Here is a 57,671-nt window from a genome sequence, read left to right on the forward strand (position 1 = left end):
ACAAGAAAGAATGCCGCTTGCGGCATTCTCGCGCCGAGCGCGGTTGCATTTATGCAACATATTCCTATCGCGCGAGTGCGCATCCTCGCGGAGCGTTTTTTATCTTATAGGAATTCCGGAGGAATTTCCTATAAGATAAAAATATCCCCTGCCACTATATGAGTGACAGGGGATTGGATTAGTTATAACATCATCCTTCAATTGCTATAAGATTCTTTTCCGGAACCTTCTTCTCAGCAGCCTTTTTAGGAATTGTAAGTGTCAGAACACCGTGTCTATAGTTTGCCTCTACATCTTCCTTCTCAATGTTCTCGCCAACATAGAAGCTTCTTTGCATTGCGCCTGCGTAACGTTCCTGGCGAATAAGTTTACCCTTCTTATCATTAGCATCCTTATCAAGTCCTTTGGATGCTGAGATTGTTATGTAACCCTCATTAAGTTCAACTTCAATCTCTTCCTTCTTGAAGCCCGGCAGATCAATGACAACTTCATAATTGTCATCTTTTTCTCTGATATCTGTCTTCATCATCCTTGATGCTTTTCTGCCATAGAGTTTTTTCTCCATGTTGTCGAATTCCTTCATATAAGGGAATCCAAACAGGTCATCCATAAAATTCTCTTCAAAAATACTAGGTGCTAACATAATGCTTACCTCCTTTGCATAATAACAATTGATTAACTGTTACTTCGCATTGGGACGGAGGGTTCAGATCATCGGAATCTTAGAATTGGAATCTTAAAGTCCTAACGGTCTTCTCTGTTCCTTTGTTCTACTTATGGTATAACACCATGATTAGCACTCGTCAATAGAGAGTGCTAATTTGGATAAAAAGATATTGTATTCCTCAATACAAAATTAATATATCAGTATAAATCCTACATAAGTGACCCTGACAAAACCATCATCACAACAAATACGATGAACAGAATGACTGCTAAAATGCAAAGTCCTATAGTTACCCAAAAAGCGGCGTAAACAATCTTACTTACCAGGTTATTTTCCGAATACTCTCTCGCTTTATTACTAACGATCTCCCCTATGAGCAGCAGTGAAATCAGGATAATACCTAGCACAATCAGGTACATACTATCATTCTTAAATAACCCCAGCACATAACGACTTACAGCATTACCTGTTAGTCCAAACAAAATAAGCACTATCCAGAACAGAGCAAATAAAACTACTGCAATTCCTGTATAAAGCTTTCCTATTTTCCGGTTGTCTTTCATCTGCTCCCCTCCAAAAGCTTTGCTTTACTGATCTTTTTTACTTGAGGAAATCAGCAGCAATACAATTATCAATCCCCCAATAACAAGCAATATAGGCAAAAACTCCATAAATAATATAGGGATGAATAACTGGAAAAGAAGAGCCACGAAATGAAAGTCAGCAAACATTAAAAACAAACAGCCTCCTGCTATCAGCACTCCCACAATTATCAAGCAAATAACAAGGGCTTTTTTCCATGTAGTATTTTTTGAGTTTTCCATACATTCATTCCTCTCTAATAGTATCTTTAATCTTAACACATATAATAAATTAACATTGTTGCGTTTATACCACAAAAAAGCAGACATGCTTCCAATATCATGTCTGCGGTAAGCCACTGTTCTATTTCTTTCATCAGCCTTGGTCTAATTCCCTGAAGAAGTCTGTGTAATACCAGCCTCCAGATAATCCCTGATGTTAAAGGTCTCGTCAGTCCTTTGTTCCTCATCTATTATGCCTGGAACATACTCCGTAACATATGTTTCACCGGAGGTTGGATTCACATAGTAGCGAATCTGCGCGGCAGTATAGGAACGATACAAAACTACAATCTCACCGTTTTCATTAGTTGAAACATCCCAATACTCCGTATATCCTTCGGCATTTCCCCCTTCGTCAAATTCAGGGTTAGTAGCCTTACAGTAGTTGATTACTGCGTTATAAGCCTGATCTTCTGTAATAACTTCAGTTTTCTCTTCCGAATGATCTGCTTCCTCCTGCCTGGAGACATTTTCCGTCGGTTCAAATAAAGAACCTGTTTCTGAATCATTCTCCTTGGCACATGCAGTCAAAACCATGGCAGCTCCTATAATTAGTGCCACCAAAATCTTTTGTTTTTTCATAAATTCTCCCCTCTATTTACCCTACATCAGTGCCCCTGACATAGCCATCGTAATAATGATAACATACTAATGACACATATATACTAATTCAGAGGTGGTAGCGATATAAGAAAGTCATATCTTCTTAAGATTCACCTTCATGGAAATCTGCCTTGGAGTGCCCATTTCATCGAATTTAATCAAATAGCATTCTTCATCCGTATCGATATCAAGAACCGTTCCCTCTCCCAGGATTGCATGCTTAACCCTCTGTCCTTTTTCCAAAAGGTCAAGCTTCTCTGCCCCCTTTAGATGCCTTGAGTCATTCTCTATAAACTTGCGAACTGCACTCATCATGGTCCCATCAGGCTTCTCTGTAAACTCCAGGAGATTAGGATCAATATCCATGATAAACCTGGAAGGATACCTTGGAATTCCCTCAAAGGTGTTACCCCCTGCCTCTGAGATAAAGAGCCTTTTCCTAGCTCTGGTCATGGCAACAAAAGCAAGTCTACGCTCCTCTTCCATACCCTCAAGAGTATGCACCTTCCTTGATGGGAAAATGCCTTCGTTCATTCCACATAAGAATACATAAGGGAACTCAAGTCCCTTGGCTGCATGAACAGTCATCAGCTTGACCTTATCATCCTGCCCGGAGTCGGAATCTGCATTTGTAAAAAGAGCTATATGCTTGAGGTAGTCTTCCAGCCCCACTTCCTCGCCGCAGGTAGTCTCATATTCAAAAACAGACTGCTTAAGCTCTGCCAAATTATCAAGCCTGTCCTGTGCTCCCTCAGTGCGGAGCATTTCTTCGTAGCCACTGTCATTTAAAATCTTAGCCAGTACTTCTGATACAGGAAGTCCTTCATAGCTCTCTGAAAAACGCTCTATCAGATCAATAAACGAAGACGCCTTTGTCCCCTTAATAAGCTCATTATCAAGGTTTTCATACAGCGCCTGATATAGCGAGCACCCCTTATCTCTTGAGTACTGCTCCAGAAAGGCCATACGTCTTTTACCAAGGTTTCTCTTAGGCACATTCACAATTCGTCTGAAAGAAATGTCATCCCTATAAACAAGCATTCTAAGATAGCAGAGCGCATCCTTGATCTCTGCTCTTCCAAAGAATTGCACTCCGGAATAAATGGTATACGGAATCTTTTCCTTCATAAGACCTTCTTCTATGGTCCTTGTGACATAGTGAGCACGATACAAAATAGTCATATCCCTATACTTGATACCATAGCTCTTAAGTGCCAGAATTTCCCCTGCTATCCATTCAGCTTCATCAGAAGTATTGGGGGCAAGATGGCATAGAACACTATCTCCGCTTGGGAGTGTTGCGCAAAGGTCCTTTTTAATCCTGAATCTATTCTTGTCTATTAGCGAGTTAACAGCTGACAGAATCTGTGGCGTTGACCTGTAGTTGTCATTCATAAGGATAGTTTTTACATTTGGAAATACCTTGTCAAAATCAAGGAGATATTTGACGTTGGCTCCGCGCCAGGTATAAATAGTCTGATCCGGGTCCCCCACTATAAAAAGATTCTTGTGATACCCTGCAAGAACCTCCATAAGCTCATACTGAAGACTGTCTATATCCTGAAACTCATCGATCATGATGTATTCCAGTCTCTTTTGCCATTTAAGTTTAATATCCGGATTTTCCTTAAAGATATACAAAGAAAACTTGATAAGGTCGTTATAATCCAGACCAAAGCATTTCTTTTCCTGATATAAATAACCGTAGAAGAGGATATCCCTGACCTCTGTAGCAGAGTCATACTTATCCTTGAGAGTCTCAAGCGGCATGGTCAGCATATCCATATAGTATTCCGGTTCGTCAAAAAGCTTGCGCATCTCGAACATATCCCGTGCAGAACTAAAGGTCATGTCACGAAGAGAAAGACCACGTTCTTCGTAAATGATCTTGAGCATGTCATCTATATCAGAGTTATCAAGAACAAGGAAATTCTTGGGGTACTGGACTGCATGGGAATCTTCCTGCAATACCGACACACAAAAGCCATGAAACGTATTGATATAACCGGTATCATTATCTCCGGTCAGAGCGTGGATTCTCTGTCTCATCTCATTGGCTGATTTATTGGTGAAAGTTACACACAGAATGTGCCCCGGCATAATACCGAGGCCATTAACAAGATATGCAAAACGGGTGGAAAGCGCCTTGGTCTTGCCACTTCCCGCCCCTGCTATAACACGAATATATCCTTCCGTAGAAGTTACCGCTTCTTTTTGGGACTTATTTAAACTCTCTAATAATTCCATTGCAATACAATCCTCTTGGTGAACAACTGTTCTTATAATATTTTAATTATACGAACAAACGTTTTGTATTGCAAGCAGAAGGTACCTTTAACATCCCATGAAAGAAACTGTTATTCTTGTACCTATTTCAAGTCTGGAGAGGACTTCTACGCTGCCCTGATGGGCATCAATGATCCATTTGGCAATGGAAAGCCCAAGACCTGAACCACCGGTTGATGAATTTCTGGCCTTGTCGGATCTGTAGAAGCGCTCAAAGATATGGCTGAGTTCTTCGCCGGCCATACCAATGCCTTCGTCCTGAACAATATACGAAATCTTATCGCCATTTCTTTTAACAGAAAGTTTAATAGTGTTGCCCTTGTCGGAATACTTGGCAGCATTCTGGACAAATATCCTGATAGACTGCTTGATCATGGCAAGGTCCCCATTTATGTAACAATTCTCACTATCCTCATAAAGATATTTGTGATCCGAATCTATCATCATGGATTCTTCCCACACCTCTCTCATCACATCAGATAGATCCAGCTTTTCCATGGACAGCTTCTGACGTCCGTTATCTCCTCTGGCAAGGAAAAGAAGCTGGTCAATGAGTTCTTTCATATTCTCTGACTCATTCTTGATAGCCGTGATGGATTCCTCCAGAACAGCCGGATCATCTTTTCCCCAGCGGTCCAGCATGTTGGCATAGCCCTGAATAACAGCAATAGGAGTACGAAGTTCGTGGGAAGCATCGTCAACAAACCTTGCCTGCTGCATTCTTGCTTCCTGCATCCTGTACAGCAGACTGTTAAGCGCAGCTTCTATGCTGGCAAGATCCTGGTCTCCTGTTGATATCCTGGCTCCGTTTTTGTCGGCAGGAACCTTCAAAATGGCTTCTTCCAGCTCTTCAAATTTGGTTGTATCAAGTGGAACCTCACTAATAGCCTCAGCCTTAAGAGCCAGTTCATTTAAAGGTCGGAGCTTCCTTCTGATTTTTGCAGTATGGGTAAAAGAAAATAAGAGGTTCAGAAGCTGATAGGCTGCAACCGCAATCAGGATAATTCCCGTAAAATAGACATACTCTCGCATAGGAAAACTATAGGAAGAGTTGTCCGTAAAAAAGTTAAGAACAACATTTTTGTAGCTATCGCCTGTTATAGAAAAGCTTCTGACTGATTCGCCTTCAGGAAGCGTCTGGAAACTGTTATAACCAAACAGTCCAAATGAAGCCAAAACAATGAGTAAATCCACTGTAAAAAAAGCTTTCAGTTTATTAAACCAGAAAGCTGTATTAATTCCTCTTGCTATTGATGATGTACGTTTACTTACATTATTCATAGCTGCCCTTCTTTTATGACGTATCCGACACCTCTTACCGTCTGGATAAGCTTGATGCCGTATTTATCATCTATTTTGGTGCGAAGATGTCTGACATAGACATCAACCACATTGGTTTCACCATCATAATCATAGCCCCAGATCTCGTTAATTAGACGTTCTCTATCAAGTACTATGTTGCAATTCTCCATAAGGATCCTAAGGAGCTCAAACTCGTAGTTGGTGAGCTCCACAGGATTTCCATCAGCGCATACTTCATGTCTGTCCAGATCTATTGTGACTTTGTTTATAGTAAGTTGTCTGGATGCTGTTACTGATGAGCCTTTTCTTTTAAGAGCTACTCTGATACGTGCCAGAAGCTCCTCAATAGCAAAAGGCTTGGTGATATAATCGTCTGCTCCGGCATCAAGGCCCGATACCTTATCCATTACCGCATCTCTTGCAGTAACCAGGATAACAGGAGTTTCCTTTTTGGCCCTTACGCGCCTTAGAACCTCAAAGCCATTGATGCCCGGCAGCATAACATCTAAAAGAATCAGATCATAATCGTTAGAGAGAGCCATATCAAGGCCTGTCCTACCATCCTCTGCCTTATCTACAGAATTTCCCTCATGTATAAGTTCAAGTTCGACAAAACGTGCCAGTTGTACTTCATCTTCTACGATTAGTATTTTGCTCATTATTTCTGTTCTTCTTCCTTTTTGAATTCGTTTTTAATATTCTCAGCAGTCTGGGATGCCTTGTCGCAAACCTCATTAACATCTACGACTACTTTGTCTACACCTGAAAAATTATAGGTTATTCCAAAGAAAAGACCTATGATGATAAGCGGAACTGTGATCCAGAAGAATCCGATCAAAAGAAGTATCAGTACCAGAAGTGGTACGCTTGCAACCTTCTTGTTGTCCTTGCTTATGTTAAAGTCAATCTCAAGACTCTTGCGGAACAATACCCTGAAGAAATCTGCGAGACTCCTGCAAAACTCCTTGAAGCTGGTCTTCTTGCAGTCTTTTTCATACTGCTTCTGAGCATCTGCAAACTTCTTAACGTTTTCCATATCCTGACTTGCTCCGGCTGTGTAAGCACCATCTTTTGGAGCAACTACCTTGCCCTGACGCTCAAGTTCAATTACAGCATCCAGCATGTCGTAGTTCTTTTCCTCGAGGATCTTTTTAGCTTCCTCGTAGGATACACCTGTCTTCTCTCTGAGCTTTTCAACCATTTCAAAATTTTCCATAATACATTACCTTCCTTTCAGATATTCATTTGTTGTTTGTTATTTGATATCTGAAATGATACATACCCAAGATTAATATAAGATTTTTGAAAGATTAAAATCAGATTAAAATATGAATATTATTTCTTAATCAAAAAAGTTTCTTTTACTAAATGGTGCTGTCATAAATCTAAAGGCTGCCTTCATTAACTCCGTTGATAACCACATTCCAACCATTATTTACAAAAACCTTAGCCATCTCATATCCAAGGCCCCTGGTACTTCCTGTTATAACTGCTGTTTTCAATTTATTATCTCCAATCTTTTTTCCGGATTTTCTTTTCTTCTTTTTATCGAAGTCTCTCCTTTTTTCTACCAATTATCTTCAAGTATTGTTTATGAATAGATTCATTTCTTTTTCAAGCAATCTATAAACATTTGCTACAAGAAAACCATCAGCTATAGCATGATTCAAACGAACGCTGACCGGCATCATAAGTCTTCCATTTTCCTCTCGGTATTTACCCCAGTTGATAATGGGAGGAAAATGCAGGTACCCATCAGGAAGCTCGATATTCAGCGAATCATATGAAAGCCATGAAATGTAGGAGGCATCAAACCAATTGGGATGATTAATTATATCCAGTCCATATTCTCTGGTTTTCTTAGCATTTTCCACATCACTTACTGCATTCCTGTAGAACTCATTATAATCTTCGTAATAAGTGGTATACACTGGCGTACAGGTTTCCGTATCTTCATGGAAAACATACTGTATCGGATTAATGCTATCATAGCAGATCAGTTCATCAGACTGCCAAAGATATCCCATCTTGTAATCGTCTCTTGAATTCAGAACCTTTGACAACAAATACAGAAAGTTGATGTAAAACTTGGTTCCCGTCCTCTTGGAATGTTCCACCAAATCCGTAACATCTATTCTTGAAGTCATAGAGGTTGAGCACTTGCAGTCCTCAGTGAAGTGTCGGAATACTCCGCTCCTGTAATATTTTTCTTTATCAACGATCTTATAATTCATTATTAATCCCCGTACTTTGGATTTATTCGAATATATCTTACTATTATCTTTTGTTCTAATACTATTCTTAATCTTGCAATAGCGGCATTGCTTTTTTGCATTCTACTCTGCCTCTATCCCTCAACTTTTTGATATAGGCAGTTCATTTTTATGCTGTTCTGGAATTTTTCTCTTTTTAACATAAGATTTTTACAGACTATTTATGTTAGATTAATCTTTTTTTCCAGCAAACATAAGAATTAGCTACATCTTTTATGCTAGCTAAAAGATTTCCTTGTCTTAACATAATTTCAAATCAATTTTTTTATGTTAATTGCAAGATTTCATCATATCAACATAATCTCAATTCAATTTTCTTATGTTACCCGTCAGTTTTTCTTGTCCCAACATAATATAAACCGCTTTTACAATTCCTGGAATTAAAAATCAAGCTGAAGAACCAGTTCTTCTTCATTCATCTCTCCTGTATCTCTGAATCCTACCTTACGATACATGGATAGCGCGTTTGTATTTGTTTCCTTGGTAGACAGACGTATATTGTTTGCCCCATTATCCTTAAAGTATTGGATAATTGTCTTCATTGCAGCAGTTCCGTAGCCTTTTCCCTGCAAGCTTTCATCAATCATTAGTCTCCATAGCCAATACCTGTCATTAGGATCCTCGTAATCTTCATCAAAAGCAAACATTGTAAATCCCACCATTTTCCCATCGCAGTATATAGCAAAAGGACGAGCGATATTTTCATTTTCTTTTGCCGTTTTCCATGAGTCTTCATTGGAGGCAATATATTGCTCCTGATCCTTGGCCACTTTGAGTTTCAGGCATTCTTCAAGATTTTCATCTGTTAGTTCTTTTAATTCGATTATCATCTGGGCTAACCCTTTACACTATCAAAAAAATCCTATCCTACCGAGTCTATAATCCCTTTCCTCTTTAGCTGACTTCCTTCACCGGCGGTTTCCAGGGCTTAGGGGTCAGAAGTGTTGTTTTTCCAATGTCAGGGAGTACATCATAGATTGAACATCCCATTTTTTCTTCGAAATACTCTTTGATACTAAAGGCCACTTCCCATCCCTTAATGTACCCCTCCATGATTCCGTATCTTCTGGTTACATCTACGAACCTCTTTTCAAGAATAACAAATCCGTAGTCCACAGCCAGGGAATCACACAGCTGAATCAGCTTATCGTAATCATCAACCTCGCATTTCATAATATATTCCTTAATTGCCTTTTCATTCTCGGTTTCAGGTTCATAGTCAACTTCGTCCTGCATCAAAAGATAAGAATGAGTCATACAAATCCTGGCAGCCTCATCCCAGCCCTTTTCCATGCAGTATTTATATCCCTCATAAACATGTGTGGGAATATCAACAAAGCCAAATTTGCACCTTCTGCCTATATCATGCATAAGGCCGACTATATATGCCTTTTCCGGATCCATGCCCGGTACTTTTTCAGCAATATTTCTAGCCGCAACTCCCGTATTAATTGAGTGTTTTACCCAAGGTCCGGGATTTATCTGTCCTGCTATCTCTAATTCATGTAAAGCTTCATCTATTGTCGGCAACATTATCCCCAACGCCTCCTCCAAAAATATCCTGTTAATCTCTTCAATGATTTCATCGAAAAGATTCTTCTAGTTTATTCGATATATCTAACTAGTAAAACTTCAATACCCCATTCGCATCGTTTTTATCATATAAAGAACCAGCAAGTGCCCCGGATAGAAAGCATAAAAGAGCCATTTCAGCCCCTTTCCCTTTTTCCCATTATAGAGAAGAAGCGGAATTATGCTAAGTCCTGTGGTGCAATAATACCCCATCGTCCTTGTGAGAGCCAAAAATGCCACTCCCACTCCTGTTCTGAGAAGCTGTCTTGTGTCCTTAAATACATAAAACAAAAAGACGGCTATTACAGCAAAAAACGTATAATCAGCTTTAAGAAGTAACGCAACAATTGCCATCACAATTACTGAAAGCACTCCCAAAACCGTTCTTCCTATACTGTACTTTCCTTTATCTTCACTTTTGTCTCCACGAATGAAATCAAAGAACATCAGTGCTAACACAGCGATAAAAAATGTAAGCATTATGCTCTGATGAGTAAGGTTTATCCTGCCTTCAAAAGCCAGATCAAAAGGCACTTCGCTTATCAGGGCAAATATACCGAGTCGTAAAATGTATCTTTTTCTGTCTCTTGTATGAATGTAGCCTTCTGCAATACAAAACGAAAAAAGCGGCATTGCAAGACGCCCTATCATCCTTGGCCACGTCAATTCCGTATAAAACATATCGCCCACATGATCAAAGACCATAGCTACCATAGCGATGATCTTTAACATTGTTCCATCTAAGATTCGTATATCCTTACCCTTTTCCATACGCATCCCTCATCACTTTATTTCCATGCGCCTTATTTGAACAAACTAGTAACTGTATTCATAATTGTTTTGTTCTCAAGTATTGAATCAAGAATTCCGCTATCTCGCCTTAGTCAAATTTCTAATTTCTTCAATCTCTAAAGAACGGATTGTCTTTATTTCTCACCACCGAAAAGTGTGTCATAGATTGTCTGGGCAGCCAACCTTGAACCTTCTGGGGACGCATGTCTCCTGTCCTTGTAATACAGGTCGATTTCCGGATGCTCGTGAATATGAGACCACCATTTTTCTCCAATCGGTGCGACCATGCAGCCGTACCTTTCGGCAAGCTTCCTGTATCTGGCTGACATCTCTTCCTGAAATGCCTCATTGTCTTCTTCAGTCCAAGTCATGTAAAAGCAGGCTCTTGCGGATGTCTGTTTAATCCATTCCATTATCCTGTCTGCAGCTTCTTCCATGACAGAAAACTCTCCCATAGGATGAGCCACATGCTGAAGAATAATATAATCGTAATCCCCAAAAAGAATATTGAATCTTGTCTGCTCATTGTCCGCGTGATAATCAAATCCCATTCTGCCTTTTGTGAGCATTGTCACCTGCATATCAATACCGTTTTCTTTGCAAATATCTGCATAAATTTTGGGCATATCATTGAAATATGTATGACTGTTTCCAATAAATAGTGTTCTCACTGTTATCCCCTTCCTAATGCCTTTCATTCTCATTCATAAACCAAAGTGCATCACTTGAACGGCACATGGGCCCCGGTAAAGGAAACCACTGCAATCAGCTTATCCAGGTCATCTGTCACATTTACTTCAAAAAAGCTGTTCCTGCTGCCATCTTTTAATAGCCGCGCCTGCGCATAGAGAATACTTCCCTTTGTTGCCGATAAAAAGTTTGACTGTCCCACAAGACTCACTGTGGCCTGTTCTTTTTCATAATTAGACGCTACAGCGAAAGCAAAGTCCGCAAGAGTATAAATTGCACCGCCCATAATCCCGCCATAGGCGTTTTTGTGTTTTTCTGTAAGCTTCATGCTGCACTTCGCATAGTCTTTTCCAATCTCATCAATCTCAATTCCCGATAACTCCGTAGCATAAAGATCCTTGGAAAAGATACTACGCGCTTCCTCCAATGTTCCCATTCTCTCTTTCCTCCTAACAAATCCCATTTATTTAAATGGGTTGAAAAATCTACTTCCGTTTATGTGTGTCAGTGTAAGCGATGCAATCAGTAGCAGCGCACACACTATCATTGAAACATAATCCAGAACCTTGAATTTCTGTGCCATGTACCAGGTTCTCTTTTTATTCTTGCCAAAACATCTAAGCTCCATGGCGTTAGATATGATCTCAATTCTGTCCATACTGCTAAGGATAAGCGGCACCAGAATCGCGGATGCGGACTTAAGGCGACTTACCAGCGATGCCTTCTTGCTAAGTTCAACTCCCCTTGCCTGGGATGCCTGGCTGATCTCATGATACTGCTTCTGAATATCAGGAATGTAGCGAAGTGCCAACGCCACAGAGTATGAAACTGAATAGCTCACCCCGATCTTATTAAGTGATGCCGCAAATTCACTTGGATTTGTGGTGCACACAAACAGCAGCACAAAAGGAATCGTGGCGAAATATTTAAGAATATAATTAAGCTGGAAAAAGAGCTGTTCCGCTGTAGGCGCAAAGTACCCTGACAGTCCGAAAAGATAAGTGCAGGATCCATAAATCTCTGTTCCATGATGGGGTGAGAAAACATAAACCAAAATGGTGTTAAGCACAAGGAAAACCAGGGTAAACCAAAGCATAAATGACACATCCTTAAGCCTTATCCTGCCCACCGGGAAAAGAGCTATTCCAAGAACTGCCAGAACTACCAGAAGCCTTGTGTCATAGGTTGTCATGGCTGCAAAGCTCCACAAAAACAGACACACCAGCTTAGTTGCCCCCGTAAGGTCATGTATAGGTGATTTTCTTTCTATATAGTTAAAGAGATTGTTCATTTTCTGACGTTTTCCCTCTCATAATCAATAAAGCTCTGGACAAAGCCTGCAGCATCCCCTATTCCACATTCTCCTGCAAGATGATACAAGCTGGTCTCTTTAAGGCTCGCCTTATCAACAATTTCCGTATCTGTCAGAACCTCTGCACAGGTCTTGTCAGCAATAATTCTTCCATCGTTAAAGACAATGCTCCTGTCTGCGTACTCCAGCATAAGGTGCATGTCATGGGTTATCATGACAATGGTAATTCCCCTGTCATTAAGGTTCTTTAAAAACTCCATGATTCTGGTGTAATTGCGGTAGTCCTGACCTGCTGTAGGCTCATCAAGAATCATCATCTCAGGCTCTAAAACCAAGATAGAGCAAATCGTCACTCTCTTTTTCTGACCATAGGAAAGTGCAGAAATTGGCCAATTACGCATCTTGTACAGGCCGCAGATTTCAAGTGCCTTTTCTACTTTTCTTTTTACTTCCTCTTCCGAAACTCCACGGAGCCTAAGTCCAAAGGCAACTTCATCGAAGATCATTACCTTGGATATCATCTGATTAGGGTTCTGCATAACATAGCCCACATGCTCTGCACGCTCTTTTATGGAGTAATCAGAAAAGTCTTTTCCGTTAAAAGAAATCGCTCCAACGCTCTCTTTTTCCATTCCGCAGATAACCTTGGAGAAGGTGGATTTACCGGCACCATTGGTACCAACAATAGCCACCATCTCGCCCTTGCCGATATCTACAGAGATATCATTAAGGGTCTGCTTTTCGGTCTTTTCATAGGTAAAAGAAAGATTTTTTACCGCTAACAGATTGTCATCCGCTAAAGCTCTTTTGCCCTTTTGATTCTGCATAAAGAAGCTTCGGACCTTCTCTTTATCCTGCTCAGAAAGAACCAGGTCATGTAGTGAAGCCGGATGCATTTCAGGCCTTATCTCAATTCCGGCATACTTAAGTGCTGTCAAATAAAGCGGTTCCCTTACGCCGCACTCAGCAAGCCTCCCTGAAGATAAGAGTTCATCCGGAGATGAGTCTGAAACAATCCTCCCCTCATTCATAAGAACAATCCTGTCAACCGGACGGTGAAGAACATCCTCCAGTCGGTGCTCAATTATGATAACTGCAGCACCGGTTCTTTTCTGAAGTTCGTCTATAAGCTCGATTGCTGATTTTCCCGTCTTGGGATCCAGATTGGCAAGAGGCTCATCAAAGAGGAAAAGAGAAACGTCACTTGCCATTACGCCGCCAACAGAAACTCTCTGTTTCTGGCCACCTGAAAGCTCGAAAGGAGCATGCCTAAGCACCTGATCAAGGTCAAGAATCTGTGCAACCTCTTTTACCCTATTCTTCATCTGCTGCTGCTCAACGCAGTCGTTTTCCAGGGCAAAGGCAAGGTCCTCTGCCACAGTCATTCCTACAAACTGCGCATCACTGTCCTGCAGAACAGTTCCCACAATATGGGATATATCAAACATGGACATTTCCCGGGACTCTTTACCGTTTATCAAAAGAGATTCGGTAATTTCTCCTTTATAAGAAAAAGGGATGAGACCATTAATAAGGCTCGCCATAGTGGATTTACCACATCCGGAGGGCCCTGCAATTAAAATCTTCTCTCCCTTTTTAACAGTCAGATTAATATTATAGAGCGTAGGTTTTGCCTGCGCTCTATACTGAAATCCTAAATCTTTAAATTCAACTATAATGTCATCCATAAAAATTCATTTCCTGATATTCCATCATGAAAATATCTTTTTCTCAAAAACTAATACAATCAGTTCTCCTCAGAAAGACTTCCCTTCTTGGGAATAGCCTTGGAATATGCAAGGCATACTAAAGTTCCTACGATAGCTGTTGTAATGATGTTAATGATTGCTCCTGTAACACCCTGAGCAAATACTTTATTAGCAGGCTCCTGATACATAAGGATATCAAGAACAGGTGCAACAACGACCCATGAAATCACGTGGGCGATAGCCTGACCTGCATTGAAAAGGATTATGCCTTTTGTACCAAACTCACCCTCGTCAATCTTAAGGCGCATTGTGACAAATCCCATGATGCAGCCAAATACTGCTGATGCGATAACCCAGCTCCACCAAACACCCCAACCAAAGCTGAAGTCAATAAAGAAGTGACCGATAAGACCGGCAAGAGCTCCGGCGATAGGGCCAAATACTGCAGCAATAAATGCAAGAAGTCCATACTGAATGGAGATGTTAGTATTAGGTACAGGACTTGGAATAGCTACAAATCTGCCAAGCACAAAGAACAGCGCTGCACCAATACCGATAGCAACAATTGTTTTTACTGAAAGAATTTTTTTCATACACAAGTTCCCTCCTAGCTTCACGCATATTCATTTTTTGCAAATTTCATACACAACCATTATACAGCAGGCATCCCCCAGTTGTACAACAAAAAGAATGCCTCAGAGCTCGTTATTCTAGTCATCCCAGACAAGCTCAAACTTAAAGCCCGTCAAACCATTTTCTTCAACAATCTTTTTGAAATATTCTGAGACAAAAGGTGCCCCGTGGGATTCATCGGAGAGCTTAAAAATATGCCTTCCCTGAACCTCGTTTTCAATAAAAGCATATCTTCTGATTGCCATTATTTTTCCATCGCTAAACTTAACACATTCAGATTTTTCATAATCAAGGGCATCCAGTAGTGTCAACACATTTATACCATACACTTCTTCATTTCCGCGCATCATCGGTAAAAGTTCAGCATCTTCGCCAATTAATGCCTGCAAAATGTTTAGAGCAGCCTTATCAACGATAGGCATAAAAAGATATGTATAATTACCTTCTTTAAGGCCCTCTTCTTCATCCAAATATGTTAAATCAAGCTTTTCCCATGTTTCAATATAACTCGTCCCATCGAACATCCGATAAAAATCCGCGTCTTTATCCTCGCAGGGATATAAGTTTTTGTAATTTGTGCCATCAAATCTTAATTTGTATATTTTCATAGCTAGTCTCGATCACCTCATGTATCTTTGATATATTTCCAAATACTTATATAATCTTTCCGTCTTTTTTGCTTATTCTTCTATCTATCCAGCCTCCTGGAGGATCCATCTCACATGAAATTTCCATAACATCACCTTCGGCAAAATTTGTGGCAATTACTCCATCAACTGCCAAATCATGATTTTCCCATAGCATATCAAGTTCTGAGCTTATGGCGATAATGCCTGTGCAATCTAATATATAGAGCACATCATCCGCCACAATAAATTTTGAAACATAGTATTGCGGCTTCACTTTTTCTTTTACCGTTAGATTAATAAGAGATATGAACAAGACCATTTCATCTGAGGCAATCACGAGATAGTCTTTGAAAATTATGCCTTCCATATGCAAATGATTAGGGTCTGCTATTACTTGACAATATGGTATTTCGTTCTTTAGCACATAGTAATGTCTGCCTTCTCCAAGAACAATTCTCTCATCAAAGTCTTCTGCTTGAAATATGCTGTTTTCTAATACTTCTAGTGAATACATATTAGCCTCGTTATAAATATCTTCCTTTGTATACATCTGTAATACAATAATCCATAGCTAGTTGTCGCGTACGGCTGGTGAACTTCATGTCGTGCCTCCCAGTCATCAACATCGCATTTTTTATTATTGTGACTAAATCCTAGAGGTACCAACTTCTTAGATGCTTTTTATGTGCCATATCATAGTTTCGAGGCTGTTGATTATTATTAGAAAGTGACTAATTCAGTAGTCAGAGCCATATTTAGATGCAAAGTCCACTTTCGCACCCCCCATAGCCCATTTGGAGAGATTATTCACATCTACTCAGTGAGGAACTCCCCCTGTATGCATCAGGAAATTCATCCTCATTCCATGTTTCATAATACTCCAGCATATCATTATCACTTTCGGCAGTCTTTAGCGTATACTGCACTCCGGATGATGACTCTGCCTGTAATATATATCTTCCAGGTGCAATTTTCTCGAAATTGGAAACCTCGTCAGTATGGTCTATTATATACTCACCATTCTTCATATGTCCGTATTTTATATGCAGGCCTTCGAACTGCACATAGTATTCCGGTTGCATTTCTCCATCTGCCTCATATCCTATGGAAGCTGTCTGCCATGTTCCTGAAAGCACATCCTTCCATTCTTCCGAAGCCATGTCTTTTCTTTCCATATCAACTTCAATGTGACCGGTATCATATCCACTGTCCATGCTATCATCCTTTTGATTACTGCAGGCTGTTGCACCAATAGCAATAATCAATGATAATGCTGCCATAAATGCCTTTTTCATCCCAACTCCTCCCACTTGCAGTAGTTCAGAAAACTTATGAATTATCATACATTCTTTCAAACAAAATAAAAAGCCCCGAAACATAATGTTTCGGGGCTAATATCATTTATTTCCCATAATTTTACGCGGTCTGTGGGTCTTCCTTCATGCCGGTGTAGAGATGATAGTATCTCTGCTTCTTGGCAATAAGTTCGTCGTGGGTTCCCTGCTCTACGATGCGACCCTGCTCAAGAACTATAATGCAGTCACTGTTACGAACTGTTGAAAGTCTGTGTGCAATAACGAAGGTTGTTCTACCCTTCATAAGCTTGTCCATACCGTCCTGAACGATCTTCTCTGTTCTGGTATCGATAGAAGATGTAGCTTCATCAAGGATAAGTACAGGCGGATCTGCAATGGCTGCTCTTGCAATTGCAAGAAGCTGACGCTGGCCCTGGGAGAGGTTTGCACCATCTCCTGTGAGCATTGTGTCATAGCCTTCGGGGAGTCTCTTGATAAAGCTGTGGGCGTTTGCAAGCTTGGCTGCTGCCATTACCTCGTCATCTGTGGCATCAAGCTTACCGTATCTGATGTTTTCCATAACTGTTCCTGTGAAAAGATGTGTATCCTGCAAAACGATACCAAGAGAACGTCTAAGGTCTGCCTTCTTGATCTTGTTAATATTGATGTTGTCGTATCTGATCTTACCATCCTGAATGTCGTAGAATCTGTTGATCAGGTTTGTAATAGTGGTCTTACCGGCACCGGTAGATCCTACAAAGGCAATCTTCTGACCTGGATGTGCATGAAGAACAATATCATGCAAAACCATCTTTTCATCGGTATATCCGAAGTCTACACCGTTAAAGGTAACATCACCTTCCATTGGCTGGTAAGTTGTGGTGTTGTCAGCCTTGTGATAATGCTTCCAAGCCCATTTACCTGTGTGACGGTCAGCTTCTACAACCTGACCATTCTCCTCCTTGGCATCTACAAGCATTACATAACCTTCATCTGTCTCAGGCTTCTCATCAAGAAGCTTGAAGATACGTTCAGCACCTGCAAGAGCCATGATGATTGAATTAAACTGCATGCTGACCTGGTTGATAGGCATTGAAAAGCTCTTGTTAAATGTAAGGAAACTTGCAAGAGCTCCTACAGTGATACCAAATACAGGATGTCCTGAAAGTGCCATAGCACCACCGGCAATAGCACAGATAACATAGCTTGTATTACCAAGCTGAGCATTGATAGGGCCAAGAGCTCCTGAATATGCATTAGCCTTGAATGCGCTCTGATAAAGTTCCTCATTGAGGGTATCAAATCTCTCAACGCTCTCTTTTTCATGGTTGAATACCTTTACAACCTTCTGGCCAGTCATCATCTCCTCGATATAGCCGTTGAGAGCACCGATATTCTCCTGCTGTGCCTTGAAGTTCTTACCTGAAGCCTTGGTAGCCTTAGCTGAACAAAACAGCATAACACCAACCATGACAAGTGTAACTATTGTAAGCGGAATGCTCAGAACCAGCATAGATGCCAGGACACTTACAATAGTAATTGCTGAGTTAAGCATCTGAGGAATACTCTGGCTGATCATCTGCCTCAAAGTATCAATATCATTGGTATAAATTGACATGATATCTCCGTGGGCATGTGTATCAAAATACTTGATAGGAAGAGACTCCATATGTTCAAAGAGCTCTTCACGGAGCCTCTTAAGTGTTCCCTGGTTGATAAAAATCATTGTATAGGACTGAACAAAAGCCGCAATTACACCGATGGCATAAAAGCATGCTACTCTTGCCATGGCCATAAGAAGCGGGCCGTAGTCCGTGCTGTGGTTATCCAGCATAGGCTGAATATAACCATCAATAAGTGTCTTGGTAAAAAGAGTTCCCTGAACACTTGAAAATACAGTGGTAAAAATACAAATAACAATAAGTATCATATGAATGGGATAGAATTTAAATACATATCCCATTATTCTCTTAAATAATTTCCCGGGGTTTTCAACCTTGGGTCTGGGCATGCCACGGCGATTTCCACCGTTCCTGCCCTTTATCTCTTTAGTCTCTGCCATAGCTTTATCCTCTCTCAACTTAACTGGTCAAAGTCAGCGTCACCGCTTGCTCCGGTCTGTGACTCGTAAACTTCACGGTAAATATCATTACTCTTAAGAAGTTCGTCGTGAGTTCCGAAACCGTTGACCTTACCGTCATCCATAACGATTATGCGGTCACATCCCTGAACTGAACTGATTCTCTGTGCAATGATAAGCTTGGTAGTTCCCGGAATCTCCTCTGCAAATGCCTTTCTGATCTTGGCATCTGTACTGGTATCTACCGCGCTTGTTGAATCATCAAGAATAAGGATCTTAGGCTTTTTGAGAAGGGCTCTCGCGATACAAAGTCTTTGCCTCTGTCCTCCCGATACATTAGTACCGCCCTGCTCAATCTCTGTATTGTAGCCGTTTGGCATTTTCTCTATAAATTCATCGGCGCAGGCCATCTGGCAGGCGCGTCTGCACTCTTCTTCAGTGGCATTCTTATCACCCCAGCGAAGGTTATCCAGGATTGTTCCGGAGAAAAGAACGTTTTTCTGTAAAACAACTGATACCTGATCACGAAGTGTCTCGATATCGTAGTCTCTTACGTCGATTCCGCCAACCTTAACGGCCCCTTGTGTAACGTCATAGAGTCTGCTGATAAGGTTTACAAGGGAAGACTTTGCAGAACCGGTTCCACCGATAATACCGATAGTTTCTCCGGATTTGATCTCCAGCGTAATATCTTTTAACACAGGCTGCTCACAGTCTTCATCATATGCAAATTCTACGTGGTCAAAAGAAATACTTCCGTCTGCAACTTCCATCACAGGATTCTCTTTGTTGGTTATAGTTGCCTTTTCCTCAATAACCTCAGCGATACGCTTTCCACTGGCTGAAGCCATAGTCAGCATAACAAAGATCATACCAAGCATCATAAGGTTCATTAGAATAGACATACAATATGTCAAAAGACTCATAAGTCCGCCGGTTGAAAGCTCGCCGCCAACTATCATATGGGCACCAAACCAGCTGATAAGAAGAATACATGTATAAACTGTTGCTGACATAACAGGGCTTATCATTACGAGGTTCTTCTCTGCTCTTACAAACATATTATAAATGTTAAAAGCAGCCTTTTTGAACTTCTTGTTCTCGTAATCCTCACGAACATAAGCCTTTACTACGCGGATCGCGGATACGTTTTCCTGAACGCTCTCATTAAGCTCGTCATACTTTTCAAAAACCTGTTTAAAGTACTTGGTCGCTCTGTTCATGATAATAACCATAAGTACGGCCAAAAAAGCTACTGCCACAAGATAAATACTTGCAAGGCGGGCACTTATAGTAAATGCTGCAACCATGGCAATAATAAGAGACGCAGGCGCCCTCATAGCCATTCTAAGGGTCATCATATAAGCATTCTGAATATTGGTCACATCAGTTGTAAGTCTGGTTACAAGTCCTGAGGTTGAGAACTTGTCGATGTTGGCAAAAGAGAAAGTCTGAATATTGTCAAACATCGATTTTCTAAGGTTCTTGGCGAGTCCTGTAGATGCCATTGAACCATAATAAGCTCCTCCGAGACCGGCAAGCAGGCCCAGAATTGCAATTATAAGCATCATTCCGCCGACTCTTAAAATAATGCCCATATCTCCGCCATTTGGATTATTAACCCCGATTCCATCATCCACAATTTTAGCCATGAGGATAGGAATTATCATTTCACAGATAACCTCTCCTATCATGCACAGAGGAGTCAGGATGGATGGGAGTTTGTACTCCTTAACCTGTTTTAATATTGTCTTTACCATTATGTTTCTCCCTTTTGTTACCTTTTTTAAGCGAAATTCTTGTATTACTGGAGTTTGTTCATGTTATCGATGACCCTGTCAAGAAGACTTCTAAGAGTTTTGATTTCCTCTTCGGTCATGCCATCCACAAGATTTTCATCGTTATGGATTCTTCTTTCTCTGTTCATCTGAATGAACTTCTCACCCTTTTCCGTAAGGGCAATATTACGGTACCTCCTGTTGTCAGGATCTACCACAACCTTCACCATTTCTTTTTCCTCAAGCCTTTTGAGTAAGCCTATAGTTGTGGGATGTTTGATATGAAGGGCCTCAGAAATATCCTTCTGAGTTACCTTCTCATCTCTTCTCTCCCATAATAGGGAAACCACCATGAGTTGGGAAAAAGTCATATCATCTTCCCGCAGTTGTCTGTTAAACATGTTGGCGAAGGCTTCATGGATCAGCTTGAACTTAAAGCTAATAGGTTCGTGTTCTTTATCTCTAAAGAACTCTTTTTCCTCGTTTTTACAGTTCATGATCACCTCTCAATTCAATATGTAGCTAAGTACATATTTCATGATACGTAGCTTCCTACATATTGTCAATCGGATATTCCAATGTTCATATTTTTTTCATAAAAAAGGACCATTCTCTTTCGAAAATGGTCCTAGCATGTTCTTTATTGAATTGTAGAATGTTTGTTAGTTGCCCATTGAGGCAATGAGTGCATCAATTTCAGCCTGTGATAACATCTTACCGGGATCAGCGGGTGCTGCTGCAGCCGACGCAGCTGAAACTGCAGGCTGAACCTGTGATGGTGAAAAGCCACCGCCTCCGCCTGCTTGTGATGATTTACCCATTATGCTGGCAAGTAGTGCCTGCTGTTCAGGACTAAGATTTGCATCCATACGTTATACCTTCCTCTACTTAATATATCGTAGCATATGGTCTATTTCTAAAGTAATAACTACAAAATGTGGTTTCTTTAAAACTACGTATATTCTACTTACGCCCCCATGCTACGTCAAATAAACCTTTTCTAAAATTTTTATAACCTCGTCTTTACATGCCGTGTCCACAGGTGCAGTATTTATGCTATCATAATTACATAAATCTTTAAGGAGGCCTCTATGACTAAAATTGTTAATCCTGAGCAGTATGCTCATTCTACAGAAGCCAAGGGACAGCTTTGTTATTCTGAGAGGAAGAGACTTCTTTTCCTCGGTCTTCCATGGACCTTCACCAAATATGAGATCAGAGAAAACATTCTCACCATTATGAAGGGCTTTTTTACCGTAACAGAAGATGACTGCTATATGTACAAAATCAGTGACGTGGAGATCACCCGTACACTCTTGCAGAGAATGGCCGGTCTTAGCACCATCACTCTTTTCACATCAGATGTAACTGATAAGACAATTGTTCTTAAAAACATCAAACATGGCAGAGAAATCAAGGATTTCCTCTTCCAGGCCTCTGAATCAGCAAGACTTCGCCGCAGAACAGTCAATATGCAGAACATCGGCTTCGGTGCTGATGACATCCATGATGTTGATGGATTTGACGAGCTTAACTGATCAAGACGTCCTGATCGTAAGTTTTTGAGGTTTAACCTGTCTTGCCTCACCTTTTCTTCCTCGGCTTACTATACTCTCGCCGAGATTAATCATCTGCGCATTTGATGCCATTGCTGCCAAAATCTGCTTAACCGCATCCTCATAATCTTTGGGATCCATCGGGATTACGTAGTCATGGTTCAAATGCTCAGTTGAAAGAATCGCTGAACGATATCTGGTATCGTACCTGATGCCGTAGAATGTAGATATCTCAGTATTGAGAGTTCCATTGCTATCGGCAGTCTGCATTGCTATGTACATAGTAAATACCTCGCTTTCTTCATATCTATTCGATACAAACCAGGTCTTTTCTCAAATTGCACATTTTTTAATGGTACAGCGACCATTTTTCCTCTATATTATGATAATACATTATGACAATCTGCGCAACCAAGAGCTTTCTATCACCATTCACATCCAGCATCCCAGGGGCCGCTTCTGCCACCACAAGCCAGGGGGGCTTCCGCTCACGCAAGAGATTTTTTTCACCGCTCCTTGTCGGGAGTTCATGGCCTCAAAAAGCCCGGTCTAAAATTCCATGGCTCAAAACTCGCATCCTCGGCCCATATTCGAGCAGGTGTTTGCGCCCGGCGAGTCTGAGATGGGAAATGACAATTTCTGATGTTCGAAAAGCACACTTTTCCGCGTCCTCGGAGGACTTGTCTGAAGCAGGGCGGTATAAAAATCTATTAATGAAAATGCCATATAGGTGCGTAGCACCCTAAAAAAGAGAAGAAATCTACTTCTTCAAGCTAGCTTGGAAGATAGATTTCTTCTCTTTTTTAACGCTCGCTCTGCGAGCTATGGCATTTTCTTTTATAAATACTTAATACCGCCCTGCAAGTTTTGGCCGAAGAGGACGCATTAAAAGAAAGTGTGCTCGAACATCTAAGAAATGTTTCATTTCTCAGTGACGAGCTGGCGAAAATACTGCGCAGATAAGGGCCAAAGGATGCTCAGACATGTTGAGCCCTAAGCGGAATTTTAGACTGGGCTTTTTCGGCTCATGAACTTTTCCCGCCACTCACAAGGCGAAAAAATATCTCATTGCGTATCGCTTTCGCCCCCTGGCTTATGGTGGCAGAAGCGGCCAATAGTAACAGGCTGTGAATGGTGAATGTGTATTAGCCGATGCCTGTTTCTAAGAGTTTTTTGTATTCGGCGTAGGTGATGGTTTCGCCGCCCATGCTTTCGAGGTGGTCTGTGTGGAACTGGCAGTCGATCATGAGATAGCCGTTTTCCTGAAGGATTTGGGCAAGACCTATGAGGGCAAGCTTGGAGCCGTTCTCCATGTCAGAGTACATGCTCTCTCCAAAGAAGCATTTGCCAAGGCTTACACCGTATAGGCCGCCGGCAAGCTGCCCATCAATAAAGGCATCTACACTCATGGCAAGATTATGGGCTGCAAGGCTTCCATAGGCTTTTTCCATGTCTGTAGTGATCCAGGTGCCTTCCTTGAATTCGCGCTTTGTTCTGCACCTGTGCATGGTATCCGAGAAATCCCGGTTAACCTCCACACTAATTTCGTGCTTTTTCATGAATTTCTTCATGGAATGAGAAATGTGGATATTTTCAGGTCTTATGATGTATCGCTCTTTGGGGCACCACCACATGATAGACTGTCCCTCGTTATACCAGGGAAAAATCCCATTGGAATAAGCAAGGATAAGCCTATCTATAGACAAATCCCCACCTACTGCCAGAAGACCGTCGTCTTCTGCCAGCTCAGGTAGCGGAAAAGATATTTCTTTTTCATCTAATGCAAATACAGGCATATTAGCATTCTTTCATCATTTGAATGAACTCGTCCTTGATATCGGCAAACTGCTCATTTACAAGGCCAAAATCCTTTTCCTTGTAGTTCCAAAGAGCATTTCCGATGCCATATTTTCTAAATACTGTGTGGATGTCACGAAGCCATCTGATCTTGCCGTGGTTGTCAGCAAGGTCGATAACGCCGTACTCACCGCAGTAAAGAGGAATATCATCCTGTTTAGACTTCTCAAGGGCAGGTTTAAAGATTGCTTCAAAGAAGTCAGGGCCAAGCTGCTCTACAGGCACCTTAAAGATAGCACCTCCAAGATCAGGATCGATCACCTTACTTCTCTCCTTGTAGGTTTCCATATCAGCAGGATAATCAATTCTAAAGTCTGATGGCATCTGCTCTACCCAGTATGCTCCCTGGTGAGTAAATGGGAATGGCTCGTAGCAGTGGAAATTGTAAACTACGTATTCATCCTTAGGAAGCTTAATAAGCGGCACTGTCATTACGCTGTTGTAGCATACGCCTCCGCAGACAATCCATGTATTCTTACTGTATTCACGAATAAGAGAAATGAAACGGGCAAGTATTCCGTTCCATGCATCTGCAACACTTTCAAGAACTACTTCGTTAAGAGGCTCAAAAGCTACAGTTTCTGGGTAGCTTCCAAAGCGCTTTGCTATCTCTCTCCACAGATTCATAAAACGAGCCTGGAGCTCGTCATCGTAAAAGAACTTTGCACGGTCCATATCTTTTTTGAGAGGGTCAAAGGAATAACCATAGCACTCATGGAGATCGATCAGCATATGAAGGCCGTTATCCTTACACCATTTAAGGCAATTTTCAAGATAAGCAAAGCCATTTTCCCTTATATTGCCTTCTTCGTCCTCAAGCACGTTATAATCAACAGGAACTCTTACATGGTCGAAGCCAAGGCTTGCAATGTAATCAATATCTTTTTTGGTGATAAATGTATCAAAGTGCTGAATGTCATACTTATCAAACTGGGAAATCCAACCTCCCAGATTTACACCTTTTTGGAACCCTTCAAACTTTTTCATACCATTCTCCTTTAGTCTTGTTTTTTAGTCTTTTATTTTTTAGCCACTTCAATTGCAAATATATTGTTTTTGGTAGTCAGTTTAATCTTACCGCCATTTTTTAGTTTACCAAAAAGTATCTCATTTACAAATAGTGTTTTTACGTCATTTCGAATAATTCTGTCAATTTCTCTTGCTCCGAACTCCTGACTTACTCCCTTTGACTTAAGTAAAGACTTAGCCTTCTTATCGGCAGAAAGCACTATTTTCTTGGCTGCAAGCTGGTCAGAAAGCTCTTTTAACTTCTTATCTACAACCATGGAAGCCATATCGTCATCCATGCTGTTAAATACAACAATCTTATTAAGCCTGTTCCTGAACTCAGGCTGGAATGTGTTCTTGACTGCCTCAGTAAGGACACTTTCATCCATGCTCTCACTTATAAAGCCTATGCCGCTCTTACCAAGTCTGTTGGCGCCGGCATTGGAAGTCATAATTACAACAACATTCCTGAAATCTGCTTTTCTTCCCTGATTATCAGTAAGGGTTGCATAATCCATCACCTGCAGAAGTACATTATAGATATCCGAATGGGCCTTCTCTATTTCATCAAGAAGAAGTACGCAGGATGGATTCTTTCTGATAGCCTCAGTCAGAATACCGCCTTCCTCATAGCCGACGTATCCTGCAGGAGATCCGATAAGCTTAGCAACAGCGTGCTTTTCGCCATATTCACTCATGTCAAACCTTATGAGTTTTACACCAAGCTCATCTGCCAGAGTCCTTGCTATTTCAGTCTTGCCGACACCTGTCGGTCCAACAAACAAAAGACTTGCCAGTGGCTTACCATCCTCTATAAGACCTGCTTTGGAAAACTTAACCGCGTTAACCACCTGGCTTACAGCCTCGTCCTGTCCGAAAATCTTGGCCTTAAGACGCTCTTCCAAGGTTTCAAGTCCCGCTGCATCATCTGTATCAACTGTCTCAATGGGCACTCTGCAAACCCCTGTAAGGATTTCATTGATAACAGTCTTATCAACGGTCTGGGTCTTTTGTTCAAGAGGATGAAGTTTTCTATAAGATCCGGCTTCATCAATAAGGTCTATAGCCTTGTCAGGAAGGTATCTTTCATTGATGAACTTGGCACTCATGTGTGTGGCATATTCCATAATGCCCTTTGCGTACTTAACGCCATGATATTTTTCATATTTTGTCTTGAGGCCATTTAGTATTGCAACTGTTTCTTCCTCAGAGGGTTCCCTTATTTCCACGTTCTGGAAGCGCCTTACAAGGCCTTTATTCTTCTCAAAGTACTTTTTATACTCTTCGAAGGTTGTAGCGCCGATAAAACGGATATGACCGTCTGTAAGGTACGGTTTTAACATGTTTGAAGCGTCAAAAGAACCTTCTCCAACAGCTCCTGCTCCGGCAAGGTTGTGTATTTCATCGATGTAGATGATTGGTTTTTCCTCTTTGCCAATCTCTGTAAGAACCTTTTTAAATCTCTTTTCAAAATCTCCTCGATACTGGGTTCCTGCCAGCATTCCTCCAAGATCAAGGGAAAAGACCTTTGCTCCCTTTATAGCATCAGGAACATCTCCGGTTTTAAGCCTTTCCACAAGGCCATAGGTTATGGCTGTTTTACCTACTCCTGTTTCTCCGATATGGAGTGGATTGTTTTTATCTTTTCTGCAAAGGATCTGTATAGTCCTCTCCAGCTCTTTTTCCCTGCCAATAAGAGGGTTAACATCTGTGAGGGTATCGTTAAGGCAAGGGGCATAAAGACTAAGTCCCGCCTTATCCTCTTTGGATTTGAGACTACCGTCTATATCCTCGGAGACTGCATCTGTCGTTTCCTGCGTCTCTTCCTCAATAATAGCCATCTGCTGGAGAACGTCAGCTTCTGTAATATCCTGCTGTTCCATATAGTAAACAGCATAGCTGTTCTCAAGATTCCAGATTGCATGAACCAGATGACGAACGTAAATTTTGTCGCTGCCACTGCTATAGGCACTCTGCCCCGCGAAATTAAGGACAAAATTGGTTCCGATGGAAAGCTGAGTTTCACTTTTTTCTGATTTGTCTACATACTCAGAGATGTAGTTTTTCAGGTTGCTTCCAAGGATTGTCAGATCTCCTCCGCATTCCTCAAAAGCCTCCGCAAAAACATCGTCATCCATAATCATAAGGAGAACCATCTCCGGAGTTACATATTCGTATTTGTACTTATTTGCATAGGCTATGGCATTTTGGAATACTAATGAAGCCTCTTTTGAAAGATCCATATTATGCCTCCTCTACTGTCATTCTAAAGGGAAATCCTTCCTTTTTTGCCCTTGCAAGGGCACTGTTTACCCTTGTAACAGCAATGTCGTAAGGATACTTACCAACCACCGCCTGGCCGCTTTTATGGACACCAAGCATTATTGCTTCAGCACTGACAGGATCCTTATGAAAGATATCTACCAACACTCCCACTACAAAATCCATGGTAGTAAAATCGTCATTTAGCATGATCACATTGTACTGTCTGGGCTCTTTGATTCTGCTATTTGTTTTTTCTTTTGTCTGACTTCCTGTAGCCATATCTTTTCCTCATATTTCAATCAAATATATAAAAATCGGATATATTCAGCATATCACAAAAGTGGGCAGACCCGAAAGCCTGCCCACTTGACTAGTTAACCTAGTTTTATTAAGTTACTGATTCTTATTACTGCTCTTCTTCCTCTTTTCTTTTAAGGGTTGCAAGAATTGATGCTACTATAGCAGCTGCAATAATAATTGTGATAAGTCTTGGAAGAGTTGAGGTTGTATCCTCAGTCTTAGCTCTTCTTGCTCCAAGTACTGCTGCGCCGGTCTGTCTGTTTGCTCCAAGTACTGCTGCGTCTACGATAGGTGCAGGAACTGTAGGTGCTGTAGGTGCCGGTGCCTCAACGATTGTAGTAGTTGGTGTAGGTGTTGGAGGTGTTGGAGGTGTTGGAGGTGTAGGTGGAGGTGTTGGAGTACCGGGATCAGTTACTGTCAGAGTACCTTCTACGAGAGTGATTATGTAGTTTCTCTCAAGATTTGTGCCTTCTGCAGGAACCAGTGTAAATGTATTCTTGCTTGATCCAACTTCTGTCTGTGAACCTGTAATGTTATATCCAACTGCATCGCCTATGCCCCAAGACTTACTTGTATTGATGATGCTGCTTGTAAGTGGTGTGCCATCATGTACCTTAGTTGCGCTGCCGGATGTTACAACTATTTCTCTAGGGTTGATAACAAGATTTCCGATAATGTACTCAGGATCTTCAAACTGACCTGTAACATTATTGCCATCTTCATCTTCTATAACAATAGTTCCGGTTACATTAAGTGGATATGATCCAACTTCTCTTTCTGCTACGTCTACCTTAAGTCCTGATACGTAGAAGTTAACGCCATCAATCTGGATCTTCTTAGCTCCTGAATTTCCTTCGTCAGCTGATGCTTTGATAGGTCCAAGAACTCCTGATATAAACTCTACTATGTTAGCTATAGTGTTTTCTGCTGCGCTAACCTTCTTGCCGCCTGCTACGTCGTAATCGAAGCCGCTATATTCTTCGCCGGTGTACTCTCTGATAACGTCGTTTGTTGTAATTGTTACTGTAAACTTATCTTTTCTGTCTATAATGTGCAGATGGCCGTCTACTATTTCGATTGTAGCTTTGAAGTTGCTATCTGTGTTCTCAAACTGCTTAGCCTCAAGCTTCATATCATAATCGCCAACCAGCTTGCCGGCTGCTCTTGCCTGTCCGCTAACCATTGCCACTTTGGTAACATCATATAGCTCGCTATCAGCTGTTACGTCGTATCCTGTTACTTCCTGTTCTTTACCGTTATACTCAAGTGTATCTTCCTTACCTGTTACTGTAATTGTTACTTCCAGAGGATCAATTGTAAGGAAACCATCTGATGCCATCTTAAAGGTTACGGTAAAGTTATCATCTTCATATGAGAACTTGTCTATATCAAGACCCATCTCGTATGTGCCAATATTTGTTCCCTTTGCAATTGCGTTGCCATCGTAAACAACCTTTTCAGGGTCAAACTTAGCATTTTCTACTGTAGGTGTTGCTGTAAAGCCTTCAACCTGCTGCTCTAATCCGTTGTATGTAACTGTATCGTAGTTACCTTCAATCTCAACTTCGATTGCAACCGGATTGATAATAAGGTATCCAGGATATACTTCAAAGGTTACGTTCTTGAAGTTAGGGTTATTGTTTTCAAACATGTCTACGGTAAGATCCATGTCGTATTTGTCTGCATCTGTACCCTTTGCAATAGCCTTTTCTTCTTTGAAAGTAATGTCATCTTCTGTATAAAGAGGATCGCTTATTGATGTAACTTTATATCCTTCTACAGACTGCTCTTCGCCGGTGTAATCTACTACGGCATGGTTACCTGTGATAATTACGTGAACCTCATCCTTAGGAGAAATTACAAGTTTACCATCGTCTATGATAAAGGTTACTTCTGAGAAGTTATCATTATGATTCTCAAAGTCTTCCGCTTTAAGGCCCATTGGATATTCATCTGCATCTGTACCTTTAGCAATAGCCGTTCCGTTAAACTGGAAGTAGCTTCTGTCGTAAAGCTCAGTTACAATTTCTACTTCATAACCTGCTACCTGATGCTCCTGTCCATCATAGGTTGCGCTGCCCTTATGTCCAATGATGTTTACTTCTGCAGTAATAGGTGTGATAGTAAGTGTTCCCGGATTTACTACAAACTGTACATCCTTGAAGTTAGGATTATTGTTTGTGCAGTCAGCGGCTGACATTTCCATTGTGTAGTCGTCGGCGTCTGTTCCGGATGCCTTAGCTGTTCCGTTAAACATAAAGTCTGAAGTAGTGTACTTAGGATTACTTATTTCTACATCATATCCTGTTACTGACTGTAACTGTCCGTTATAAGGAAGCCCTGCTGATTTACCTGTAATAGTAACTGTTACGCCTTCAATCGGAGTAATATTAAGTTCACCGTCAGTTACTAAGAATGTTACTGTTCCGAAATTGCCACCAATGTTTTCGAACTGGTCGGAAGCAAGACCCATAGCATATGTTCCTGCGTTAGTCTCAGTCACTGAAGCTGTTCCCTTGAACTTAATGTATTCTTCTGAGTAAAGGTCACTGCTGATGTGATCGATGTTGTATCCGCTTGCTGTATGTGCTTCTCCGTCATACTGAACCTGTACTTTATTACCGCTGATTTCTACAGTTACATCGATAGGATCAATCTTCTGATATCCATCTGCTACAATTTCAAAGGTTACTGCTGAGAAGTTATTGTTGTCCCAGCTAAAATCGGATGCATCAAGTCCCATGTAGTCTGTTCCAACTTCTGTCTGGGTTGCGCTTGCTGTTCCGTTAAAGATGATATCATCTTCTGTGAATGGAGATCCTTCAGTTATCTTTACAGTATAGCCTTCTACTGTATGAGCATTGCCATCATAATCAGTTGTATTATTATTACCTGTGATTTCAACCGTTACAGGCACTGCGTCAATAATAAGTTGTCCATCTGTTACTGCAAATATTACATTTGTAAAGTTTGTGTTCGTGTTTTCAAACTGTCCCTCAAGGCCCATTGCATATGTGCCTGCATCAGTTCCTTCTGCTTCATCAGTTCCTTTGAATATAAAGTCATTTACTGTGTAGTGACTGTCAGAAATCTCTGTAACCACATATCCACTTACTGATTTCTTAGTACCATCGTAGTCATATCTTGCGTTATTACCAATAATGGTTACTACTACTGAATCAATAGGTGTTATTGTAATGAAACCGTCAGCTGCCAGTGTGAATGCTACAGTATAGTTAGGATCCTTGTTGTAGGAGAACTTGGAAATATCAAGTCCCATAACGGTTGTTCCTACTTCTGTCCTTGTTGCCTCAGCAGTGCCGCTATACTCAATATCGTTTTGAGGGATAAGTCCATTTGAATCAACTGTATATCCTGTTGCACTATGGGACTCACCATCGTATGGAACTGTGGCATGGTTACCAGTAATAGTTACTGTAATGGCTGTAGGATTGATGATCAGGCAGCCATCAGTCACTTCATACTCCACATCCTGGAATGTGGTATTTACATGTGTAAAGCTCTCTTTTGTAAGACCCATGTAGTAAGTATCTGCATTTGTACCACTTGCCTGTGCTGTAACGCCTTCTTTAAGCTTCACATCAGATGCGCTAAATCCGCTTCCTTCTACTTCTACTCCGCCAATTGTATATTTTATTGATGTTACATCAAAACCATATACAGAGAATTCTTCTCCGGTATAGGATTTTGTATCTGTTTTACCATTGATATAAACGGTAACCTTAACATTAGGTTTCCATACTGCATACAGGGTATTTGCATCTGAATTACCTGGGTTATTTTCATTGTCAGCCATGATATACGTAGCGCCAAATCCGATTGTAACTACCTGTGCATCGGCCTGGCTCTTATCAGTATTCCATCCAATAAGCTCATAGCCAAATCTTGTGAAATTAGCCTTAGCCGTTTCTTCTGACCAAGCTGCAACTGCTTCATTAACGCGAAGTCTGTGATCACCAACATGATCTATTGTAACAGGGCTTCCTGATCCACCATTAGGATCATAGGTGATTGTTGTGTAAAGATCATCTCCACTAAGTCCTGTAGGATCATATTTAGCTCTAAGAGTTACTTCGCCAAGATTCTCTCCCTTAACAACTATCAGATCATCTGTTATTTGGAAGGTACCGTTCGGGAAATATGTTGCTACAGCATTTCCATTCTTATCAAGAAGTTCCCATCCTGCAAATACTTTCTTGGTAGGAGGAGTTGCAGGTCCTGTTACAACTACTGCTGAATCGCCGGCGTATTCGCTGCTATCAAGGAATGCACTGTCTAATGTTCCCTCGCCGGGATCATATACAACCTTGACTACGCCAACTCTTCTCCACTTAGCATAGATGTTAACATCTGCTGTTACCTGTCCAAAGTCATAAGGTGTATCGTCTGAAACATTGAACCATCCGATAATCTCATAACCGGGACGAGTAAAGTTGTTCATCAGAGCGTTGGAATCAATAATATCACCATACCATGGCTTAAAGTCTGTTGACTGGTTGTTAAGTGGCTCAGTTTCTGTTCCAAGCTTAGTACTTCTATTCTTATCGCCATCCCAGTTCTCATCCAGGAGTGCTCTGAATCTTTCCTTAACCCATACTACATATACACGGGTATCATCACTTGCAGGCATTGGTGTACTCCAGTCAACAGGAGTTGTTCCGGCCCTATCTGCAAAGATGTAGCTTCCGTTTACTTCTTTGAGCTTGTATCCATCCGGTGCTGAAAGCGCACTTGCCGCTGCAAGGACATCTGCCTGTTTTCCTGAAAGAGGTGCTTCGTAAAGGAGTGTATAATCCCCAACCTTAACCTCTGCTGATTCAACAGGCTGACCTGTAGCAGAGTCAATGCCTTCTTTTACGTGTACCAGAGAGAACTTGTAGGAGTTACGTTTATGGTAAACATTAGTATTACCATATACATAATATGAATCTCCCGGAGCTACTGACTGCATTGAACTGTGAGTTTGATCTGTATATCCGGTTACGGTAAATCCAGTATACTTATTTGTAAAATTAAATTCCTTCTTATATATTTTTTCAGCAGTGTTAGCTGCAGTAGTAGGATATGTACTACCATCGATATTCTGCTTAAAGTGATAATACTTATAATCGCCATCGTTTCCTGAATCACTAAAGTAAGAAACGGCACTGGATCCATCGCTAAGGAACGCATCGAGGAATGTTGTTCTTATTCCTGAGTAGCTTCCCTCATGCCATTCTCTTTCTGAAGGCCATGTATATCCATTATCGGAAAGTCTTGACTCATAGAGTCCGCTCATTGTCTGGGTTAAAACATCCCTATTATTCTGCCTTACATAGAATCTATAAACGATAGTATTTCTATTGTAGTAAACATTTACTACTGTAGTTCCCTTTGCAGCGATAGTCTTACCTGCTGCATCATTACCACTATATGTAAATCCAGTATATCTTTGGCTGAGTGTATTACCCAGCATCTGATCAGAGATAGCAGCATCGACATTATAATCAGAAATAACGATACTATCTTCAAAGTCATAGGTCTTATTTGCTGCGTTTACTCCATCAGTAACCTTCTGCTTCCAGATAATTACTGTAAAGCTTCCTTTACCCTTTTCCCACTTAGCATAAAGAGTTGTGTCTTCACTAATTGCAGTATTCCAGTAAAATCTCTGTGTTCCTGCTGCATCCTTGTACCAGCCCTTGAATGTATAGCCGCTTCTTGTAGGAGCTGTAGGCTCAGTTGCCTTATAGCCTGTGGCTGATGTTACATATATTGAAGGAGTATAGGATGCTCCGCCACCTGTTCCGCCATCATTTTCATTAAAGTGAATCCAGTATGCCTGAACAATTTCAGGTACCAGTTTTCTGTTATTATTATCAATTGCATCAATGGTCTCGCCGTAGTTATATACGTGACCTGCAAGGTTCTTCCATCCTACAAAGGCTTGTTCAGCCTCTTTTGGATCAACTCTTACATTAAGAGTAACGGAAGCTTCCTGCTCATTAACAGCTGTTGCCTCAAGGACCTGAACTGTTTCACCGTTTACGCCTTCCAATTTTACGTGATAAACAATCTCTATCTTAGCCTTTACTACTATAGTTTCTGATTCAGTAAATTCAATAACTCCAAAAGAGGTGAGCTGTTCATCTGTGTCCCCAATAAACCATCCTCTGAAGGTCTGATACTCACCAACATCAGGAGTACCAGGATTGTAAAGTTCCTCACCGTTCTTAATAAGCTGTTCATTTACTGTGTTCCAGGTTCTGGATTCAAAATTAAATACCTGGAACTGATATGTTCTGACTGCGCGGTTATTTCCATCTTCAATAGCTGCCCAAATATATGCAGAGAAGGAATTTGCGTCGAAATCAGCACTATCTGCACTGGCGTCTGCGATTTCCTGTGCGTATCCATTGTCATCTTTATGTACTACCTTGAATTCTTCACCTTCCATGGCAGAAGCAAGGGTCATTGTTACATGAACATATTTGGAATCAGCCGGCTCAATTTCTTCGCCATCTGCATTATAAAATGTAATATCAACACCCTTTGCCTTAGAAACGTTTTCTCCAAGGGCACTTGTTGCAGCTGCAAGGGCTTCGTCCTCAGGAATTGCGGTAACAACCATTGTAGTTCCTTCTGGGAAAATGCCTTCATCAGCTGAAACTGTTACATTTATTCCGCCTGCGCCACCAGCAAAATCCTTTGCAGGCATATTTGAAAGTTTTTCAAATGTAGCTTTATAAGAAGTATCTTTTTCTACATTTGAAGGAACAAAGGTTGACTCTGAAGAAACTGTATTACCATCCTCATCAACCCATGCCATAAATTGATAATATTTGTTAACTGCTGTTGCTGTTGATCCCTCAAACTTAGCAGTCTTATCATTTATATTAATGGTCTCAGAGGACTTTGATACACGTCCGCCAAGCTCAGCTGAATATGTAACTGTAACAAGCTTTTCTTCGAGCTCTTTTTCTTCTTTCTCTTCCTTTTCTTCGGAAGATCCTAAAGCTGCAGCGTCGTCTTTTTCAGCAGAAGAAGCAAGTGTTGCTGCATCTGCAGCTTCTTCGCTTTCTCCAGATTCCTCTTTCTTCCCTTCCCCATCTTCAGGAATATCAGCGGGATCTGTTACACCTGCTGTTGCTTCATCTATAACAGGTTCACCTCCAGCGGGCTCTGCAGGCACTTCCGGCTGTGGTTCTCCCGGTGCAGGGTCCTGAGTCTGTTCATCGCCTTGTGGCTCTGAAGCAGGCTCCTGTTCAGCAGCCTGTTCTTCATTTGACTGCTCAGGATTACCTGTTGGCTCCTCATTATTTGTTTCCTGCTCTTCATTATCCTGAGCTGGCTCTTCTGTTGGCGCCGGTTCTGCCGGAGCTTCAACATTTTCATCGCCATCAGCATATACTCTGATGCTTGCAAAATCACTGTGGAAAGTGGTTGCAATAAGAGCTAATGCCAGGAGATAAGCTAAAAATCGGTTCCATTTCCTTAACATAAAATATCCCTCCTCATAAGTGTCGATATAGTATGGAGTTTGGTTTCCGGTTAATAGTTACTAGAGTCTTCTCACTCTGCTAGACTTTGGATATTCTGGCCCTCAGCCAAGGCTTGATCCATAAGTCTGATCAGTTCAAGGGCACTTCTGAACCTCATAATTCTGTTTTCTTCAGCCCATACAATACGACCTTGCCAGGTGCCTCTCTGACAATGGTCCACCTTCACGATGAAGGTTCCTTTATTTCTCCCAGGATCAGGATAGTTTGACTCAGAATTCTTTTTATTCATAGCAATATATCCTTTCTTTCATCCTTCGATGAAATAATATTACAGGTTTTGCAATCATATAAAATATCATATGAAGGCCCTATTTTTGCGGATTTGGCTTAAAAGAAAATGAATAAAATGAAGAGTAAATAAAGTAAACGTTTGAAAAAATACAGATTTTTTTTAGAATATGTAGTTCTCAAAACCACCTTAGATACAGTTTTTTCGTAAAGAAAAGGCCAGTGCTGGGTTTTAGTTTCCCATCACTAGCCTGTTTTTGTTTATTGAATTTTTATTTCAGTATTTTTCTCTTATGATTCCACTCTCATAAGCTGATAGCAAATCTTTCAAATCTTCTATCTGCTTTTGAAGAGTCTTTCCGATGTCGGTATCTCTTACCAGTATTCGCTTTTTGGTCTTCTCAGTTATCTGTATGGTTGGAGTATTCTCCTGCCCTTTTATATATGGTTTATGAGCCGCCAGAGCAAGATGATGTGAGTTAAAAATCAGCGTATATCCCGCGATTCCTGTCTGTTCATGATAAGCCTTGGAAATACCGCCATCTATGATATAGAGCTTTCCACCTGCCTTAACCGGGCTCTCACCCTTTTTGGTCTTTACCGGAACATGTCCGTTTATGATATGGGCCCACTCCGGATCGAGGCCAAATTCCTTAAGTATCTTATCTGCATATTCTTCCTTGGCCGAGAAGCTGTAATAAGGATTGAAATTCTCCACACACAGCTCTTTTTCATTCTTAAGGAAAAGATGCTCGAAGGTTGTCATTTTGTCTTTACCAAAAAGCGGAGACCTGGGGCCGCTCCAAAGATACCACATAAGGTCAACAGCGTCCTGTTTTTTGTCTGCATCATCTCTTGGATCCAGGAAAAAGGCATCATGGATCTTCACATTTAAGTAATCCATCAGCTCTTTTCCTGAAAACTTCCCATCCCTGGTTTCCATGCAGATGAATTTTCCCTTCTCATCCATTGGAATGCAGCCGTGATACAAAAGATTGTTATTTATGGCCCTGTACATGGCTCCATGAGAATACAAAAACTGCACGTGTTTGATCAGAAGCTGTGAGTGGACAAAGCTAAGACGAAGAGTACGCATCAGCTCTTTTTCCTCATCAGTTAGTTCATAAGGGTTCTTAGGATCAATAGTTGGAAAGTTGGTATCGTTTAGCTTGTAATCCTTCTTGCCAATGTGTATTGTTCCATTTTTGTAATCGATTTTATCCAAAAGAAGTCTTTCTTCTAATTTATATTCAGGGTGCTTTTTAATAAGCTGGCCCTCAAGTTTAAGCTGAATTATGCTTATGGCCTTGCACATCTTGGCTGCAAGGTCAGGATTTACGGAATCGTATTTATTCTCATCAAGGAGATGGGGCTTGAAACAATCACAAGGATCGTCCCCATAAACCTCTGCCGCAAACATGGACAGGGGCCTTAGATTGATTCCATAGCCATCCTCCAGAGCATCAAAGCTGTTGTAGCTTGTACCGATTCTAAGGACATTTGCAATGCAGGCAGTATTTCCGCAGGCTGCGCCCATCCAATCTATATCATGGTTTCCCCACTGAATGTCCACATCATGGAAATTCATGAGTTCTTCCATAACAAGGTCAGGTCTTGGACCTCTGTCAAAAATGTCACCTATTATATGAAGGGAATCAATTGTGAGATTCTGAATCAGCTCGCAGAGCGCAATAACAAAGGCATCTGCAGAATCTATCTCGATGATGCCGCTTATGATTTCGTTGTAATATAGCTTTTTGTTGGCGTCGTTCATATCAAGATGCAAGAGTTCATCTATAGCATAGGCATAGTCGACAGGCATCTTTTTACGAACTTTGGACCTGGTATATTTGGAGCTTACCACACGGCATATGGCAATAAGTCTGTTGATAGCTATCTTTTGATGTTCATGAAGAATTTTGGACGAAACAGTCTCATCATGCTTGTATCTGCTAATTGCTTCCCTTGGATAATAGATGAGATTAGCAAGCTCAAGCTGCTCTGATTCTGACATCATATTGCCGAAGGTCTCTTCAATTTTGGCACGAATGATACCTGATGAGCTGCGCAGAAGATGTGAAAAGCTGTCATACTCCCCGTGGATATCGGAAAAGAAATACTCAGTTCCCTTGGGCAGTGCGCAGATTGCGCGAAGGTTGATTATCTCTGCCCCTGCTTTTCTTGAATTAGGAAATTCTTTACTTAGAAGTCGTAAATACTCTATATTCCTCATGAGTCCCCCTTTTTACCCGTCTTACAAATATCTTTGAGGCAGCATCTATCGCAGTCCGGGCGCCTTGCTACGCACACCTCTCTTCCATGAGTAACAAATCTGTGGCACAAGGCATTTCCTTCCTCCGGAGGGATTATCTTCCAAAGAGCCTTTTCCACTTTGGCAGGATCTTTTTCATTATCCACAAGTCCAATAAGGTTACAAAGCCTGATGCAATGGGTATCTGTAACTATGGCAGGCTTGCCGTACACATCTCCAAGAACCAGATTGGCACTCTTTCTGCCAACTCCGGGAAGTTTCAAAAGTTCCTCCATAGTGTCCGGAACAACTCCGCCGTACACATCTCTTAACATTTTCATGCAGGCTGAAATATCCCTCGCCTTGGAATTACCAAGTCCGCAGGGCCTTACAATCTCTTCTATCTTCTCCACCGGCGCATCAGCCAAAGCCTCAAGCGTAGAATATTTCTCATATAAAAGAGGTGTTATCATATCCACCCTCTTATCTGTGCACTGAGCTGCCAATCGCACACTTACGAGAAGCTGCCAGGCCTTGTCGTAGGCCAGAGTACACACTGCATCCGGATATTCTTTTCGTAGTCTCTCTATGACTTCCAATGCTAATTGTTTCTTGGTCATTTGTTGATTCTACCTTTCGCATGTAACAACCAATTACAGGTTCATAGCTAAATTCATCCTCTTATTTCTATCATAATATATTTACGCTTCCAAAAATCATGTTTTTTCGTTCTAATATGTTGACAATCATGCTCTGATAAATTGGTAAAAAATACGGCTTATTCAGAAGTAACTCCAAATAAGCCGCAGTTTCCGCACAACGCATATCTATAAAGTTATGGTTCAAAAGACCTTTCCGTCTCTGAAGTAATCAAAGAACATATCTGCCCCTGCCATACTCATTGCAAAGAATGCCACCACCAGCATCAGGAATATGGCTGCCTTGTCGTAGACAATCCTGTCAGTTAAAAAGTTAGAAATGAGAAGCTCTATTCCAAGACCGATTATCATCAAAGGCCAGAGATTAAATATCATGTCATAACTGATAAGATTAAAGAAAAGGTGTAATACAAATGCAATTCCCAGAGCTATCATGAAAAGACCTGTTGTTATAGAACCAACTCTATGAACTCTTACTGTATTTTCCATACTATGCCGTTCCTTCCATAATAATTATATTTATGCCTGCTTGCTTTCAGCATTATCTTCTTTAGTTTCTTCCTTGGCTATAAATACATGAGAAGCCACTACATCTGCTGCATTTTGAGGCATCACCAGCTCTTTCTTTTTGCCGGAAACGAGCATAACTCCCACAGCAATAAGAGCTATAGCAATTACAACACTTGGAATATCATTGATGATCGGATACAGGAAATCCCAGTAATCTCCGGGAATAAAATTGTAAATAATCTCAGTTGCATAGTCCCAGATTATTGCAAGTCCCATAAGAATAAGGATCACGGCTCCTACAGTTCTTACCTTGGATACAGGAATATTCAAAGCCTTATTGGTATCAAACTCTTCCCATACATAAACATCCTGAAAGTTTCTAAAGCTCTCATCATCAAGCTTACATAAATTTCTGGCATGGAAGAATCCGTAGAACCAGGCCAGTGCCACTACAACCATCATGAAATCCAATCCAGTGATTGCCACAAGACCACAAGCCATGAAAAATACAGCCATTATGCTAAAGCCATTTTTCAAAAAGCCCATATACATCTCTGATGCTCCCGGCAGAAAAGAAAAAATGAAATTAAAGAAATTATTTCTCTTAGTAGGTTTCATAATTTAGCCTCCCTAGTATACTTTTTTTGATTGATTCAATATTTGTTTTTATTTTCGAATTACCTGCTTCATATAAAGCTTCGTCTCTGGATTTAACATTTCCTGAAGAGATTACTTCTTCTCTCGGTGCCACGTACGTTTCAGCCAGAACTTCTTCACGATTCGGTGGATTTTCACCGTCTTTGACAAAAGGCACCATCACCATAATAAGTATCGCAGCAGCAATTGATCCAAAGACCTTAAGACAATAGATACTGTAATCAAGAACATTTCTGTTATCGGGTCTGCTGCCTTTAACAGCCTTAAGTTTTCTTAGTTTTTCAATATCTACGATATTTGACATCACGGTATCTTCAAAGTCTTCAGGAGCCTTTATAGGGCCTTCCGCTTCCACACTTGCAATAAGGCTTTCAAGCTCTTTATCTGATAAGTATTCGTAGTCCTTACTCATGCCAGCAGATCCTCCTTTCTTACAGTTTTCCTTAGCATTTCCCTTGCCCTGTAAATTCTTGTTTGTACCGTCTTAAGCGGCAAGCCTTGCTTTTCTGAAATCTCTTTGGCAGTCATACTATTGATGAAGTAGAGCCTTGCAATTTCTCCATAGCCTTCAGGAAGACTTAAGCATTTTTCCTCTACCTCATTAAGTACATCCCTTGAAGCAAACATTTCAGGAGGTCCGTCTCTTAAATCCTCCTGTATTGCCAGTTCCTCATCTAGGGCCGGGCTCGTACGTCTCTCAGCAGCTTTCAGATAATCGATGCATTTGTTACTTGCTATTCTGCAAAGCCATGCCTTTTCTGAAGTGCCATCGAATTCTTCCAGATGTTCATAGGCAGAAATGAAGGTTTCCTGGGCTATATCTTCCGCGGTAAAATAATCACCAGTCATCTTAAGGCATACAGAGAAAACCAGATTCTTGTATGAACTCATCAGCTCTATTAACTTGTCCCTAGAATCAGTTTTCCCCACTTTGTACTTTACCTCTGTCAAAAGATATGGCGCCACCTGGATTTCTTTTGCATGGACAATTATTTCTTGCCCCCTTCATTAGATATAACGAGACAGAAAACAAAAAGTCTTCAAAAATTTTTAAAGAATTAAAATTATTAGATTCCTTCTATATTATTGCATGATTTTGCGCACAAAATGTTTATAAATTCAATATTTACTGATAAAATATATAAGCATGAATTAACAAATATGTGCACATCATAAATACAGGACAGGAAGGAAAACCACTAATCATGCCATACTTAGGAATTGTCGGAAGCATAACCACTATCGAGCTTATTTTTGCAGCAGTACTATTAAAAAGATATCTCCGCACTAAAAGGCCTCTTACACTTTGCGTTCTTCTTATATGCATCGGCCTTTTCATCGACGCTTTCTTTATAACTATTGGCGGTCCGGCCGGCGGTTTACCGGATTATATTGGCACATTTCGTTTTATGGCGCATGGACTTTTGGTTCCAATACTTATCCCTGTTTGCGGATACGGCCTTAAGTGCAAGCCTCTTACAATGAAGATTTTATGGGCCATTACAGCAGTTATCAGTATCTTAGGTCTTTCACACGCTTTTGCAATCCAGCTTGAAACAGTTAATTTTGAAGGAATTATTCGTCATACAATGGGAAGTGCAACTCCTATGTGGGCTATGATAGTCAGTTATCTGTTGTCATTTGGAACCGTTATTCCTCTTATTATTTCAGGTATAGTTATTTGGAAAAAACAGAAGAATCCATTTCTTTTCTTATCTGGCATTCTGATGTTTTTCTTTGCAGGCCTTGGTCCTGCCATTGGTAAGATGGACCTTCTCTTTATTTTTAGCATGTTCGGAGAAGTCCTGATGATTGTCTTCGCTCTTCTTTATATTATTAAGGATGAGAAGTCCTTGTAATTTTCACCAAATTGAAAGCCCAAAGTTTATCTAGTTTTTCGGCCGTGTAAGCGTTTACATGGCCGTTTTTGCTGTGCTATGATTTTCACATGTTTAGCTTGGGGAGGCAAAAACAGCAAACAAAAATGGGAGGACTTAAGGTATGTTACACAAATGGCTAAAAAAGGTTGTTATGGCTATAGCTACAGTTTCTGTCGTTGCTACAGCTACAGCCGCAGCAGCTTCTGCTACTACAATCCAGGCAGAGGCCGCATCTACTATCATCTCTGACGGATGGTATTACATCAAGAACATCAACAGCCAGATGTATCTTGACGTAGCTAATGCTTCAGATTCAGACGGAGCAAATGTTCAGCAGTGGACAGGAAATGGAAATGCCTGTCAGAAATGGTATGTAACAAATTTAGGTAGTAATTACATCACTCTTAAGAGTGGAATGGCCGGTGGTCGTATGCTTGATGTAAATGGGGGCAAGTCAGCAAACGGCACAAATATCCAGATCTGGCCAGCAAACGGTAAAGATTCTCAGATTTTCAAAGTATCCAAGAAAAAAGACGGAATTGTATGTCTTAAGACAAAGTGCAGTTCCAGCAAACAGGCTATTGATGTTAATGGCAGTTCCAAGTCTGCAGGGGGAAACATCATAACCAATAAATCTAACAGTTCATCAACAAGCCAGCAGTTCAAATTTGAATCCTGCTCAAATGATTCCGGATCAGGATCAGGCTCTGGCTCTGGTTCCGGTTCAGGATCAGGTTCTGGCTCTGGCTCAGGTTCATCCAATACACCAAGCGGAAGCACCATCACTGTTAAAAATGGCGGCACATCTCTTTCTTCTGCCATCAGCAGTGCTAAATCAGGCACCACCATCGTAATCGATGGCACAGTTAAGAGCGGTGCAGTAAAGCTTCCAAGCGGTGTTCATATCTCCGGCAAGAACAACGCGACCATCGACTTCTCTTCCACCAGCGGAAGCACAGGAAGAGGTATTACAATTTCAGGAAGCGGCAGCACAATTCAGAACATCACAGTCAAGAACGCTGCTGATAACGGTATCTTTGTAGACGGAAGCAACAACACTTTCAGAAATGTAACCTGCTGTTACAACAAGGACGCCGGTTTCCAGATCAGCAACGGTGGTTCCAATAACAAATTCTACGACTGCTACTCACATCACAATGCAGACCCTAAGGGCGAAAATGCTGATGGATTTGCCTGCAAGCTTCACTCCGGTGAAGGCAACTACTTTGAGGGATGCGTAGCTGAGTATAACAGTGATGATGGTTGGGATCTCTATGCAGCTCACGGCGCAGTTACTTTCAAAAACTGCAAGGCCAACTATAACGGCTACTGTGACGGAATCTATGGTGACGGAAATGGCTTTAAGCTCGGCGGTGTAGATAACAAGACACCGGGTGTTGCAGCTCACATTGATCCTCTTAACCATGTTCTTGAAGGCTGCAGTGCAGTTGGTAACTATGCATCAGGCTTTGATCGCAACAACCAGAGCGGAGTTGTAACCATGAAGAAGTGTACAGCTGACGGCAACAAGAAGTACAACTACAACTGGCCCAAGGAAGGAACTCCTTCTGCTCTTGGCAAAAAAGTAACCTTTGGAACAGCTATCATTCAGGATTGCACATCCAAAAACGGTAAGAACAACTTAAAAGGCGCTACATTAAAGGGAACCTGCGTAGGTTTCTAATATAATTAATTGACTCCTTAGGCAAAGACAAAAACAGGGTGGACAGCAATTACTGTCCACCCTTTATTTATGCCTAAATGTGCTTATTGTAATCCGTAAGTCACCTTCAGTTCTTCGCTGATTTCCTGCCCCTTAAGCATGTCTTTTCCCTTCTGAATAAGCTCATCAACAGTGTACTGCTTAAAATACCCCACCTTGGAAGTGCTATCCACAGTGTGGGTATACACCAGGAAGGAATCCGAATTCTCATGATATCCCAGAGCAGTTAACAGGTATGTGATCATAGTCCAGTTATCCAGATCAACAATATTAAGGATTGGTCCCATTTGAACAAATAACTGGTTTCTGCCCTCATTATACTTGAACTCAGCCGTCTTGTAGCCTGAATTGTAGGTAAGCTCTAATTTACTGATATATTCACCTGTTTCCAAGTTATATCTGTACAGGTATCCGTCTCCGTATACAACCATCAGCTCTTTTACTGCATTTTTTCCCTGAGGGGTATATATGTTCATACCGTAAACGTCAAGCTCAGGGCAAATAATCTTGGTCAGCTCATTACCCTCAAGGTCCATAACCTGAATAGACTGATCATCTGTAACTATTAAGCGATTATTGTTAGCATCAATCTCTACACAGCTTGTCTCTCCCCAGTTTGCTGAATGAACAATATCTGTGGTCTTCTTAGTCTTAAGATCTATGAGCTGGTCTTTGTCTCTTAGAGCGACATACATCACGTCAAGCTGCTGATTATATTCCCACATATCGACCCTATCTGTGTCATATGTGGTATCTCTGCCTGTAGCAAGATCTCTTACCTTGAATCCCATACGGGAATAATTTTCGTTAAATTGGTAATAAAGTTTACCGCCGCAGTAAAATGGATCAAGACTTGTTACAGAATTGTCCTTATCTATGATCTGCGCTTTTAATTCCAAGGTTCTTGCATCAACTTCAAAGAGTCTTAAAACCTGGTCCTTTTTGTAGGTGATTCTGGCTACGCCATCCTCAAAGCCCGCAAGATTATACATGTAATAATCCTCGGCATCTCCCAGCTCTTTTTCTCCAAGGCACTCCTTTGAAGCGGCATCAAAGAAAGCTATCTTGACAACGGTGCCATCGGGAGATCGTCCAATAACTGCCATCAAATCCCCATCAATCAGATAATCATCTGACAGGATAACCTTGAACTCAGAACTATTCGTAAATTCCTTGTAAGCATCATCACGAACTTTGGCCTCGTAAAAAATAATACTGTTACTGTATTCTGTTTTGACAAATGCTCCATGTCCAAACGCAATATCCTCAATATCCCGGACAAAGGTAGATGTCATGGCAATGGTATCATCGTCTATTGAGGAAACAGCTCCCATCTTACCACTGACAGTTACAAAGCTTGGATCCTCGTCGCCCTCTACATAGGCAACACCAACAATAGATTCTCCCACATTATATTCATGCAAGAGCTCGCCAGTATCTTTGTCCCAAATACAAATCATATTTCCTGTACAAAACCATACTGCATTTGACTTAGGAAGATCGTAAAGTCTAGTACCATAGGAAATAGAGTTGTAATCCATTTCTGATGCCCACTTAACTGTATAGTTATGTGCATCGATGCAGTACAACACTTCATGGCACTTGGTTAGAACATCCATGGAATAGTATCCGTAGCTTCCATAACCCTCAGAGGTATCAATAGCTATTATGATGTTGCCATCATCCAAATAAACCACCTTATCCAGGAAGTCATCCTCATCCATCATGCCAAGCTCTACAAGGTCATCATAGGCAGTTGTGCCTGTCTCCATGTCATAAAAGAAAAGAATCGAATTATTATTACTATCGTTTTTGCCCTTAAAAATAATAGTTTTCTCATCAGGTGATAGCACAAAGCCTGAAAAAGATGCGCTTTCGTAATAAGGATCTGCAGGAGTAGAAACGTATTTTCTTATAGTTGAGCCATCCTCAGGATCAAGCTTATATAATCCATTACAGTAGGTGCCGATCAAAACGGAGCCATCCTTCATAACTACCGGCTTTTCAGTGATGTTGTAGAATAATTCATCACCTTCGGCAAGACTTTCTCTTTCCCATTTAATCGTTCCATTCAATACGTCTACGGCCTGCATATATTCGCTGCTGCAGATAAGAAGCACATCCGGTGCAATGTATCCATAGTACTTAACTTCCTTGTCTACAGAACTATACTCATACAAAAGCTCATGGGTCTCACGATTCCACACCTTAAGATTCTTGGATCTGTCCAATGCCGTAAATGAGCAACCGTCCTTGTCAATTTCATAATTATGAACAGTATCCGGCATGGTGTAATTCCAGGTAGCAGTAATATTTCCGCCGGTTTCAACTTTGTAGGCCATGGTGGCATTACTTATAGCACTCACCGCCTCCGGAACTACTGGTCTGTCAGGGTTATCTTCGCTAGGCAAAGCCGCAAGAGCCAGTTGCAAGGCGTCAATTCTCTTATCGTCAGATAGATACTGACTGGAAGCATTAGCCAGATACTTAGACTGACTGATAAGTGACTGTCTGTAATTTTCATTAATCCTTGCATTGCTGTAGAGCATGTATGCGCCAAAGCCCACAGCAAGGGCCATAGCTCCTGAAAAGATCGCAGTAAGTCTTTTCATCTTGTACTGACGCTGTCTGTTCATAAGTTCATTATAGGAACAGCCAATAAGTGTTGCCGCAAGTCTTGGGAGCTCTACACTCTTTGCTTCTCTTCTTGGAAGACGGTAGTCACAGGAAAGGGGCTCAACCGGTGTAAGTACCGTTTCAAGTTCGCCCTTTTCATTGTATTTCTGTTCTTCCCTGTTCTGCAGTATCTGCGGAATAACATCGTGGGGCTCACCATCTACAAGAACTGTAAGTACATTTTCCTGTGGATGGTTTTGTAAAAAGAGCTTTATCTCTCTTTCAACCCATGTTGACAGGTGAGTATTAGTGGAACACAAAACGATCAGATAATCTGAGTTGTAAAGTGCTTCCTCTATAGTATTACTAAGGTCACTGGTGATAGGAAGCTCGTCCTTATCCCTGAATATCCTCTCAATCTTTTTAAAGCCTGTCTTTTTCTGAATTTTCCCCGGGATATGATAGTGCTCAAGATCCCACTCAATTGCAGCCGCTACTTTATTGTCCAGCTCTGCATGTTTGTACGAAATAAATGCATTATAATGTAAACCCATTTTCCCTATAATCCTTCTAATTACCCAATTCCGTAATAATTCTTTAAATCTTCACTCATCTCTGAGCCCTTCAGCATGTCTTTTGCCCTCTGAATCAGTTCATCTACAGTGTACTGGTTAAAGTAGCCGATAAAACTATCCGTAGACTCCTTGTCTCTTGAAAAACATATGAAGGAATCTGTTGCGTCGTGATAGCCAAAGCAGGTTGTCAAATATGTAATCTCGAACCAGTCATCAATATCTACAATATTCAGAATGGCTCCCATATTAACAAACAGGTGTCTCTTTTCCATATCAAAAGAAAACTCTGCATTCTTGTACACTGAGCTGTAGGTAAGCTCACACTGTCCTATATATTCGCCGGTTTCCGCATTATATCTGTAAAGATACCCATCAGAATAAACTACCAAAAGCTCTTTTACCGCATCCTTGGTATCAGGAGTGTAAATGGTCATTCCAAACACATCTACATTAGGAGTAGAGATGCTGTAAAGTTCCTCTGCCGCCATGTTGTAAACCACAACTTCCTGGTTATCGGTGGTAAGTATCTTGTCATTTTCAGCATCAAGAACAACTTTGGTTGTGCCCTGATAATTTGCAGAATGAAGAACTTCAGTAACTTCACCGGTTGTGGCATTAACAATCTGATCATATTTACCGGTCTGATAAATAATCTCTTTTTCCGGGCAATAAATAGTCTGCGGACTTCCACTGCCGTATTCCTGCTCAATACCCCACTGCTTGAGATCATGGCCTTTTTCTATGTCATAAATAACCACAGATTTATGGACATAATCCCCATAGTTAAAGTAAATAAGCTTGCCATCCTTGTAGTCAGGAACTATTCCTGATGATGAGGAAAAATCTTCTTGAAGCACCCTTTCCTCAACCTCGAGGCTATCGATATCAGCAATCAAAAGCTTTAAAGTTCTGTCCTTATCGCAGGTGACATATATTTTCCCATTATCAATTGCAATAAGGTCGTAGTAATACTTGGTGCCCTCTCCAAGTTGAATCCGACCTACATATTTTTTCTCTGAAGCATCAAAGAGATCGATGTAAGTATTCTCATCATCGTCATCCATGTAGGTTAAATAGTCTCCTGACAAGTTGCCATATGAAGCAACAATAGATTTTATTTCAGGAGAATCTGAAAATTTGGTAAAGTTCTCGTCATATACACTTGTAGCATAGAAAACGATCTTATGGCTGGTTCTTGCCCAGGTATACACGCCCTGCCAAACCTTGACCTTCTCGATATTATCCGCAAAATAATCCATGACGCTAATGCTGTCACTGCCTTCTGAATTGTCGGGAGTAGCCATTCCACCCATATTGGTATAAAGAGTTGGATAACCTCTGTCTTTTTTCTGGGTAGCGGCAATAATACTGTCGTTAACGTTATATTCATTACGTAGCTCACCTGTAGCAAGATCCCAGACATTAAACTTATTTCCGGAGAAGAAACCAACTGCCTTTTCTGCGATAATATCTACAAATTTAGAATCATAGCTTATGGCATTCATGGCAAAATCCTGCTGCCATCTTAGAGTCAGGTCCTCATTAAAGCAGTAAATGCTCTTGTGAGAAGTAGATAAAACGTTCATATTAAGGAAGCCGTAGTTACCATAGCCATCATCTACGTCGATAGCCAACATAACAGAGCCGTCTTCCAGAATCCTGAAGGTACGGATATCATCATCTTCCTCCATGTAGCCCTGGGCTACAAGATCCACTTCAGATTCCACGCCGGTCTCCAAATCAATAACCCTGATGATGGTATCGTGATAGCCTTCTGTGGCAGCTCCAAGAATCACCTTCTTTTGATCATCGGAAAGCTCAAAGCCGTAAAAAGAACCGCTTTCACTATATTCGTCACCAGCCTTGGTAGTATATTTCTTAATAATTGATCCATCGTTTACATCCAGCTTATAAAGCCCTTTTGACGAAGTTGACACAAGAACGCTTCCGTCATCCATGACCTGTGGCTCACCTGAAATAGATGTACTCTCGAACCTCTCGTACTCCCATTTAACACTGCCATCATAAACATCCACAGCTCTTAATGTGAAAGAACTCAGCATCAAAAGAGTGTCTTTATCTATGTAGGCTATATTATCAATATCATCCTCCGGATTAGCGTAGGAAAACACTTCTTCGTGGGTGTCAACATCCCAAACCTTTACATTGTGGAGTCTGTCTCTGGCAGCAAGAGTACTTCCATCATAATCTACGATATAATTCTCTATAGTATCAGGCATGGTATAATCCCAGACCGCAGTAATATTGGAACTGGTCTTAGCAACATAGGCAAGGGAAGCTTTACTTACAGCACTTACAGCCTCCGGAATAACTGGTCTATCCGGTTCTTTTTCACTTGGAAGTGCCGCCAGTGCCAGGTGAAGCGCATCAATTCGCTGCTCATTATCAAGAAGTCTGTCGGATTCATTGGACAGGAACTTACTCTGATTGATAAGTGACTGCCTGTAGTTTTCGTTTATACGGGCGTTGCTGTAAAACATGTATGCGCCGAAACCGACAGCCAAAGCCATAGCACCTGAAAAGATTGCAGTAAGTCTTTTCATCTTGTACTGACGCTGTCTGTTCATGAGTTCGTTGTAAGAACAGCCGATAAGTGTTGCTGCAAGTCTTGGAAGTTCTACGCTCTTAGCCTCTCTCCTTGAAAGACGATAGTCACAGGACAAAGGCTCCACAGGCTCAAAGACTGTAACAGACTCTCCCTTATCATTTTGTCTTACCACTTCTCTGTTCTGGAGCATCTCCGGGATAACATCATGGGGCTCTCCATCCACCAGTACTGTGAGAACATTTTCCTGTGGATGATTCTGTAAAAAGAGCTTAATCTCCCTCTCAACCCAGGTAGAAAGATGTGTGTTGGTAGAGCACAAAACTATCAGGTAATCAGAGTTAAAGAGTGCCTCCTCTATGGTACCGCTAAGGTCGCTTGTGATGGGAAGCTCATCCTTATCTCTGAAGATTCGCTCAATCTTCTTGTAACCCGTCTTTTTTTGAATCTTTTTGGGGATATGATAATGCTCAAGATCCCACTCAATCGCAGCAGCAACCTTATTATCAAGTTCTGCATGCTTGTACGAAATAAATGCGTTGTAATGTATTGCCATTTCTTAAATCCTCAAATCTGTAAAGCTAGCTTTAATCAGCCTTATCTTCCTCGTCGTCCTCCTCGCAGTCTCCGTCAAGTTCGCTTTCGATGTACTGTTTCCATAAATTCTCTGTCTCAGTTTCAAAACTGAACATACTCTGCTCAATTCTCTCAAGTTTAAGTGAGAACATCATTGCAGCCTTCTTGCAGTCAATGATTGAAGCACTATCAAGGAAATTGTTAAAGCCTTCAATTTCATTTCTAAGGACTTCTCTCTGATACTGATTGCCTTCTTCATAGAGTCTTGCGGATTTCTCAAGCAGGTACTTGATCTCAGGAATTTCTCTTGGATCCTTTTTAAGCTCATCCATCCTAAGCTTAATATCGATAAGCTTGTCCTGATCAATTCCCTCCTGAGCACCTCTGCTTCTGTGAACCTCGGTGTTATTGGCAGGGCAATAAATATCAATATCAAAAATACCGTTAAGATCATAGGAGAATCTCACGTCCGCATAGACCTCTCCCTTTGGTCTTGGAGGAACGTCAAACTCGATGGTATCCAGTTTCAAATTATTGGATGCCTTGAGCTTTTCTCCCTGATAGATGTTAAACTGGAGCTTTTTCTGCATATTGGTAGCAGTATAGTATCTACCCATCTTACTTGCAGGAAGTATCTGGTTCTTGGGAATAATAACAGACATCTTATCTCCTATTACGTCAATTCCAAGGGAGAATGGACAGATATCCGTCATAACTATGTCTTTTACGTCATCTTTTCTAAGAGCAATTCCTGTGACAATACCCGCTCCGCGGCAGATAGATACATCTCCGTTTGGATCAACTTTAATCTTGCCCGGGAAAAGAGATTCCATATAAGCCCTTACGCTTGGCATCTTGGAAGATCCACCAACCATGATTACACCTGCGATATCCTCAGGAGAAAGACAGGCATCATTCATAAGCCTCTTAAGGACGATGGTAAGTCTTCTAAAGATAGATGCTGATATATCAATGAATCTCTGCTGATCAAGTTCATACTCATATTCCTGACCCTGAGCATTTATCATTGTCTTGGTCTTATCATCGCTTGAAAGCCTTATCTTAATGCTTTCGCCGCAGTTTATAAGAACCGCCTTATTCTTCTTATCAAGCTTCTCCCAGTCGATACCAAATTTGCTGCAGATATCAAGGGCTATTGCTTCGTTAAAGTCTTTTCCGCCAAGAGCGTTATCACCTGAAATATTGCAGATCTCAACCATATTGGCAAAGGCATCAACTACAGTAACATCCAGTGTTCCGCCGCCAAAGTCGAAGACAATGAACTTCTCGTCCTGATCCATATGTTCAAAGTGATAAGAAAGAGCTGCTGCTGACGGCTCATTTATAAGCTGTGTAACCTTAACTCCCGCTCTTACTCCGGCAAGTCTCGTTGCCTCTCTTTGATGGTCATCAAAGTAAGCAGGCACACTAATTACGGCAGAGTCCACTTTTTCTCCCAAAAACTTTTCTGCATCAGCAATAAGCTTTTTCAGAACGATTGCAGAAAGATCAATAGGAGTATAGGAGCCTGCTCTTCCCAGGTCGAACTTCACGTTCCTTCCCATCTGTCTCTTGAATTCACATACTGTCTGGTCCGGATTTGTGATAAGCCTTTCTTTGGCTGTCTTACCCACGATCACCTCTCCATTGTCAAAAGATACAACGGAGGGTGTAAGATATTCCCCAAATTCATTAGGAATAAGAACTATTCCCTCATCTGTCCAGGCACTCACCAAAGAGTTGGTGGTACCCAGATCAATTCCCACTATCATTTTTCTTTACTCTCTCCCAATTACATATATTTTATGCGTACTGTTACGCTTCTATTTGGTCGTCACTCACGCACATTTTGATGTGAGTTCCTTGTACTTGGCCATAATTGTATTTATGCACTCCGCATTTATCCTTGGATCTACTGACTTATTTTTACCAAAGACATGATTTTTGCCATCACTTGTGGTGATCACTATATTTTTTTTGCCATCCTGTATTCTGGTTGTAATGGACTCTATTTCACTTACAGGAATTATCTCGAGCATCCAGTAATTGACAGATACAAAGTATTTACCGGTAACATAGATTCCATAAACCCTGTCATAGTAGGATGGATAATGCTTAATCTGTATTCCTACGTCAATCAGTCTTTCTGATGAGTATCTTCTAAAGCTCCAGATAGGAATAAGGCTTACCATTCCTACCAGAATCAGTAATGATGAGAAACACAGATATTTGTAATAAAACATGTCATATCCGCCAACGTATTTTCCCATGGTAATGTCAATCGCAAAGAATACGTTAACCGTTACTGCTAATGGTATAACAAGTGCCATCATCTGATAGGTATCCCTCATATTCCTATCAAGAAGGAATGGGCTAAGTAATGGCCTAAACTTTTTCTTTTTAAGCTTTTCGTATTTCCTGTTAAGGGCATCGGAAAATGCCTGATTTTTCCTGCGTTCCAATCTCTGTAAGATGAGATGATTGACTGCCTTGGCAGGTTCAAAGTGTCTGACATACAGGGTCTTATTAGTTCCCATGGTAGTAACAATTTTAATAAAAGCCGGGCGATTAAAGTCTCCCGAATCATAAAGATTATAACTGCTGATCTTCTCTATATTCTGCACAGAATATGTTGAGCTATTACACCAGACAATGAATCTACTGAATATGAAGACCTGAGATCCACGCACATAATAAGCTTCTCCGCTCTTAATATCGCTGGCAATTTCTGCTATTACCGGGATTAACTGCACTAAACTTACAGTTCCGGCCACAACACGAACTATGAAAACCATAAACATCACGATCGGCAACCAGCAGATAAACATGCCTGAAATAGATAAGAGTCTTACCAATATTTCTACCGCACTGTCACTGACGGATAAGCTTATGGCTAACAGAGTACACATAACACCGATAATTATCCAGGAAGCCACGAATGAGAAAACAAGTACCTTTAGTTCACTGAAGTATGCGTTAAATACCTTTCTAAGGCTCTTTAATGGATATATAAAGTCCTCTGTATTAAGCTTCTCATCACTAAGGATTCTGCATCCATATCTTGCAAGGTTTCCCAATAGGTACTGATAGCCCTGATGAGTGGAGGATACTTTCAGAATGACCTTTTTATTGCTGTCAGTTATAGTAAGATCATCTGTCTTTTTATCAACCTTACAGGTTAAGTCCTCGATAAAGTAATAGCACGTTTTCTTGCCTGTAAATAACAGAACATTTTTTACCGGATACACTGTTGTCTTTAAATGCTTTTTGAACATTCCCTCGGGAAGAACGTATCCAAAGGGAATCGAATAAGTATCCGCATCGGCATATCCAAGGAAAAAGCTAAGGATTTGCTTGTTATCAGCCTTTTTTCTTTTTATTTTGATATTTGCAATATCAACCTGGGTAGCCAGGAATCTTGAACGAAGTTCTGTGTATTCCTGGCTAGTTCTATCTCCAAACAGTACACTATCAATGATTTTGACTGATTCTTTTGAAAGACTACTCGTAGCCCCCAGAACATCAAGGAAATGCTCTATAAATTCAGGGGTTATTTCCTCTTTGTACGGAGACTTTGCCCATCCTCCAAACAGTGTTTCAATTATATTTCTGTTCCCGTAGATTTCCGGCTTTGTGGCAACAATAGCCATCATATCCCTTGAAAAAGCAAGCATTCTCTTCTGCCTTTGGGAAAGCCTGGAATTATCGGAAATCTTGCTAAAATCAAGAGCATCTTCTCTTCGGTCTTCGCCATTTTTCAGGGCATTACTGAAGTCAAGATTATCCTCATCAGGATCGTCATACTCATCCCAGGTCTGTCTGTATGAATTTGCTCTTGTAACTCCCTGCGCATATCTTACAGCCATTTTGTAGCTGTCACGAAGCTTTTTAAAATCCTCCGGATGCTCCGCCGGATGATATTTCTTGGCCGCTTCGGCATATGCTCTTTTTATCTCATCTATATCACTGGTTGGTTCTATTCCAAGCCAGTCCCAACTACTTTTATTCATCTATTCACCACAGATATCAGTTATACACTCGTTCTGATAGTCTGTATTCCTCCAAGAATACATACAATTTCTTCTTATTAGATGCTGCAAAAAATTTCTATCACAAACTCGATAATTATACTAATTTCCAACCGCCTATGCAATCACAAGATATAGTCACTCCAAAAACGAAAAAAGTAATATAATACTTTAGAGCAAAAGAACTATTTTGAAAAACAGATGGAAAAAAATATGAGAAATAACACAAACAAACTAAGCACCAAGCAAATAATCTCAATGACCGTTTCTACAGTAATTATCCTTGTAGGAGTTGCATTCCTCCTGGTATTCCTGGAAGAGAATTTTAAGGATCCTAAGGATATAGACATTACAAATCAGAAATCTCCTGGCATTAAAGTCGTTGAGCATTCCAAAAAAATGGGTGGAACTGCAGATATAGATTATTCTGAGCTGGATTTAACGATAGCTGTCGTTGATCAGGTTGTATATTGCAGTGATGGTCGTATATATGACAACTTTACAAAGCTTGATAAATCAGATTTTAGCTGTATTTATAACAGCAATTCTACAGCCGCTATCATTTCAGATGACAACAGGAGCTATTATATTGATGCTAATCTGATTCCGGTGATTATAAGTGATGATATTCATTATGGAGGATGCCGGTTTTCTCCAGATGGAGAGAAGATTCTTTTTGAAAGCAGTTCAGAAAAAAAGTTTGTTTTATTTTATCCTAACCGCGAAGCATACTATGATATTGAACTCGATGAAAAGCTTGACTACAATACTTTGGTAAACCACACTGTCTTATCTCCTGACTTTGAAACCATTGCCTTTTCTACAAAAAGAGGCACCACAGTCTTCAATTTCGAGACCGGTACAATACTGTATACCAAAGAGAGCTATAAACCCCTTGCTATATCTGATGAGGGCAAGAAGGGGTTCTTTGAACTATATGATAAAAAAGAACTCTATTATTACCATGATGAACAGATGGACCGTATTAGTGATATAAATGTAAGTGAGCATTATGTTATAAACCACGATTGTACCGAGATTCTATTCTATTACTGGAATGAAGATGCTATATGGTATTTTAATAGCGGAATGGAACAGGCCAAAAAAATTTTGGACCACAAGCCTGATAGAATGTTTATAGCAAATTACGGAGAACTATTTACCACCAATTACTTTAAAAGATACTTGGACATAGATAGCTTTTTCCCTTTATTTATCCGGGCATATGAGGATGATTTTTACTATTTTTCTGACCTTCAATCAGAGCCGGTTGTTGTTGGCTATTCTGAAATTAAAGATAAGGATTATGTAGTAAATGTGACCGATAAAGGCGTTGATATTATCTACGTCTACGAAGGTGCCTGCTTTGGAAGAAGTGATGTAAAAGATGATCTCTACAATCTTCATATAAACAAGGATGGTTATGATAAAAAACTAATTAACGAAGGCGAAAAGGAATATATTGCCGAATATGCTGTAACACAGGATTATTCAAATATCTATGTTAGGTCAATTACTCTTAATGATCACAAAGCTCTGATCCGTAAATATGGAAACGATAAGTGCACTGACCTTGTAAGCGCCGATGATTACAGAGATATTAATTTTACATACTGTCCTACCACCGGAAAACTTTACTATTGTATGGATGGTACTCTTTATTCTATTTCTGAGAGCGATAATGAGATCATCCCAGAATGTGTTAACGCCAAGGAAATATCTGCATTTTATAATTATGACTCGTTTCCTTGCTTTAAAGGCAAAGATGGAAATAAGTATACATATATCTACGGAAATGTTGTAAGAATAGAGTAATAAAGCTGGTTTTCATTCAAAAAAAGTCCTGAAACATCGATTATCTATCAATGTTTCAGGACTCTTGTTATTATATCTGTTTTATTCTTGTTCTTTCTTGGTCTCAGGGAAGATAATCTTATTAACAAAGAAGAATACTACCATGCTGACACCGCCGTTAAGTACAGTTGTTCCGATATTGTAAATAAATGGCTTTACAAACTTACCTGCTACAGCAACCCAGATACAGTTGATGGAGTTAACGATGCAGGTGATGATAATAAATGCAACGATGTACCACGCAATCTGCTTGCCGGGCTTATCATGGTTACGGAATACAAAGAGCTTCTGAATTGGGAAGTTGATACATTCTCCAATAACCATTGCGATCATATATGCTGTAAAATAAGCAAGACCGCCATGAGCCTGATCGTAGCCCAAAATATTCCAATCAAAGGTCTCTCCGGCTATAGTAAGAGGGATTCCCGGCCATCCGAAAGCTCTGTCTCCTAAAAATGCAAAGGCTGCAGGAAGGAATGTAAGAAGCAGATACTTAAATACAGTAATCAGATTACTAACGATTACAAACAGTCCTCCTTCTCTTACCCACTTAGCAATCTTTGGGTGTTTTTCCTCAAAGTTTTTCCAAAAATTCATTTTTTTTATTCCTCCATTACTTCTTTATCTTGGCCTCATACTCCTTGTTGAGCTTGCCGTTTCGGAAGTATCCGCTGATGATCTTACCAAGTCCTCCAAAGAACTTACCGTTAACAAGTTCTACGATTCCGTCTACCATATCCATGCTCACAGCACCTGCTGTCATCTTGGCCATAGCTCTAAATGGCATGTTGTAGATAAACAGGATATTAAGATCTGGCTTGCCGCTCTCATCAGCCTTTTTCTTCATTGCAGTAAGACGCTTGTAAGCAAATCTGGCAAGACCGCTCTTAGCATAATAGAGCTGGCAAATTGCATCATTACTTGTAAGCTGGCCACTCCACTTTCCATCAGGAATAGGTCTTCCAAGAAGCTTCTCAAACTCAGCGTTCTCTACGCTCTGAATCTTGCCGCTATAATATGTAGGAAGCTCAGCTTCATCATAAGGAAGTTCAGTAGTAGTTGCCTGTCTTGTAACAGCTCCTTCAAGTCTGATATCAGCACTGCTTGCACCGATTCTGATCAGATACTGTCCGCCTTCTACTTCCCACCTGTTAGTCTTAACATTCCAGTAACGGAAGGTCTTATCGTCAAAAGAAATCTCAACTTTCTTGCTCTCACCGGGTTTTAATGAAACCTTTGCAAAGCCCTTAAGTTCCTTCTTAGGTCTAAATACTTTGGCACCCGGAAGTGAAACATAGAGCTGTGCAATTTCTTTTCCTTCCATCTCACCAATATTCTTGATGTTAAAGCTTACGCCGTTCTCCTTAACTTCAAGATCACTATATTCAAACTTTGTATAAGAAAGACCAAATCCAAATGGATAAAGAACCGGAATATCTGCGGTGTCATAATATCTATAGCCAACATATAAGCTTTCTCTGTACTCTGAAGTTCTCTGTGAGCTTGGATAATAACGGTATGCAGGAGTATCCTCGTGACGTCTTGGGATAGTCTCTGAAAGCTTACCGGATGGGTTAACTCCACCTGTGAGAATATCCATAGCTGCGCCTGCCCCGGCCTGTCCATTGAGGTAGCAGTGAAGGATTGCCTTGAAATAGTGATGCCATGGCATCTCAATAGCAGAACCTGCGCTGATAACACCTACAAGGTTCTTGTTAACCTGTCCAAGCTCCTGAAGGAGATTGATCTGATTCTGAGGAATTCTCATGTGTGTTCTGTCCATACCTTCAGACTCGCTGTCCTCATTAAGTCCGAAGAAGAAAAGAACTATATCAGCTCTTGATGCGATATCAAGGGCTTCCTTCTTGGTTGCAGCATCCTCTTCACCATTACGTGAATAGCCTCTGGAAGAACCAATAACCTGAAGATCATAGTTACCGATAACTTCAGATATTGTCTCTATCTTAGTAGGATTAACAAGTGATGAGCCTGCTCCCTGATATCTTGGAACAAATGCAAAATCACCAATAATAGCTACCTTTGAACCCGGCTTAAGAGGAAGGATATTACCCTCGTTTTTCAAAAGAACTGTACTCTCTGCTGCAGCTTTTCTAGCTACTGCATGGTGTGCTGGCTTATCAAAGTCACTTGGCTTATTCTGGGCATTAACATACAATGTCATGACTGCATCTAAGAGTTCATCTACTCTTGCGTCCACGTCAGCGATACTGATCTTGCCGCTTTCTACAGCTGCAATCAGCTCTCTTGCAGAATCAAGACCTGGATTAGGCATCTCAAGGTTGGAACCTGCTGCCACGCCAAGGGCATGATCATTGGATGCGCCCCAGTCTGTAATTACTATTCCGTCAAATCCCCAGTCGTCTCTCAGGATATCAGTCAAAAGATGCTTATTTTCGTTGGCATATGTGCCATTGACCTCATTGTACGCTGACATGATAGTCTTGGCCTTACCTTCTTTTACAGCAATTTCAAAACCAGTCAGATATATCTCTCTT

48 protein-coding genes (1 of these 48 running past the window's edge) are annotated in these 57,671 nt (G+C 40.9%); 4 read left to right on the plus strand and 44 right to left on the minus strand.

Going from position 1 to position 57,671, the window contains the following annotated elements; genetic code table 11:
* Positions 1 to 190 precede the first annotated feature (190 nt).
* From G613_RS0113825 to G613_RS0113945, 25 genes are all read right to left on the minus strand, one after another.
* Positions 191 to 643 (minus strand): Hsp20/alpha crystallin family protein, encoded by a 453-nt coding sequence (locus G613_RS0113825; protein ID WP_029233181.1) that lies wholly within the window; start codon positions 641 to 643, stop codon positions 191 to 193.
* 233 nt (positions 644 to 876) lie between these two features.
* Positions 877 to 1,230 carry a hypothetical protein gene (locus tag G613_RS0113830; RefSeq protein WP_029233182.1) on the minus strand — a complete coding sequence of 118 codons (354 nt, stop codon included), beginning with the start codon at positions 1,228 to 1,230 and terminating at the stop codon, positions 877 to 879.
* A 24-nt stretch (positions 1,231 to 1,254) separates the two neighbouring features.
* Positions 1,255 to 1,491: a hypothetical protein gene (locus G613_RS0113835; RefSeq protein WP_029233183.1), complete on the minus strand. Its 237-nt coding sequence runs from the start codon at positions 1,489 to 1,491 to the stop codon at positions 1,255 to 1,257.
* Between the two features lie 144 nt (positions 1,492 to 1,635).
* Positions 1,636 to 2,112 carry a hypothetical protein gene (locus tag G613_RS0113840; RefSeq protein ID WP_029233184.1) on the minus strand — a complete coding sequence of 159 codons (477 nt, stop codon included), beginning with the start codon at positions 2,110 to 2,112 and terminating at the stop codon, positions 1,636 to 1,638.
* A 114-nt stretch (positions 2,113 to 2,226) separates the two neighbouring features.
* A complete protein-coding gene (locus G613_RS0113845; protein WP_029233185.1) occupies positions 2,227 to 4,380 on the minus strand; it encodes an ATP-dependent helicase in 2,154 nt (717 codons plus the stop codon).
* Between the two features lie 87 nt (positions 4,381 to 4,467).
* The gene (locus G613_RS0113850; RefSeq protein ID WP_029233186.1) at positions 4,468 to 5,700 is read right to left on the minus strand and encodes a sensor histidine kinase; all 1,233 of its coding nucleotides are present in this window, start codon (positions 5,698 to 5,700) and stop codon (positions 4,468 to 4,470) included.
* Positions 5,697 to 6,380, minus strand: a complete 684-nt coding sequence (locus tag G613_RS0113855) for a response regulator transcription factor (RefSeq protein WP_029233187.1) — start codon at positions 6,378 to 6,380, stop codon at positions 5,697 to 5,699. The genes G613_RS0113850 and G613_RS0113855 overlap by 4 nt, the downstream gene beginning before the upstream one ends.
* Positions 6,380 to 6,937 carry a hypothetical protein gene (locus G613_RS0113860; protein WP_029233188.1) on the minus strand — a complete coding sequence of 186 codons (558 nt, stop codon included), beginning with the start codon at positions 6,935 to 6,937 and terminating at the stop codon, positions 6,380 to 6,382. Before G613_RS0113860 ends, G613_RS0113855 begins: the two co-directional genes overlap by 1 nt.
* 169 nt (positions 6,938 to 7,106) lie before the next feature.
* Complete coding sequence (locus G613_RS19585) at positions 7,107 to 7,223, minus strand: SDR family NAD(P)-dependent oxidoreductase (RefSeq protein ID WP_155828096.1); 117 nt, start codon at positions 7,221 to 7,223, stop codon at positions 7,107 to 7,109.
* A 78-nt stretch (positions 7,224 to 7,301) separates the two neighbouring features.
* Complete coding sequence (locus G613_RS0113870; protein ID WP_029233190.1) at positions 7,302 to 7,955, minus strand: CatA-like O-acetyltransferase, family 3; 654 nt, start codon at positions 7,953 to 7,955, stop codon at positions 7,302 to 7,304.
* Between the two features lie 419 nt (positions 7,956 to 8,374).
* On the minus strand, positions 8,375 to 8,824 hold the full coding sequence (locus tag G613_RS0113875) for a GNAT family N-acetyltransferase (protein ID WP_029233191.1): 450 nt from the start codon (positions 8,822 to 8,824) through the stop codon (positions 8,375 to 8,377).
* Between the two features lie 64 nt (positions 8,825 to 8,888).
* Positions 8,889 to 9,527 carry an HD domain-containing protein gene (locus tag G613_RS0113880; protein ID WP_029233192.1) on the minus strand — a complete coding sequence of 213 codons (639 nt, stop codon included), beginning with the start codon at positions 9,525 to 9,527 and terminating at the stop codon, positions 8,889 to 8,891.
* A gap of 99 nt (positions 9,528 to 9,626) precedes the next feature.
* Positions 9,627 to 10,337 carry a TraX family protein gene (locus G613_RS0113885; RefSeq protein ID WP_029233193.1) on the minus strand — a complete coding sequence of 237 codons (711 nt, stop codon included), beginning with the start codon at positions 10,335 to 10,337 and terminating at the stop codon, positions 9,627 to 9,629.
* A gap of 155 nt (positions 10,338 to 10,492) precedes the next feature.
* Positions 10,493 to 11,029, minus strand: coding sequence for a hypothetical protein (locus G613_RS0113890; RefSeq protein WP_029233194.1), 537 nt, complete (start codon positions 11,027 to 11,029; stop codon positions 10,493 to 10,495).
* Between the two features lie 50 nt (positions 11,030 to 11,079).
* Entirely contained in the window at positions 11,080 to 11,484 is a 405-nt protein-coding gene (locus G613_RS0113895) for a PaaI family thioesterase (protein ID WP_029233195.1), read from the minus strand.
* Between the two features lie 27 nt (positions 11,485 to 11,511).
* A complete protein-coding gene (locus tag G613_RS0113900; RefSeq protein ID WP_029233196.1) occupies positions 11,512 to 12,339 on the minus strand; it encodes an energy-coupling factor transporter transmembrane component T family protein in 828 nt (275 codons plus the stop codon).
* Positions 12,336 to 14,048 carry an ABC transporter ATP-binding protein gene (locus tag G613_RS0113905; RefSeq protein WP_029233197.1) on the minus strand — a complete coding sequence of 571 codons (1,713 nt, stop codon included), beginning with the start codon at positions 14,046 to 14,048 and terminating at the stop codon, positions 12,336 to 12,338. The genes G613_RS0113900 and G613_RS0113905 overlap by 4 nt, the downstream gene beginning before the upstream one ends.
* Before the next feature lie 59 nt (positions 14,049 to 14,107).
* The gene (locus G613_RS0113910; RefSeq protein WP_029233198.1) at positions 14,108 to 14,662 is read right to left on the minus strand and encodes an ECF-type riboflavin transporter substrate-binding protein; all 555 of its coding nucleotides are present in this window, start codon (positions 14,660 to 14,662) and stop codon (positions 14,108 to 14,110) included.
* 117 nt (positions 14,663 to 14,779) lie between these two features.
* Entirely contained in the window at positions 14,780 to 15,310 is a 531-nt protein-coding gene (locus tag G613_RS0113915) for an imm11 family protein (protein ID WP_029233199.1), read from the minus strand.
* Between the two features lie 46 nt (positions 15,311 to 15,356).
* Positions 15,357 to 15,845, minus strand: a complete 489-nt coding sequence (locus G613_RS0113920) for a hypothetical protein (protein ID WP_029233200.1) — start codon at positions 15,843 to 15,845, stop codon at positions 15,357 to 15,359.
* 289 nt (positions 15,846 to 16,134) lie between these two features.
* On the minus strand, positions 16,135 to 16,626 hold the full coding sequence (locus G613_RS0113925; RefSeq protein WP_029233201.1) for a hypothetical protein: 492 nt from the start codon (positions 16,624 to 16,626) through the stop codon (positions 16,135 to 16,137).
* A 121-nt stretch (positions 16,627 to 16,747) separates the two neighbouring features.
* The gene (locus tag G613_RS0113930) at positions 16,748 to 18,688 is read right to left on the minus strand and encodes an ABC transporter ATP-binding protein (protein WP_029233202.1); all 1,941 of its coding nucleotides are present in this window, start codon (positions 18,686 to 18,688) and stop codon (positions 16,748 to 16,750) included.
* 14 nt (positions 18,689 to 18,702) lie between these two features.
* Positions 18,703 to 20,466 (minus strand): ABC transporter ATP-binding protein, encoded by a 1,764-nt coding sequence (locus G613_RS0113935; RefSeq protein WP_029233203.1) that lies wholly within the window; start codon positions 20,464 to 20,466, stop codon positions 18,703 to 18,705.
* A 44-nt stretch (positions 20,467 to 20,510) separates the two neighbouring features.
* Positions 20,511 to 20,981 (minus strand): MarR family winged helix-turn-helix transcriptional regulator, encoded by a 471-nt coding sequence (locus G613_RS0113940; RefSeq protein WP_029233204.1) that lies wholly within the window; start codon positions 20,979 to 20,981, stop codon positions 20,511 to 20,513.
* Between the two features lie 165 nt (positions 20,982 to 21,146).
* Positions 21,147 to 21,353 (minus strand): hypothetical protein, encoded by a 207-nt coding sequence (locus tag G613_RS0113945; RefSeq protein ID WP_029233205.1) that lies wholly within the window; start codon positions 21,351 to 21,353, stop codon positions 21,147 to 21,149.
* 222 nt (positions 21,354 to 21,575) lie between these two features.
* Between G613_RS0113945 and G613_RS0113950 the strand changes: the two genes are divergently transcribed.
* Positions 21,576 to 22,022: a PH domain-containing protein gene (locus tag G613_RS0113950; RefSeq protein WP_029233206.1), complete on the plus strand. Its 447-nt coding sequence runs from the start codon at positions 21,576 to 21,578 to the stop codon at positions 22,020 to 22,022.
* Here the strand turns inward: G613_RS0113950 and G613_RS0113955 are convergent, their stop codons facing one another.
* From G613_RS0113955 to G613_RS0114015, 13 genes are all read right to left on the minus strand, one after another.
* Positions 22,023 to 22,322: a hypothetical protein gene (locus G613_RS0113955; protein WP_029233207.1), complete on the minus strand. Its 300-nt coding sequence runs from the start codon at positions 22,320 to 22,322 to the stop codon at positions 22,023 to 22,025. It lies immediately after the preceding gene.
* An 863-nt stretch (positions 22,323 to 23,185) separates the two neighbouring features.
* Positions 23,186 to 23,836 carry a leucyl/phenylalanyl-tRNA--protein transferase gene (gene aat, locus G613_RS0113960; RefSeq protein WP_029233208.1) on the minus strand — a complete coding sequence of 217 codons (651 nt, stop codon included), beginning with the start codon at positions 23,834 to 23,836 and terminating at the stop codon, positions 23,186 to 23,188.
* Position 23,837: 1 nt separating this feature from the next.
* Entirely contained in the window at positions 23,838 to 24,884 is a 1,047-nt protein-coding gene (locus G613_RS0113965; protein ID WP_029233209.1) for a glycoside hydrolase family 5 protein, read from the minus strand.
* Between the two features lie 32 nt (positions 24,885 to 24,916).
* Positions 24,917 to 27,148 (minus strand): AAA family ATPase, encoded by a 2,232-nt coding sequence (locus tag G613_RS0113970; protein WP_029674962.1) that lies wholly within the window; start codon positions 27,146 to 27,148, stop codon positions 24,917 to 24,919.
* 1 nt (position 27,149) lies between these two features.
* Positions 27,150 to 27,449, minus strand: a complete 300-nt coding sequence (locus G613_RS0113975) for an ATP-dependent Clp protease adaptor ClpS (protein ID WP_029233210.1) — start codon at positions 27,447 to 27,449, stop codon at positions 27,150 to 27,152.
* 127 nt (positions 27,450 to 27,576) lie between these two features.
* Positions 27,577 to 34,971 (minus strand): InlB B-repeat-containing protein, encoded by a 7,395-nt coding sequence (locus G613_RS0113980; RefSeq protein WP_029233211.1) that lies wholly within the window; start codon positions 34,969 to 34,971, stop codon positions 27,577 to 27,579.
* 71 nt (positions 34,972 to 35,042) lie between these two features.
* Complete coding sequence (locus G613_RS18140) at positions 35,043 to 35,261, minus strand: hypothetical protein (protein WP_029233212.1); 219 nt, start codon at positions 35,259 to 35,261, stop codon at positions 35,043 to 35,045.
* Positions 35,262 to 35,537: 276 nt separating this feature from the next.
* On the minus strand, positions 35,538 to 37,493 hold the full coding sequence (locus G613_RS0113990; protein WP_029233213.1) for a fructose-bisphosphatase class III: 1,956 nt from the start codon (positions 37,491 to 37,493) through the stop codon (positions 35,538 to 35,540).
* The gene (locus G613_RS0113995; protein ID WP_029233214.1) at positions 37,490 to 38,131 is read right to left on the minus strand and encodes an endonuclease III domain-containing protein; all 642 of its coding nucleotides are present in this window, start codon (positions 38,129 to 38,131) and stop codon (positions 37,490 to 37,492) included. Before G613_RS0113995 ends, G613_RS0113990 begins: the two co-directional genes overlap by 4 nt.
* Before the next feature lie 222 nt (positions 38,132 to 38,353).
* Complete coding sequence (locus tag G613_RS0114000) at positions 38,354 to 38,659, minus strand: LiaI-LiaF-like domain-containing protein (RefSeq protein WP_029233215.1); 306 nt, start codon at positions 38,657 to 38,659, stop codon at positions 38,354 to 38,356.
* Positions 38,660 to 38,689: 30 nt separating this feature from the next.
* Positions 38,690 to 39,298 carry a hypothetical protein gene (locus tag G613_RS0114005; RefSeq protein WP_029233216.1) on the minus strand — a complete coding sequence of 203 codons (609 nt, stop codon included), beginning with the start codon at positions 39,296 to 39,298 and terminating at the stop codon, positions 38,690 to 38,692.
* Complete coding sequence (locus G613_RS0114010; RefSeq protein WP_029233217.1) at positions 39,285 to 39,749, minus strand: hypothetical protein; 465 nt, start codon at positions 39,747 to 39,749, stop codon at positions 39,285 to 39,287. Before G613_RS0114010 ends, G613_RS0114005 begins: the two co-directional genes overlap by 14 nt.
* Positions 39,746 to 40,288: an RNA polymerase sigma factor gene (locus tag G613_RS0114015; RefSeq protein WP_155828097.1), complete on the minus strand. Its 543-nt coding sequence runs from the start codon at positions 40,286 to 40,288 to the stop codon at positions 39,746 to 39,748. The genes G613_RS0114010 and G613_RS0114015 overlap by 4 nt, the downstream gene beginning before the upstream one ends.
* Before the next feature lie 254 nt (positions 40,289 to 40,542).
* On the opposite strand from G613_RS0114015, the gene G613_RS0114020 reads away from it, so the two are divergent.
* Complete coding sequence (locus tag G613_RS0114020; RefSeq protein ID WP_029233219.1) at positions 40,543 to 41,196, plus strand: hypothetical protein; 654 nt, start codon at positions 40,543 to 40,545, stop codon at positions 41,194 to 41,196.
* Between the two features lie 142 nt (positions 41,197 to 41,338).
* Entirely contained in the window at positions 41,339 to 42,901 is a 1,563-nt protein-coding gene (locus G613_RS0114025; RefSeq protein ID WP_029674964.1) for an RICIN domain-containing protein, read from the plus strand.
* An 83-nt stretch (positions 42,902 to 42,984) separates the two neighbouring features.
* On the opposite strand, the gene G613_RS0114030 is transcribed toward G613_RS0114025, so the two are convergent.
* From G613_RS0114030 to G613_RS0114045, 4 genes are all read right to left on the minus strand, one after another.
* Positions 42,985 to 46,110, minus strand: a complete 3,126-nt coding sequence (locus G613_RS0114030; RefSeq protein WP_029233220.1) for a TIR domain-containing protein — start codon at positions 46,108 to 46,110, stop codon at positions 42,985 to 42,987.
* Between the two features lie 20 nt (positions 46,111 to 46,130).
* Entirely contained in the window at positions 46,131 to 49,253 is a 3,123-nt protein-coding gene (locus G613_RS0114035) for a toll/interleukin-1 receptor domain-containing protein (RefSeq protein WP_029233221.1), read from the minus strand.
* Positions 49,254 to 49,284: 31 nt separating this feature from the next.
* Positions 49,285 to 51,045, minus strand: coding sequence for an Hsp70 family protein (locus tag G613_RS0114040; protein ID WP_029233222.1), 1,761 nt, complete (start codon positions 51,043 to 51,045; stop codon positions 49,285 to 49,287).
* Positions 51,046 to 51,111: 66 nt separating this feature from the next.
* Positions 51,112 to 53,283, minus strand: a complete 2,172-nt coding sequence (locus G613_RS0114045) for a J domain-containing protein (protein ID WP_029233223.1) — start codon at positions 53,281 to 53,283, stop codon at positions 51,112 to 51,114.
* A gap of 231 nt (positions 53,284 to 53,514) precedes the next feature.
* Between G613_RS0114045 and G613_RS0114050 the strand changes: the two genes are divergently transcribed.
* Entirely contained in the window at positions 53,515 to 55,116 is a 1,602-nt protein-coding gene (locus G613_RS0114050; RefSeq protein WP_029233224.1) for a hypothetical protein, read from the plus strand.
* 81 nt (positions 55,117 to 55,197) lie between these two features.
* Here G613_RS0114050 and G613_RS0114055 read toward each other — a convergent pair whose 3' ends face one another.
* Positions 55,198 to 55,752: a GtrA family protein gene (locus G613_RS0114055; RefSeq protein WP_029233225.1), complete on the minus strand. Its 555-nt coding sequence runs from the start codon at positions 55,750 to 55,752 to the stop codon at positions 55,198 to 55,200.
* A 16-nt stretch (positions 55,753 to 55,768) separates the two neighbouring features.
* Positions 55,769 to 57,671, minus strand: the 3' portion of a protein-coding gene (locus tag G613_RS0114060; RefSeq protein ID WP_029233226.1) for a glycoside hydrolase family 3 C-terminal domain-containing protein. Its footprint extends 518 nt past the window's final position; only the last 1,903 of its 2,421 coding nucleotides appear in the window; its start codon lies beyond the right edge, outside the window — the gene reads right to left on this strand; its stop codon occupies positions 55,769 to 55,771.

Origin of the sequence: Butyrivibrio sp. VCB2006 (assembly GCF_000420945.1) — a bacterium.
Taxonomy (GTDB): domain Bacteria; phylum Bacillota; class Clostridia; order Lachnospirales; family Lachnospiraceae; genus Butyrivibrio.

Coding starts and splice junctions, on each gene's coding strand:
- G613_RS0113875 (WP_029233191.1), bottom strand. CDS start 8,824: ATGATAATCGAATTAAAAGAACTAACAGATGAAAATCTTGAAGAATGC.
- G613_RS0113990 (WP_029233213.1), bottom strand. CDS start 37,493: ATGAGGAATATAGAGTATTTACGACTTCTAAGTAAAGAATTTCCTAAT.
- G613_RS0113880 (WP_029233192.1), bottom strand. CDS start 9,527: ATGTTGCCGACAATAGATGAAGCTTTACATGAATTAGAGATAGCAGGA.
- G613_RS18140 (WP_029233212.1), bottom strand. CDS start 35,261: ATGAATAAAAAGAATTCTGAGTCAAACTATCCTGATCCTGGGAGAAAT.
- G613_RS0113970 (WP_029674962.1), bottom strand. CDS start 27,148: ATGGATCTTTCAAAAGAGGCTTCATTAGTATTCCAAAATGCCATAGCC.
- G613_RS0113825 (WP_029233181.1), bottom strand. CDS start 643: ATGTTAGCACCTAGTATTTTTGAAGAGAATTTTATGGATGACCTGTTT.
- G613_RS0113870 (WP_029233190.1), bottom strand. CDS start 7,955: ATGAATTATAAGATCGTTGATAAAGAAAAATATTACAGGAGCGGAGTA.
- G613_RS0113840 (WP_029233184.1), bottom strand. CDS start 2,112: ATGAAAAAACAAAAGATTTTGGTGGCACTAATTATAGGAGCTGCCATG.
- G613_RS0113855 (WP_029233187.1), bottom strand. CDS start 6,380: ATGAGCAAAATACTAATCGTAGAAGATGAAGTACAACTGGCACGTTTT.
- G613_RS0113885 (WP_029233193.1), bottom strand. CDS start 10,337: ATGGAAAAGGGTAAGGATATACGAATCTTAGATGGAACAATGTTAAAG.
- G613_RS0113860 (WP_029233188.1), bottom strand. CDS start 6,937: ATGGAAAATTTTGAAATGGTTGAAAAGCTCAGAGAGAAGACAGGTGTA.
- G613_RS0113955 (WP_029233207.1), bottom strand. CDS start 22,322: ATGTACATAGCAATGCAGACTGCCGATAGCAATGGAACTCTCAATACT.
- G613_RS0113910 (WP_029233198.1), bottom strand. CDS start 14,662: ATGAAAAAAATTCTTTCAGTAAAAACAATTGTTGCTATCGGTATTGGT.
- G613_RS0114020 (WP_029233219.1), top strand. CDS start 40,543: ATGCCATACTTAGGAATTGTCGGAAGCATAACCACTATCGAGCTTATT.
- G613_RS0113830 (WP_029233182.1), bottom strand. CDS start 1,230: ATGAAAGACAACCGGAAAATAGGAAAGCTTTATACAGGAATTGCAGTA.
- G613_RS0113945 (WP_029233205.1), bottom strand. CDS start 21,353: ATGGATGCAAATCTTAGTCCTGAACAGCAGGCACTACTTGCCAGCATA.
- G613_RS0113905 (WP_029233197.1), bottom strand. CDS start 14,048: ATGGATGACATTATAGTTGAATTTAAAGATTTAGGATTTCAGTATAGA.
- G613_RS0113930 (WP_029233202.1), bottom strand. CDS start 18,688: ATGGCAGAGACTAAAGAGATAAAGGGCAGGAACGGTGGAAATCGCCGT.
- G613_RS0113915 (WP_029233199.1), bottom strand. CDS start 15,310: ATGAAAATATACAAATTAAGATTTGATGGCACAAATTACAAAAACTTA.
- G613_RS0113965 (WP_029233209.1), bottom strand. CDS start 24,884: ATGAAAAAGTTTGAAGGGTTCCAAAAAGGTGTAAATCTGGGAGGTTGG.
- G613_RS0113940 (WP_029233204.1), bottom strand. CDS start 20,981: ATGAACTGTAAAAACGAGGAAAAAGAGTTCTTTAGAGATAAAGAACAC.
- G613_RS0113835 (WP_029233183.1), bottom strand. CDS start 1,491: ATGGAAAACTCAAAAAATACTACATGGAAAAAAGCCCTTGTTATTTGC.
- G613_RS0114035 (WP_029233221.1), bottom strand. CDS start 49,253: ATGGCAATACATTACAACGCATTTATTTCGTACAAGCATGCAGAACTT.
- G613_RS0113900 (WP_029233196.1), bottom strand. CDS start 12,339: ATGAACAATCTCTTTAACTATATAGAAAGAAAATCACCTATACATGAC.
- G613_RS0114045 (WP_029233223.1), bottom strand. CDS start 53,283: ATGAATAAAAGTAGTTGGGACTGGCTTGGAATAGAACCAACCAGTGAT.
- G613_RS0114040 (WP_029233222.1), bottom strand. CDS start 51,045: ATGATAGTGGGAATTGATCTGGGTACCACCAACTCTTTGGTGAGTGCC.
- G613_RS0113995 (WP_029233214.1), bottom strand. CDS start 38,131: ATGACCAAGAAACAATTAGCATTGGAAGTCATAGAGAGACTACGAAAA.
- G613_RS0113980 (WP_029233211.1), bottom strand. CDS start 34,971: ATGTTAAGGAAATGGAACCGATTTTTAGCTTATCTCCTGGCATTAGCT.
- aat (WP_029233208.1), bottom strand. CDS start 23,836: ATGCCTGTATTTGCATTAGATGAAAAAGAAATATCTTTTCCGCTACCT.
- G613_RS0114055 (WP_029233225.1), bottom strand. CDS start 55,752: ATGAATTTTTGGAAAAACTTTGAGGAAAAACACCCAAAGATTGCTAAG.
- G613_RS0113845 (WP_029233185.1), bottom strand. CDS start 4,380: ATGGAATTATTAGAGAGTTTAAATAAGTCCCAAAAAGAAGCGGTAACT.
- G613_RS0114005 (WP_029233216.1), bottom strand. CDS start 39,298: ATGAAACCTACTAAGAGAAATAATTTCTTTAATTTCATTTTTTCTTTT.
- G613_RS0114000 (WP_029233215.1), bottom strand. CDS start 38,659: ATGGAAAATACAGTAAGAGTTCATAGAGTTGGTTCTATAACAACAGGT.
- G613_RS0113895 (WP_029233195.1), bottom strand. CDS start 11,484: ATGGGAACATTGGAGGAAGCGCGTAGTATCTTTTCCAAGGATCTTTAT.
- G613_RS0113935 (WP_029233203.1), bottom strand. CDS start 20,466: ATGGTAAAGACAATATTAAAACAGGTTAAGGAGTACAAACTCCCATCC.
- G613_RS0114030 (WP_029233220.1), bottom strand. CDS start 46,110: ATGGGTTTACATTATAATGCATTTATTTCGTACAAACATGCAGAGCTG.
- G613_RS0113920 (WP_029233200.1), bottom strand. CDS start 15,845: ATGTATTCACTAGAAGTATTAGAAAACAGCATATTTCAAGCAGAAGAC.
- G613_RS0113925 (WP_029233201.1), bottom strand. CDS start 16,626: ATGAAAAAGGCATTTATGGCAGCATTATCATTGATTATTGCTATTGGT.
- G613_RS0113850 (WP_029233186.1), bottom strand. CDS start 5,700: ATGAATAATGTAAGTAAACGTACATCATCAATAGCAAGAGGAATTAAT.
- G613_RS0113950 (WP_029233206.1), top strand. CDS start 21,576: ATGACTAAAATTGTTAATCCTGAGCAGTATGCTCATTCTACAGAAGCC.
- G613_RS0114050 (WP_029233224.1), top strand. CDS start 53,515: ATGAGAAATAACACAAACAAACTAAGCACCAAGCAAATAATCTCAATG.
- G613_RS0114025 (WP_029674964.1), top strand. CDS start 41,339: ATGTTACACAAATGGCTAAAAAAGGTTGTTATGGCTATAGCTACAGTT.
- G613_RS0114010 (WP_029233217.1), bottom strand. CDS start 39,749: ATGAGTAAGGACTACGAATACTTATCAGATAAAGAGCTTGAAAGCCTT.
- G613_RS0113975 (WP_029233210.1), bottom strand. CDS start 27,449: ATGGCTACAGGAAGTCAGACAAAAGAAAAAACAAATAGCAGAATCAAA.